At 68.7% G+C, this 54,040-nt stretch carries 60 protein-coding genes, 1 tRNA gene and 1 pseudogene (1 of these 62 running past the window's edge); 27 read left to right on the forward strand and 35 right to left on the reverse strand.

Going from position 1 to position 54,040, the window contains the following annotated elements:
* Positions 1-705 carry the 3' portion of an isocitrate lyase/phosphoenolpyruvate mutase family protein gene (locus tag ACIBG5_RS16785; RefSeq protein ID WP_396392404.1) on the forward strand. 69 nt of this gene lie to the left of the window's left edge, so 705 of the gene's 774 nt are visible here — the last part of the coding sequence; its start codon lies beyond the left edge, outside the window; the stop codon is at positions 703-705.
* On the opposite strand, the gene ACIBG5_RS16790 is transcribed toward ACIBG5_RS16785, so the two are convergent.
* Positions 686-1,846 carry a helix-turn-helix domain-containing protein gene (locus tag ACIBG5_RS16790; protein WP_396392405.1) on the reverse strand — a complete coding sequence of 387 codons (1,161 nt, stop codon included), beginning with the start codon at positions 1,844-1,846 and terminating at the stop codon, positions 686-688. The genes ACIBG5_RS16785 and ACIBG5_RS16790 overlap by 20 nt on opposite strands.
* A gap of 137 nt (positions 1,847-1,983) precedes the next feature.
* Here ACIBG5_RS16790 and ACIBG5_RS16795 point away from each other — a divergent pair, with 137 nt between their 5' ends.
* The 3 genes from ACIBG5_RS16795 to ACIBG5_RS16805 all read left to right on the forward strand — a co-directional run bounded on the left by ACIBG5_RS16795 (position 1,984) and on the right by ACIBG5_RS16805 (position 4,211).
* Entirely contained in the window at positions 1,984-2,529 is a 546-nt protein-coding gene (locus ACIBG5_RS16795; protein ID WP_396392406.1) for an AAA family ATPase, read from the forward strand.
* A gap of 120 nt (positions 2,530-2,649) precedes the next feature.
* The gene (locus ACIBG5_RS16800; RefSeq protein ID WP_396392407.1) at positions 2,650-3,327 is read left to right on the forward strand and encodes an RraA family protein; all 678 of its coding nucleotides are present in this window, start codon (positions 2,650-2,652) and stop codon (positions 3,325-3,327) included.
* The gene (locus tag ACIBG5_RS16805; protein WP_396392408.1) at positions 3,324-4,211 is read left to right on the forward strand and encodes an aldo/keto reductase; all 888 of its coding nucleotides are present in this window, start codon (positions 3,324-3,326) and stop codon (positions 4,209-4,211) included. Before ACIBG5_RS16800 ends, ACIBG5_RS16805 begins: the two co-directional genes overlap by 4 nt.
* On the opposite strand, the gene ACIBG5_RS16810 is transcribed toward ACIBG5_RS16805, so the two are convergent.
* The gene (locus tag ACIBG5_RS16810) at positions 4,212-5,096 is read right to left on the reverse strand and encodes an LLM class flavin-dependent oxidoreductase (protein ID WP_396392409.1); all 885 of its coding nucleotides are present in this window, start codon (positions 5,094-5,096) and stop codon (positions 4,212-4,214) included.
* Positions 5,097-5,188: 92 nt separating this feature from the next.
* On the opposite strand from ACIBG5_RS16810, the gene ACIBG5_RS16815 reads away from it, so the two are divergent.
* Positions 5,189-5,614, forward strand: a complete 426-nt coding sequence (locus ACIBG5_RS16815) for a MarR family winged helix-turn-helix transcriptional regulator (protein ID WP_396392410.1) — start codon at positions 5,189-5,191, stop codon at positions 5,612-5,614.
* A complete protein-coding gene (locus ACIBG5_RS16820; protein WP_396392411.1) occupies positions 5,615-6,289 on the forward strand; it encodes an alpha/beta fold hydrolase in 675 nt (224 codons plus the stop codon). It begins immediately after the preceding gene.
* 2 nt (positions 6,290-6,291) lie between these two features.
* On the opposite strand, the gene ACIBG5_RS16825 is transcribed toward ACIBG5_RS16820, so the two are convergent.
* From ACIBG5_RS16825 to ACIBG5_RS16850, 6 genes are all read right to left on the reverse strand, one after another.
* Entirely contained in the window at positions 6,292-6,813 is a 522-nt protein-coding gene (locus ACIBG5_RS16825; RefSeq protein ID WP_396392412.1) for a YciI family protein, read from the reverse strand.
* 19 nt (positions 6,814-6,832) lie between these two features.
* Entirely contained in the window at positions 6,833-7,936 is a 1,104-nt protein-coding gene (locus ACIBG5_RS16830; protein ID WP_396392413.1) for a hypothetical protein, read from the reverse strand.
* A 72-nt stretch (positions 7,937-8,008) separates the two neighbouring features.
* Positions 8,009-8,710, reverse strand: coding sequence for a type II secretion system protein GspK (locus ACIBG5_RS16835; RefSeq protein WP_396392414.1), 702 nt, complete (start codon positions 8,708-8,710; stop codon positions 8,009-8,011).
* A gap of 189 nt (positions 8,711-8,899) precedes the next feature.
* Entirely contained in the window at positions 8,900-9,157 is a 258-nt protein-coding gene (locus ACIBG5_RS16840) for a hypothetical protein (RefSeq protein WP_396392415.1), read from the reverse strand.
* A gap of 408 nt (positions 9,158-9,565) precedes the next feature.
* A complete protein-coding gene (locus ACIBG5_RS16845) occupies positions 9,566-10,357 on the reverse strand; it encodes a class I SAM-dependent methyltransferase (protein WP_396392416.1) in 792 nt (263 codons plus the stop codon).
* 988 nt (positions 10,358-11,345) lie between these two features.
* Positions 11,346-12,260, reverse strand: coding sequence for a tachylectin-related carbohydrate-binding protein (locus ACIBG5_RS16850; RefSeq protein WP_396392417.1), 915 nt, complete (start codon positions 12,258-12,260; stop codon positions 11,346-11,348).
* 693 nt (positions 12,261-12,953) lie between these two features.
* Here ACIBG5_RS16850 and ACIBG5_RS16855 point away from each other — a divergent pair.
* Entirely contained in the window at positions 12,954-13,343 is a 390-nt protein-coding gene (locus ACIBG5_RS16855; protein ID WP_396392418.1) for a hypothetical protein, read from the forward strand.
* Between the two features lie 468 nt (positions 13,344-13,811).
* Here the strand turns inward: ACIBG5_RS16855 and ACIBG5_RS16860 are convergent.
* Positions 13,812-13,897 (reverse strand) — tRNA-Tyr (locus ACIBG5_RS16860).
* 82 nt (positions 13,898-13,979) lie between these two features.
* Between ACIBG5_RS16860 and ACIBG5_RS16865 the strand changes: the two genes are divergently transcribed.
* The 3 genes from ACIBG5_RS16865 (at position 13,980) to ACIBG5_RS16875 (ending at position 15,909) form a co-directional block, all read left to right on the forward strand.
* Positions 13,980-14,471: a YajQ family cyclic di-GMP-binding protein gene (locus ACIBG5_RS16865; RefSeq protein ID WP_131361200.1), complete on the forward strand. Its 492-nt coding sequence runs from the start codon at positions 13,980-13,982 to the stop codon at positions 14,469-14,471.
* A gap of 204 nt (positions 14,472-14,675) precedes the next feature.
* The gene (locus tag ACIBG5_RS16870; RefSeq protein WP_396392419.1) at positions 14,676-14,876 is read left to right on the forward strand and encodes a hypothetical protein; all 201 of its coding nucleotides are present in this window, start codon (positions 14,676-14,678) and stop codon (positions 14,874-14,876) included.
* A gap of 97 nt (positions 14,877-14,973) precedes the next feature.
* Positions 14,974-15,909 (forward strand): phosphotransferase enzyme family protein, encoded by a 936-nt coding sequence (locus ACIBG5_RS16875; RefSeq protein ID WP_396392420.1) that lies wholly within the window; start codon positions 14,974-14,976, stop codon positions 15,907-15,909.
* Here the strand turns inward: ACIBG5_RS16875 and ACIBG5_RS16880 are convergent.
* Positions 15,906-16,640: a hypothetical protein gene (locus tag ACIBG5_RS16880; protein WP_396392421.1), complete on the reverse strand. Its 735-nt coding sequence runs from the start codon at positions 16,638-16,640 to the stop codon at positions 15,906-15,908. The two genes, ACIBG5_RS16875 and ACIBG5_RS16880, sit on opposite strands and share 4 nt — an antisense overlap.
* A gap of 69 nt (positions 16,641-16,709) precedes the next feature.
* Positions 16,710-17,036, reverse strand: coding sequence for a hypothetical protein (locus ACIBG5_RS16885; protein ID WP_396393016.1), 327 nt, complete (start codon positions 17,034-17,036; stop codon positions 16,710-16,712).
* Between ACIBG5_RS16885 and ACIBG5_RS16890 the strand changes: the two genes are divergently transcribed.
* Positions 16,992-17,120 carry a LuxR C-terminal-related transcriptional regulator gene (locus tag ACIBG5_RS16890; RefSeq protein WP_396392997.1) on the forward strand — a complete coding sequence of 43 codons (129 nt, stop codon included), beginning with the start codon at positions 16,992-16,994 and terminating at the stop codon, positions 17,118-17,120. The two genes, ACIBG5_RS16885 and ACIBG5_RS16890, sit on opposite strands and share 45 nt — an antisense overlap.
* Here the strand turns inward: ACIBG5_RS16890 and ACIBG5_RS16895 are convergent.
* Positions 17,117-17,890 carry a helix-turn-helix domain-containing protein gene (locus ACIBG5_RS16895; protein ID WP_396392422.1) on the reverse strand — a complete coding sequence of 258 codons (774 nt, stop codon included), beginning with the start codon at positions 17,888-17,890 and terminating at the stop codon, positions 17,117-17,119. The two genes, ACIBG5_RS16890 and ACIBG5_RS16895, sit on opposite strands and share 4 nt — an antisense overlap.
* 101 nt (positions 17,891-17,991) lie before the next feature.
* Here ACIBG5_RS16895 and ACIBG5_RS16900 point away from each other — a divergent pair, with 101 nt between their 5' ends.
* Together ACIBG5_RS16900 and ACIBG5_RS16905 are read left to right on the forward strand one after the other, a co-directional pair.
* The gene (locus tag ACIBG5_RS16900) at positions 17,992-18,855 is read left to right on the forward strand and encodes a phytanoyl-CoA dioxygenase family protein (RefSeq protein ID WP_396392423.1); all 864 of its coding nucleotides are present in this window, start codon (positions 17,992-17,994) and stop codon (positions 18,853-18,855) included.
* The gene (locus tag ACIBG5_RS16905; protein WP_396392424.1) at positions 18,852-19,166 is read left to right on the forward strand and encodes a hypothetical protein; all 315 of its coding nucleotides are present in this window, start codon (positions 18,852-18,854) and stop codon (positions 19,164-19,166) included. Before ACIBG5_RS16900 ends, ACIBG5_RS16905 begins: the two co-directional genes overlap by 4 nt.
* Here ACIBG5_RS16905 and ACIBG5_RS16910 read toward each other — a convergent pair.
* Positions 19,156-20,670 carry an HD domain-containing phosphohydrolase gene (locus ACIBG5_RS16910; RefSeq protein ID WP_396392425.1) on the reverse strand — a complete coding sequence of 505 codons (1,515 nt, stop codon included), beginning with the start codon at positions 20,668-20,670 and terminating at the stop codon, positions 19,156-19,158. The genes ACIBG5_RS16905 and ACIBG5_RS16910 overlap by 11 nt on opposite strands.
* A 118-nt stretch (positions 20,671-20,788) precedes the next feature.
* Here ACIBG5_RS16910 and ACIBG5_RS16915 point away from each other — a divergent pair, with 118 nt between their 5' ends.
* Positions 20,789-21,952, forward strand: coding sequence for an MFS transporter (locus ACIBG5_RS16915; RefSeq protein ID WP_396392426.1), 1,164 nt, complete (start codon positions 20,789-20,791; stop codon positions 21,950-21,952).
* A 96-nt stretch (positions 21,953-22,048) separates the two neighbouring features.
* Here ACIBG5_RS16915 and ACIBG5_RS16920 read toward each other — a convergent pair whose 3' ends face one another.
* Both ACIBG5_RS16920 and ACIBG5_RS16925 read right to left on the reverse strand, forming a co-directional pair.
* Positions 22,049-23,065, reverse strand: coding sequence for a lactonase family protein (locus ACIBG5_RS16920; protein WP_396392427.1), 1,017 nt, complete (start codon positions 23,063-23,065; stop codon positions 22,049-22,051).
* A gap of 26 nt (positions 23,066-23,091) precedes the next feature.
* Entirely contained in the window at positions 23,092-23,619 is a 528-nt protein-coding gene (locus ACIBG5_RS16925; RefSeq protein ID WP_396392428.1) for a GNAT family N-acetyltransferase, read from the reverse strand.
* A gap of 17 nt (positions 23,620-23,636) precedes the next feature.
* On the opposite strand from ACIBG5_RS16925, the gene ACIBG5_RS16930 reads away from it, so the two are divergent.
* Complete coding sequence (locus ACIBG5_RS16930; protein ID WP_396392429.1) at positions 23,637-24,494, forward strand: arylamine N-acetyltransferase; 858 nt, start codon at positions 23,637-23,639, stop codon at positions 24,492-24,494.
* Position 24,495: 1 nt separating this feature from the next.
* Here ACIBG5_RS16930 and ACIBG5_RS16935 read toward each other — a convergent pair whose 3' ends face one another.
* The 7 genes and pseudogenes from ACIBG5_RS16935 to ACIBG5_RS16965 all read right to left on the reverse strand — a co-directional run bounded on the left by ACIBG5_RS16935 (position 24,496) and on the right by ACIBG5_RS16965 (position 31,325).
* Positions 24,496-25,959 (reverse strand): NADH-quinone oxidoreductase subunit N, encoded by a 1,464-nt coding sequence (locus ACIBG5_RS16935; RefSeq protein WP_396392430.1) that lies wholly within the window; start codon positions 25,957-25,959, stop codon positions 24,496-24,498.
* Positions 25,944-27,473 carry a NuoM family protein gene (locus ACIBG5_RS16940; RefSeq protein ID WP_396392431.1) on the reverse strand — a complete coding sequence of 510 codons (1,530 nt, stop codon included), beginning with the start codon at positions 27,471-27,473 and terminating at the stop codon, positions 25,944-25,946. Before ACIBG5_RS16940 ends, ACIBG5_RS16935 begins: the two co-directional genes overlap by 16 nt.
* Positions 27,470-29,233 (reverse strand): NADH-quinone oxidoreductase subunit L, encoded by a 1,764-nt coding sequence (locus ACIBG5_RS16945; protein ID WP_396392432.1) that lies wholly within the window; start codon positions 29,231-29,233, stop codon positions 27,470-27,472. The genes ACIBG5_RS16940 and ACIBG5_RS16945 overlap by 4 nt, the downstream gene beginning before the upstream one ends.
* Complete coding sequence (nuoK, locus tag ACIBG5_RS16950) at positions 29,230-29,577, reverse strand: NADH-quinone oxidoreductase subunit NuoK (protein WP_396392433.1); 348 nt, start codon at positions 29,575-29,577, stop codon at positions 29,230-29,232. The genes ACIBG5_RS16945 and nuoK overlap by 4 nt, the downstream gene beginning before the upstream one ends.
* A 1-nt stretch (position 29,578) precedes the next feature.
* Positions 29,579-30,079: an NADH-quinone oxidoreductase subunit J gene (locus ACIBG5_RS16955; protein WP_396392434.1), complete on the reverse strand. Its 501-nt coding sequence runs from the start codon at positions 30,077-30,079 to the stop codon at positions 29,579-29,581.
* 140 nt (positions 30,080-30,219) lie between these two features.
* Positions 30,220-30,411 (reverse strand): annotated as a pseudogene (locus ACIBG5_RS16960) (4Fe-4S binding protein); the annotation flags it as partial.
* Between the two features lie 236 nt (positions 30,412-30,647).
* Complete coding sequence (locus ACIBG5_RS16965; protein ID WP_396392435.1) at positions 30,648-31,325, reverse strand: methylenetetrahydrofolate reductase; 678 nt, start codon at positions 31,323-31,325, stop codon at positions 30,648-30,650.
* A 436-nt stretch (positions 31,326-31,761) separates the two neighbouring features.
* Here ACIBG5_RS16965 and ACIBG5_RS16970 point away from each other — a divergent pair, with 436 nt between their 5' ends.
* Positions 31,762-32,022 (forward strand): hypothetical protein, encoded by a 261-nt coding sequence (locus ACIBG5_RS16970; RefSeq protein ID WP_396392436.1) that lies wholly within the window; start codon positions 31,762-31,764, stop codon positions 32,020-32,022.
* Between the two features lie 3 nt (positions 32,023-32,025).
* On the opposite strand, the gene ACIBG5_RS16975 is transcribed toward ACIBG5_RS16970, so the two are convergent.
* From ACIBG5_RS16975 to ACIBG5_RS16985, 3 genes are read right to left on the reverse strand one after another with little or no spacing between them, the layout of a single operon-like run.
* Positions 32,026-32,703, reverse strand: a complete 678-nt coding sequence (locus ACIBG5_RS16975) for an isochorismatase family protein (RefSeq protein ID WP_396392437.1) — start codon at positions 32,701-32,703, stop codon at positions 32,026-32,028.
* 29 nt (positions 32,704-32,732) lie between these two features.
* The gene (locus ACIBG5_RS16980) at positions 32,733-33,905 is read right to left on the reverse strand and encodes an RNA polymerase sigma factor (RefSeq protein ID WP_396392438.1); all 1,173 of its coding nucleotides are present in this window, start codon (positions 33,903-33,905) and stop codon (positions 32,733-32,735) included.
* 46 nt (positions 33,906-33,951) lie between these two features.
* Positions 33,952-34,296: a YciI family protein gene (locus ACIBG5_RS16985; RefSeq protein WP_396392439.1), complete on the reverse strand. Its 345-nt coding sequence runs from the start codon at positions 34,294-34,296 to the stop codon at positions 33,952-33,954.
* Between the two features lie 234 nt (positions 34,297-34,530).
* Here ACIBG5_RS16985 and sigJ point away from each other — a divergent pair, with 234 nt between their 5' ends.
* The 3 genes from sigJ to ACIBG5_RS17000 all read left to right on the forward strand — a co-directional run bounded on the left by sigJ (position 34,531) and on the right by ACIBG5_RS17000 (position 37,586).
* The gene (gene sigJ / locus ACIBG5_RS16990) at positions 34,531-35,406 is read left to right on the forward strand and encodes an RNA polymerase sigma factor SigJ (RefSeq protein WP_396392440.1); all 876 of its coding nucleotides are present in this window, start codon (positions 34,531-34,533) and stop codon (positions 35,404-35,406) included.
* Between the two features lie 66 nt (positions 35,407-35,472).
* Positions 35,473-36,615 carry an NAD(P)/FAD-dependent oxidoreductase gene (locus tag ACIBG5_RS16995; protein ID WP_396392441.1) on the forward strand — a complete coding sequence of 381 codons (1,143 nt, stop codon included), beginning with the start codon at positions 35,473-35,475 and terminating at the stop codon, positions 36,613-36,615.
* A gap of 155 nt (positions 36,616-36,770) precedes the next feature.
* Positions 36,771-37,586: an LLM class flavin-dependent oxidoreductase gene (locus tag ACIBG5_RS17000; protein ID WP_396392442.1), complete on the forward strand. Its 816-nt coding sequence runs from the start codon at positions 36,771-36,773 to the stop codon at positions 37,584-37,586.
* On the opposite strand, the gene ACIBG5_RS17005 is transcribed toward ACIBG5_RS17000, so the two are convergent.
* Positions 37,579-38,529 (reverse strand): NADH-quinone oxidoreductase subunit H, encoded by a 951-nt coding sequence (locus ACIBG5_RS17005; protein ID WP_396392443.1) that lies wholly within the window; start codon positions 38,527-38,529, stop codon positions 37,579-37,581. The genes ACIBG5_RS17000 and ACIBG5_RS17005 overlap by 8 nt on opposite strands.
* Before the next feature lie 61 nt (positions 38,530-38,590).
* Between ACIBG5_RS17005 and ACIBG5_RS17010 the strand changes: the two genes are divergently transcribed.
* Positions 38,591-39,799, forward strand: coding sequence for an NAD(P)H-binding protein (locus ACIBG5_RS17010; protein WP_396392444.1), 1,209 nt, complete (start codon positions 38,591-38,593; stop codon positions 39,797-39,799).
* Here ACIBG5_RS17010 and ACIBG5_RS17015 read toward each other — a convergent pair.
* Genes ACIBG5_RS17015 through ACIBG5_RS17030 form a run of 4 tightly spaced genes read right to left on the reverse strand, consistent with a single transcriptional unit; the run spans position 39,784 to position 42,920 of the window.
* Positions 39,784-40,707, reverse strand: a complete 924-nt coding sequence (locus ACIBG5_RS17015; RefSeq protein ID WP_396392445.1) for a GNAT family N-acetyltransferase — start codon at positions 40,705-40,707, stop codon at positions 39,784-39,786. The genes ACIBG5_RS17010 and ACIBG5_RS17015 overlap by 16 nt on opposite strands.
* Complete coding sequence (locus ACIBG5_RS17020) at positions 40,704-41,513, reverse strand: NADH-quinone oxidoreductase subunit C (protein ID WP_396392446.1); 810 nt, start codon at positions 41,511-41,513, stop codon at positions 40,704-40,706. The genes ACIBG5_RS17015 and ACIBG5_RS17020 overlap by 4 nt, the downstream gene beginning before the upstream one ends.
* Positions 41,510-42,070 (reverse strand): NADH-quinone oxidoreductase subunit B family protein, encoded by a 561-nt coding sequence (locus ACIBG5_RS17025; protein ID WP_360450461.1) that lies wholly within the window; start codon positions 42,068-42,070, stop codon positions 41,510-41,512. The genes ACIBG5_RS17020 and ACIBG5_RS17025 overlap by 4 nt, the downstream gene beginning before the upstream one ends.
* 4 nt (positions 42,071-42,074) lie before the next feature.
* Positions 42,075-42,920: an alpha/beta fold hydrolase gene (locus ACIBG5_RS17030; RefSeq protein ID WP_396392447.1), complete on the reverse strand. Its 846-nt coding sequence runs from the start codon at positions 42,918-42,920 to the stop codon at positions 42,075-42,077.
* A gap of 84 nt (positions 42,921-43,004) precedes the next feature.
* Between ACIBG5_RS17030 and ACIBG5_RS17035 the strand changes: the two genes are divergently transcribed.
* From ACIBG5_RS17035 to ACIBG5_RS17060, 6 genes are all read left to right on the forward strand, one after another.
* Positions 43,005-44,462 carry a purine-cytosine permease family protein gene (locus ACIBG5_RS17035; RefSeq protein ID WP_396392448.1) on the forward strand — a complete coding sequence of 486 codons (1,458 nt, stop codon included), beginning with the start codon at positions 43,005-43,007 and terminating at the stop codon, positions 44,460-44,462.
* Complete coding sequence (locus ACIBG5_RS17040) at positions 44,462-44,992, forward strand: cysteine hydrolase family protein (protein WP_396392449.1); 531 nt, start codon at positions 44,462-44,464, stop codon at positions 44,990-44,992. Before ACIBG5_RS17035 ends, ACIBG5_RS17040 begins: the two co-directional genes overlap by 1 nt.
* Before the next feature lie 7 nt (positions 44,993-44,999).
* The gene (locus ACIBG5_RS17045; RefSeq protein WP_396392450.1) at positions 45,000-45,707 is read left to right on the forward strand and encodes a GntR family transcriptional regulator; all 708 of its coding nucleotides are present in this window, start codon (positions 45,000-45,002) and stop codon (positions 45,705-45,707) included.
* 475 nt (positions 45,708-46,182) lie between these two features.
* Positions 46,183-46,311 (forward strand): hypothetical protein, encoded by a 129-nt coding sequence (locus ACIBG5_RS17050; protein ID WP_393380563.1) that lies wholly within the window; start codon positions 46,183-46,185, stop codon positions 46,309-46,311.
* Between the two features lie 13 nt (positions 46,312-46,324).
* On the forward strand, positions 46,325-46,486 hold the full coding sequence (locus ACIBG5_RS17055) for a hypothetical protein (protein ID WP_396392451.1): 162 nt from the start codon (positions 46,325-46,327) through the stop codon (positions 46,484-46,486).
* Between the two features lie 113 nt (positions 46,487-46,599).
* On the forward strand, positions 46,600-49,518 hold the full coding sequence (locus ACIBG5_RS17060; RefSeq protein WP_396392452.1) for an AAA family ATPase: 2,919 nt from the start codon (positions 46,600-46,602) through the stop codon (positions 49,516-49,518).
* Positions 49,519-49,635: 117 nt separating this feature from the next.
* Here ACIBG5_RS17060 and ACIBG5_RS17065 read toward each other — a convergent pair whose 3' ends face one another.
* The 3 genes from ACIBG5_RS17065 to ACIBG5_RS17075 form a co-directional block, all read right to left on the reverse strand.
* On the reverse strand, positions 49,636-49,854 hold the full coding sequence (locus tag ACIBG5_RS17065; RefSeq protein WP_396392453.1) for a hypothetical protein: 219 nt from the start codon (positions 49,852-49,854) through the stop codon (positions 49,636-49,638).
* Positions 49,855-50,146: 292 nt separating this feature from the next.
* Entirely contained in the window at positions 50,147-51,496 is a 1,350-nt protein-coding gene (locus tag ACIBG5_RS17070; protein WP_396392454.1) for a serine hydrolase domain-containing protein, read from the reverse strand.
* Between the two features lies 1 nt (position 51,497).
* The gene (locus ACIBG5_RS17075) at positions 51,498-52,517 is read right to left on the reverse strand and encodes a dipeptidase (protein ID WP_396392455.1); all 1,020 of its coding nucleotides are present in this window, start codon (positions 52,515-52,517) and stop codon (positions 51,498-51,500) included.
* 44 nt (positions 52,518-52,561) lie between these two features.
* Here ACIBG5_RS17075 and ACIBG5_RS17080 point away from each other — a divergent pair, with 44 nt between their 5' ends.
* Complete coding sequence (locus ACIBG5_RS17080; protein ID WP_396392456.1) at positions 52,562-53,461, forward strand: ornithine cyclodeaminase family protein; 900 nt, start codon at positions 52,562-52,564, stop codon at positions 53,459-53,461.
* Here the strand turns inward: ACIBG5_RS17080 and ACIBG5_RS17085 are convergent.
* Together ACIBG5_RS17085 and ACIBG5_RS17090 are read right to left on the reverse strand one after the other, a co-directional pair.
* Positions 53,458-53,814: an NADH-quinone oxidoreductase subunit A gene (locus tag ACIBG5_RS17085; protein WP_360450429.1), complete on the reverse strand. Its 357-nt coding sequence runs from the start codon at positions 53,812-53,814 to the stop codon at positions 53,458-53,460. The genes ACIBG5_RS17080 and ACIBG5_RS17085 overlap by 4 nt on opposite strands.
* Before the next feature lie 10 nt (positions 53,815-53,824).
* Positions 53,825-54,037, reverse strand: coding sequence for a hypothetical protein (locus tag ACIBG5_RS17090; RefSeq protein WP_396392457.1), 213 nt, complete (start codon positions 54,035-54,037; stop codon positions 53,825-53,827).
* Positions 54,038-54,040 lie beyond the last annotated feature (3 nt).

Below are 54,040 nucleotides of genomic sequence, written 5' to 3' on the forward strand. Positions count from 1 at the left end.
AACGCATGGGATGCCGGCTCGGCGCGGGCGATCGAGGCAGCAGGGGCTGCCGCGATCGCGACGACGAGCGCCGGCATCTCCTGGGCCGCCGGTGTCACGGATGCCGGCGGATTGGACCGCACGGCGGCGATCGCGGCACTTCGCGCGGTCGTCGGAGCGGTGTCGATCCCTGTGACCGCGGACGTCGAGTCCGGCTACGGCGATGTCGAGGCAACGGTTGCCGGCGTCATCGAGGCCGGTGCTGTCGGCATCAACCTCGAGGACAGCTCTGGCGGCTCGCTGATCGACCCGGCCTTGCATGCCGAGCGGATCGCTGCCGCGCGAGCCATTGACCGCGAGCTCGTGATCAACGCGCGGACGGACACCTATCTGTTCGGCGACGGGAGCGGCACGATCGAGCGTGCCAAGCTGTACGCCGAAGCCGGCGCGGACGTGCTGTTCGTTCCGGGCGTCGTGGACGCCGACACCATCCGTGAGCTGGTGGCCGCGTCGCCGTTGCCACTGAACGTGATGGTCGGCCCGGGCGCGCCCACGGTCGCCGAGCTCACCGCACTCGGGGTGACCCGGATCAGCGTCGGGCCGGCGATCACCGCCGGCGCGTACGGACTGGCGACGGCAGCAGCGAAGGAACTGCTGTCGACCGGAACCTACGAGGTGCTCGCCACCGCAGCCGAGTTCGGCAAGCTCAACGACCTGCTTCGCTGAACCACGACTGGTGCGCACCCAACCGCAGCACGATGTGACGGGCTGCCTGCGGACTGACGCCGGGCACTGCTTCCAAGAAACGGATCAGTGTCCCGGCGTTCGCACCACCGTCGAGCATGATGTTGCCCGCAGCAACTGCTCGCGCCAGCGGCCCGACCAGCTCGGCACCGGTCAGCGCCTCCGCACCCGGGAACGCGTGCGTGAGGCCGTGGCCGAGCCCCGCGACCGGAACGCCGTACACCTCGACGAGCTTGCGCAGTACGTCGTACGCGTCCTCGGGTGGTAGCTGATCGCGGACCACCGCCTGGACCGCGACCTCGAACGGCCCCCACGCGCCCGGCACGCGGACGTCCGGGTCGGCTTCGACGGCGACGAGTCGCGCGGCTCGTTCGACGACGTGGATGACACCTTCCCAGTACGGGAGATGTGCGTGCAGCACCAGGTGATCAGGCCCGCCGGGACCGATCTCGAGCAGACCGGGATCGCCGTCGAGAGAGATGGTCCGGCGGTAGACACCGTCCTCGACCGACTCGACGCCAGGGATCGCCTGCGACGCGAGGAACGCGCTCATCGCCTCCCAGTCGTACGGCGTGGTGAACGGCAGCCGCAGCGCCAGGCCACCATCGGCGACCAAGCGGTCGGTCCGGCGCCGCCGGTCGCGGAGCTCGCGAGGGGACGCCCGGAAGATCTCACGCATCGCCCGGTTGAACTGCCGCAGACTCCCGAAGCCGGATCCGAACGCGATATCCGCGATGGACAGATCGCTGTCGTCGAGGAGTCTGCGGGCGAAGTGGGCTCGCCTCGAGCGGGCGAACTGGTCCGGCGTGACGCCGAGGTGCTCGTGGAACAACCTGCGAAGGTGGCGCGCCGACAGCCCGAGCCGCACGCCGAGCGCCGCCTCGCCGGACTCGTCCAGCACACCGGCGATGATCAGTTGAACGGCGCGGCAGACGAGCTCCGGCGCCTCGTCCGGCACCGTCCCCGCAACTCGGTAAGGCCGGCAGCGCAGGCAGGCGCGGTAACCGGCCGCCTCGGCGGCCGCCGCCAGCTCGAAGGTCCGCACGTTCTCCGCCAGGGGCTTCGCCCCACATCCGGGCCGGCAGTAGATGCCCGTCGTACGAACCGCGGAATAGGTCGTCATCCGTCCACTGTCACCCCCTGCCCACCGACGTTCTGGCCACATCCGGACCTCACGCTAACCGCCCGCACGGACACTTTTCGGTGACGTCTCCCGGAATCCTGGTGCGGGCGGACGTCGGAGGTGGCTAGGGTGCGGCGGTGCAGTCCAAACCTCTTGTCGTAGTGGTGAGTGGCCCGCCAGGGACCGGGAAGACGACGCTGGCGCATCAGGTGGCCGGCGCGATCGGGTGCCCGGCGATCTGCCGGGACGAGATCAAGGAGGGGATGGCGCACGCGACGCCTGGCTTCGTACCCGGCCCGGGCGACCCGCTGACGATGCGGACGCTGTCCACCTTCTTCGACGTGATCGGGCTGCTGGTAGGCCGCGGTACGACGATCGTGGCCGAAGCCGCGTTCCAGGACCGGATCTGGAGTCCCGGCCTGACCCCGCTGCTGAACCGCGCCGACCTTCGGATCATCCATTGCACGGTCCCGGCCGACGTCGCGCTCGCCCGGATCACCGCGCGTACGGCGACCGACCCGAAACGGATCGCGCACGAGGACGCACAGATCAGCGCCGACGCTCGGCTGCGGACCCACAACGCCTTCCAGGCAGTCGATCTGCCGGTCCCGTCACTGACGGTCGACACCTCGAGCGAGGCTTACAGTCCGTCGCTGGCCGAGATCGTCGCGTTCCTGTCGTAGCCGTACAGATCGACAGGAGGTGTCGGCCTGTGGGCCGGACTTGCGTGGCGCGGTTGACTCGGGTGGAGTGCGGTGGGCGGAACACCTCCTGTCCATATGTACGGTGAGAAGGGATCGAGCATGCTGTTCGACGGATTGACGACAGCGCATGTGGCGGATGCCTGTCTCCGGGCCGGTGTGCCGGTGCGGACCGCGTCGCTGACGGCTGTGGTCGGAGGCCGGGTGGCCGGGCGCGTGTTGCCGGCGCAGCATGTGGGCAGTGTCGACGTCTTCTTGGAGGCGTTCGAGTCGGCCGAGGACGGCGACGTACTGGTTGTGGACAACGGCGGACGGCGGGACGAGGCGTGCGTGGGCGACCTGGTCGCGCTCGAGGCCAAGGCCGCCGGACTCGCAGGGATCGTGATCTGGGGACTGCATCGCGACACGGTCGACATCACGGCGATCGGGCTGCCGGTGTTCAGCCTCGGCGCGATGCCGACCGGGCCGTTGCGGCTCGACCCGCAACCGGACGACGCATTGTCCACGGCAACTATCGGGGACTGGTCGGTGAGCCGGGACGACGTCGTACTGGGTGACGAGGACGGTGTGGTCTTCGTGCCGGCCGATCGGGTCGACGAGGTGACCGGGCTGGCCGAGTCCATCCGCGACACCGAACATCGGCAGGCGGCCGAGATCCGGGCTGGACGGTCGTTGCGGGTGCAGGTTCGGTTCGCGGACTACCTGACAGCGCGGGCGACAGATCCCTCACTGACTTTCCGGCAACATCTACGCGCAGTTCGAGGAGCGATCGAGGAATGAGCACCGCGGATGCCGCAGGCACCTGGAAGCTGGGCGACGTCACCGTCAACCGGATGGGTTTCGGAGCCATGCGGATCACCCCGAACCCGGATCGTCAGGTGGCGATCCGGGTACTGCGACGAGCGGTCGAGCTCGGCGTCAACCACATCGACACGGCCGCGTTCTACTGTTCACCGGGCGGGACGCTCAGGGTCGGCGACGGCGAAGCGCGCTATGCCAACGAGCTGATCCGCGAAGCCTTGGCGCCGTACCCCGATGAGCTCGTCATCACCACGAAGGTCGGGCCGGGCGAGGCCCCGGAGCGCGGTTTCTACCATGCGACAACCGCGGCCGAGTTGCGGACGCAGGTCGAGACGAACCTGCGCCAGCTCGGCCTCGACCGCCTCGACGTGGTGAACCTGCGCATCATGAAGAAGGAGGCGGGCGCCGACTCGATCGCCGACCGGTTCGGGGCGCTCGCTGACCTGCGGGACGCCGGACTGATCCGGCAGCTCGGGGTGTCGAACGTGCGCGCCGACCACCTGGACGAGGCGCTGGCGATCGCGCCGGTGGTGTGCGTGCAGAACAGCTACGCCATCGACCTGCGCCGCGAAGAGGACGCGCTGATCCGGCTGTGCGCCGAGCGGGACATCGCCTACGTACCGTTCTTCGCGATCGCCGGCGCGGAGCGTGAGAGCGGCGCGACACCGGAGGACTCGTCCGCTGTCGAGGCGATCGCCAGCCAGCACGGCGTCTCGCCTCAACAGATCCGCCTTGCGTGGACTCTGCATCAAGGCGCGAACGTCCTGGCGATCCCGGGCACCGGGAATCCCGCCCACCTCGAGGAGAACATCGCCGCCGGCGCCATCCGGTTGTCGCCTGCGGAGCTAGCGGCGCTGGGCTGACTAGCTGACCGCGGCCCGCACTGCGGGGACGACCTCCTGCGCCCACCTCGCGACCTGGACGTCGTACGCGTCGGCGCCTCGCGGGAACAGGGTGAACCCGGCAGCGCCGTGCTCGAGGATCGCGCCGGTGAGTTCCTCGATCCACTGCGCGGGGGAACCGCCGATCCAGCGGCCTTCGTCATCGCGGGTACGGCGAGCCGGGGAGGCGGTGAGTGCGCCGGGGAAGTTGTAGATCGTGGCGACGTCGGACGGCTTGCGGCCGACCGACAGCGCAGCGTCGTCGATGATCGGGCGGGACCAGCGGTAGCGGTCGCTCAGCCAGTCCGCTGCGCGGCCCGGGATCCAGCCGTCCGCCTGCCGGCCGGTCGCGGCGAGCGACTTCGGGCCGTTCGAGCCGGTCCAGATGAGCGGCGCGGGAACGTTCGCGGGCTTGAGCTGCGCGATCGGGTAGTGCTTGGTCGGTTCGGGGCGACCGCCGTCGGACATCGTGTGGAGGAGTTGCATCGCCTCCTCGAAGGCCTCGACCGCTTCGGCGGGCCGCAGTTCCGGTACGCCCATCGTGGTGATCCGGTCCCAAGCGCCGCCCGCGCCGAGGCCGAGGATGAACCGCCCGTCGGACAGTGCCGCGAGGGACGTCGCCGTACGTGCAAGCACCGGGGCCGGGCGCAGCGGGAGGTTGGTGACGTTGACGAACGCGGACAGGTGCTGGGTGCGGCCGAGGAGTACGCCGATCGTCGCGTAGCCGTCGAGGAGGTCGGCGACGTACGGGTGGTCCGAGACCGAGACATGATCCAGCCCATCCCGGTCGGCCTGCGCGGCCAGGCGCAGCAGGGCGGTCGCGTCGTGGACGTCGGCCGGGGAGCCGTAGCCGAACTTGGGGGTCATGATGAGGTCTCCTTTTAGTTCGTAGACCTAAATAGTAGCGCTACGAACTATGAGATCTGCAAACTGTTTGTTGACCGGACTACCATGAGGGCATGGCCACGACGACAGCGCGGGACACGGACCTGGCCGGTGCCCTGGTCCAGACGATGCACGTGCTGCAGGACCTGTACGCCGAGACCAGCCGGCCGCTCGGCCTCACCCCGCAGCAGGCCCACCTGCTCTGCGTGCTGCTGGGCGGCCCGCTCGGGATGACCGAGCTCAGCCGCATCCTCAGCATCGAACGCTCCAGCCTGACGAGCATGGTCGACCGCCTCGAACGCCGCGACCTGGTCAGCCGGATCCCCAACCCCACCGACCGCCGGGCCTGCCAGATCGAACTGACGGCCCCCGGTCTCGCTCTTGCGCACGACGCCCACAACGGCTTCACCGAGCGCATCGGCGCGATGACCACGGGTCTGGCCGCGGCCGACCGTCGTACCCTCGCGGCGACCCTGCAGAAGATCGTCGCCGAGGCCTGAGTGCCCGGGGTCATCCGCGCTGGGGCCCGGATCGCCTACGAGGTGAGCGGTGACGGGCCGGCCGTCGTACTGGTCCGGAACAACCGGCGACCGCGGGACTTTCGGCCGGCCGACTGGCTTGCCGACCGATTCCGGGTCGTGCAGGTGCATCCGATCGGGTTCGGCGCGAGTGAGCGGCCGGCGGAGTACGACTTCGGGAGCATCGGCGAGCAGGTGCTGGCAGTGCTCGACCACGAGGGCATCGACCGGTTCGTGGTATGGGGGTTCTCCCAGCCGGCCTGCATGGCGGCGATCGTCGCGCGCTCGACGAGCCGCGCGGCGGGACTCATCATGGGCGGAGTCGCGCCGATCGGATTCCCGACCGACGGCGACATGCGCCGGATGGAACGGGAGCCTCGGCTACCCCGCCCGCCGTTGGAGTTCTGGCGCGCCTACCGATCCCATGACTGGCACCACGAGCTCAGGTGCTTCACCGGCACCAAGATCGTGTACGTCGGGACTGCGGACCAGGCGATCAAGCGGGTCCGGCGCCTGAAGCCGGTCCTCCGAGGCATCGGCTGCGTGTGTCTGGAGTTCGAGCGACTCGACCACGCAGCGTCTTCTCTGGGCGTGGACACACCGGATGGCCGGCTGATCGTCGAGGCCGTGGTGGATCACCTGCCCGACGAGTGGTGAGGTCAGCGGCGGCCGCCGAACTCCCACGGGAGGACTTCGGCGTCGGGTGCCTCGACCAGAACCGCGGCTGCTTCAGGCTGGGGAGCTTCGACGAGCGCGGCGCGGCCCAGGTGTTTGCCGGCGTCCAGGCTGAGGAGGTCGCCGTACATGATGAGGTGCGGTGAGGTGAGAGGCCGGGGCTCGTCGTCGGTGATCACGAGGTAGCGGTTGTACCCCTCGACCGCGTTCGCGAAGTCCCACATGGTGCTGCCGACGTGCTTGCGGAATCGGTGGATCAAGACCGAGTCGAAGGCACCGGCGCGGTAGTACGGCTCGTCGTACGCGAAGGTGTGGACAGCCTCGTCGTCCGGCAGATCGACGATGTGCAGGCTGCCGGTGGTTTCCTCGCCGTCCGCAGTCAGCGTGGGACCACGGGCGACGAGTTCCTCCGCGTACCGATCCATGAACGCCCAGTGCTCCTCGTTGAGGTTCACCTTGACGTCGTACCCACCGACCCGGTCCCGTCCGTACACGAAGTACTCCACGGGACCGGACCTTAGCCGGTCAGGAGTTCGCCGCCAGATGAAGTCGGAGGATCGAGTCGTAGTCGACGATCTCGATGGCGGCGTCCGTCACGTCGGCGGGGTTGACCGTGTCCTGGGTGCCGATCACCAGCAGCTTGCGCGGGTCGCTGACGTCGACGCCGTACTTCGTCTGGGCGAAGGCACGGTGCTCGGGGGACGTGAAGTAGTCCGCGTAGCGAGCGAGGGCGGCCGCGCCGTCGTGCACCGGGGTCGTGCGGTGGTGCTTCTTGCCCTCCAGCAGCGGGAGACCGAGGTCGCCGACGATGTGATTGCCGTCCGCGGTCTCGAGGATGAAGTCCGGCTGCAGCGCGTCGCCGTCCTCCTGCCGCTCGAGGAACGGCCGGCGGATCAGCCGGGTCGCGTCGAACGCCGACAACAGGATGCTCTCGTTGTCCTCGAGGAACTGGTCGACGGTCGAGTCCGGCAGGCCGTGTCCGAGGTACGTGCTGGCGAACGGGGAACCCTTCAGATCCAGATCGCCCACCGGCACGCTCAGGGTGCCGATCGGGTCGAGGTGGTCCGCGGCCTGGGCGTAGTTCCGCAGGAAGGAGAGGTACTTGTCGGCCGGCTCGGAGCGGTGGATCGCCAGCGCGAAGAACGTCCAGTGGACCCGGATCGATGCGCCGACGGTGTGCACCAGCAGGACCCGGTCGAACGTCGAGTAGTTGCCCGGCGCGAACTGCAGGATCTGCTCGCCCGGCCCGGTGAACTCGTTGCCGAGCATCTTGTCCGCACCCGGGAACCGATCCACCAGCTCCCGCCGGCCGACCTCGGTCGCGACGGTGGCGTCCTTGAACAGGTTCTCCCCCGGCAGCGTGACGACCGCCGCACCATCACCGAGCCCGAAGTACTCCTCGACGCTCGCCGCCTTCCGTCGCCGTACCTCGAGCGACCGGTACTCCCGGCTCACCCCGACCAACTCCACGATGTTCCAGTCCGGGGTCTCCGTCAGCACCATCATCCGCGGAAACAGCAACGGCCCCGGCAGCTCGTTCCGGTGACTCCCGGCCAGGTGCTCCCCCACCCCCTTGAGGTGCTCCCCCCAGAACTGACCATTCACCTTCACGAACTCAGTGGGCTTCATCGCCTGCTCTCTCCTCGGGTCATGCGCCGTCTCAACAACCAACTCCCGGCCGCTCCACCCATATTCCCTCGGTCAGCGTGGCAGCAGCACACCGCGGTCCCGGAGCACGTGAGTGACCGGCCCGGACAGTTCGGCGTACACCAGCGCCTCGTCGACGCTGGAGAACCCGGCGGTGAACAGCTCACGCGCGGACACGAGGCGCTCAGCCTCTTGCGTCGTGAGCCCGCAGGCGGCGACGAGGAGTCCGGCGGGTGCGGTGTTGAGATCGATGAGCCCCCCGTCGTCGTAGCTGCGCGGCCGATCCGGGCGGCCGATGTTGAGGTCCCGCGCAAGCATCGGGTCTCTCTCGAGAAGTGCACGCGCAGTGTTCCGGCGCTCCCGGGCGGCCAAGGCCTGGGCTACAGCCGGGTCCGTGCCGGGCGGAATGACGAACCGTGAGGGCTCCGCGAGTCCGTACACAGCTCGCCGCACCGGGCGTAGTTGTACGCACGCGACAACGACCATCGCGATCGCAAGTAGCGCGAAGACGGTCGACAGCGCATTGCCGACTGCCCCCCGAGGATCGCCGTTCGCGTCGGTCGGTGTAGCGCTCGATAAGGCTACGAGGACCACGGCGGCCACGCCGTAGAGGGCCGCGCGCCGACGCAAACGGCGGTCGCTCAGCCTGGTCGCGGCGTGCAGGAACGGCGCCCAGGCGAACAGCCCGGCGGTCACGATGGTCACCCAGTAGTACCAGGCGCCCCTGCCGCCCATCCGATGCAGGATCTGCCTCATCGGACACCTCGCGCAGACCGACCGGCGCGACACAACTCAAACCACTTCATGATTCCCCCCACGTTGTTCTTCCCCTCCAGCCCCGACCTACTAATCGCGCCCCGCCGCGTTCTGTTACGCAGCGGGTGGCATCCCGCCTCCGAGAGGGGATGCCACCCGCCATGTCACCGCACCGGCCTAGCGGTCAGTTCATTCCTCCCACTGGAACTGCCAGCCCAGAGCGCAGGGCCACTCGGGGGCGCAAGTCGTGTTCGGATCCTGGTACCAGACGTCGGACACCGCGTACCCGTAGTGCCGGTACACGTTCTGCTTCTGAATGCACTCGTCCTGGCTCGCACAGGTGAGGGTGTGGATGGTCTGCGTCTGCGCCTGGGCCACCGTCGCGCCGCCCGCAACCACAGCCACCGCGGCCGCGCCCATCGCAACCATTCGCCCGATCGATCTCACGCAGTATCTGCCTTTCCTGTCAAATATATAGTTGCCCAATGCAACTCTCGCTCACGCTAGTACCAGCCGCGACGACCAGGCAAACGATTCGATCCAGCAGAAATAGCGTTTAGCGAGTGAGTGCCGTGGGCAACGACCAGACGTGGACTATCCGCGACTGGCTGACAGCTAGCATGAGTACGACGTACAGGCGTGCGCCTTCGGCTGAGCGTTCGATGCCAGGCCATGCTGACGAGCCCTCCGAGCGCGCACCTGGGCTCCGGCTGGCCGTCAGCGCTGTTGCGGCGCTGGTCCAATCGCCATGGATACAAGGTCGAATGGTCCGTGCCGGGCCTGACGACCTAGGTTTCAGAGCCTCCGGTCACAGATCTGGTCACACCAATCGACGGCCTCACAACTGGACAGAGCCTAGGACCCCTTGACCGCCTTGGTGGCGAAGTAGCCAGGCAGCCAGCCGGCCGTCACCTCCGAGTGGTGTGGCGCCTCGGCGAAGCTGGTGATGGCGAACCCCGCGGCGGTCTGCCCGCCGATCTGCTCGGTGAGCGTGTGGCTGTACTCCAGCGGCGAGTCGGCGCCCCACAGCCGCTCCCGCTCGCCTGGCTCCAGATGGGTGACGTCGCTGTACGGCAGGCGGTGCCGCACGACCAGCTCGCCGCGCGTGTCCATCGCGTCCGCGTCGAACAGGTAGACGTCCGGGTTGACGAAGCCGGACAGCAGCGTGCCGCCCGGCCGCAGCACGCGGTGGCACTCCCGCCAGACCGGGGCCAGTTCGGGGATGAAGAGGTTGGAGACCGGGTGCACGACCAGGTCGAACGAGGCGTCCGGGAACCCGCTCAGGTCGCGCGCGTCGCCGAGCACGGTACGCACGTCGAGCCCTTCCCGCGCGGCGACCATCTCGTCCTGCGCGAGCTGGCCGGGCGAGTTGTCGAAGACGGTCACCCGCGCGCCGGCCGCGGCGAGCACCGGACCCTGCTGCCCGCCACCGGAGGCGAGGCAGAGCACGTCGCAGGCGGCGATGTCCGGAGGAAACCAGGTCGGGTCGACTGGCTCGTACCCCATGAGGACGATGGACCACTCACCGGCCCGCGCCTTCGCGACCACCTCGGGTGTCACCGGCCGCGACCACTCGTTGCCCTTCTCCACCTCACGGTCCCAGGCGCGACGGTTGTGGGCGACAGGATCTGTGTGCGGCTCGCTCATGCGCCGAATGCTAGCCTCGCCGACCTCCCGCCTCCGCAAGAGGCCCTCTGAGCTGCGTTTTCGCAGGTCAGAGGCTCTTTTGGTGCTGGTGGCGGGTGCAGGGTTCGAACCTGCGTAGGCATACTCCGGCAGATTTACAGAGTCCGCGTTGGTCGTCTCTCACCTGGGAACAGCCAACCTGACGGCATCGCAGACATGACCTCGACGAGCGGCACCACGGCAGCTCCCAACAGCACGGGCCGATTCTTCGCAGCCGCGATGCTTGGCGACTAGACCTCCGCGCCAGAAGATCTGTCCGAGCGAGCTGGATTCGCCTTGCGATGGTCGTCAGGCAGCCTCACTGGCGTCAGGCCCATTTGTCGTGCTCGTACTCGCATCCCACAGTCGTCCGTCAGGACACGAACTCCGGTCTGCGGACAGAGGCCGCCCAGATCTCCCTTGACTCGAAACGCTCGAGGCCGCGGGATCGACGTCGTGGCTCCACGCGACTTCCTCGCTCAGTGGGGCTTCGTCGACGGCACTGCGTGAACATCGTCAACAGGAATTAGTGCGGAGCAGACCGAGGGCACCTGACACGAGACGAGGTCGTGCGATCGCTGGGTTATGAGCCCGGGCGGTGTCTCAGCGGCAACGGCAGGTACCGAGAACTGCATGTACTCGGCCTGATCGCCGTCCAGTTGGTCTCATGCGTCTCATCCGATCGACCAACTCCCGGAACGCCTTGGGTACGGATCTGGGTACGTGAACTGGCAGTGTCCAGCCGGGTGCGACCGCTTCCATGCCATGGATTTCACGTGCGTTGCGGGCAGTTTGGCTGCCGCCTTTCATTCGAGTCCACTAACGTCCAGTGCTGTCCTGACCGGCGTGGGGTCGTTGCCTCCCAGTTTGCCTCCCGAAAGGCTCTGCCCGACCTGCACTCTCTGGGTTATGAGTCGCCCTGATGGAAGGGGCTCGGGCCCGCCGACGAACGTCTGCGCTTGACTGCAGGCTAGAAACCGTTGCCGATCTGAGTTCCTTGGAAGCCTGTTTCAAAGCCCAGTGTCCCCGTCGGATCCTGTTCGCCGTTACCCTCGTACCGCCAAAACAGGAGGTCGCCGTTTTCCTTGACTCCATAGAAAATCCGAGCGCGTCCGCCCTGGTCGGTCGATCCGCCGAAGAGGTGCCGGAAGTCCGTGAAGCCACGACCGATGTGGTTTCCCGAATTGTTCCCAGGTTCCGTAAAGCCGTTGGCCCCTGTTGGGTCCTGCTCGCCCTGGCCGGTGTACTGGAACCAGAGCAAGTCGCCGTTCTCCGGGACGGCGAGAAACGCACCGCCGCCAACGCCCACGATGTGGCGGAAGTTCCGAAAGCCTCGGCCAATCTGATTTCCCTGGTTAGGTCCCTCGAAGCCTAGTGTCCCGGTCGGGTCAGGTTCCCCGTTGCCGCTGTACCGGAAGAAAAGCAAGTCGCCGGCTTCGTTTACCAGGAAAATTGTCATCCCCGTGGCGTGGCCCTCACGAGGCGAAACGAAAACGTGAGGGAAGCTGTGAAAGCCGTTGCCGATCACGGTGCCCTGGTTAGGTCCTTCGAAGCCAAGCGTGCCTGTCTCGTCTTGCTCACCGTTACCGGTGTACTGAAAAAAGGTCAGGTCGCCGTTGGGCTGGATCGCAAGAATGATCCCATCGCCGCCTCCGAGCATGCGCAGCATGCTTCCAAAACCACGGCCGATCTGGTTCCCCGAGTTGTTTCCGGGCCCCGTGAAGCCCTTCGCCCCCGTTGGGTCCGGCTCGCCTCTGCCGGTGTAGTGCCAAAAGAGCAATGCGCCTGTGTCCTCATTAACGCTGAAGGACCTACCGATGAGGGGAAGCCCGCTGTCGACGGGCGTGGTGCCGTTTCCCCCATAGAAGATGTGTTTCATGCTCATTTCCCGCCCCCTCCTGATGGACACACGTCCATGCCGCCCCTACTTGTCGACCGTACTCTTACCCCGGATCTTTCGCGAGCGGTCGCTGTCGGCTGGAGGCCGGCGTTCGGGCTGATTCTGACAGGCTGGTACGACGGTGACCCGAGTTGTCATTTCGGGTGGACGCCCCGCGCGGCCAACGGTCGACGCTCAGGCCAGTCGGTGAGCGTCACACCCATACCGATAGGGCTAGCGTTCGACTTGGTGTGACCTCGAGTGGTCGGCAGTTCTGCTGCCGGCGGCGGGGGGCAGAACGGGAACCTGCGACCAGTGGGGTTATGAGTAGACCTGACGGTGTCTCAGGGCGCATCCGCGTCCTTTGACACCACCCGCGCCAGTCGCAGCGAGGGTCGAGAGTTGTGAACCGCGAGGTTGGGTGGCGAGATTGCTGACAGAATTTCAGGAACATGCACCAACACTGAAGTTCTGGAGGAACGGAACTTTTCCCCAGTACCCGCACAAGCAGACTTCTCTGGGTTCTGGTACTACAGCCGTAGATCGTTACGTCCGCGGTTCGCGGGCCGCTTGCGACAGATGATTGCAGCGTGGTCATTCGCTGGAACTGAGCTTGCCGTCGCCGACACCAGGCGGCTGGAACCGGACCGACCTCGACGCCTCACGGGTTCGTGTCCGACGACGGTACGCTCTGCGGCTATGGCGATCGAGACGGACGCAGACGCGATCATGTTGCGGTGGACGCCGGAGAAGGAGGACCTGCGGGAGCTGGCGCGCCGGCCGGCCTATCGGCGGCAGATGGTCAAGCCGATGGCTGTTGCCACGATCCTGCTCGCCGTGGGCCTGATTCTGAAGCTGACCGTCCTCGCCGTCGTGGGCGGCGTACTGCTCCTGTTGCTTGGCCTGCTGTCAGGGCGAGCCCGGCAACTGCGGTGGAACAACGACCCGCTCGTGCAGGATCCAGTCGAGTATGTGGCCGACAAGCGGGTCTGTCCCGCCGGCAGCAGGACCTCGAGTGCTGGTGGGGATGGTCCCGGATCCGCGACGTCGAGGAGAGCAGCCGTGCATTCATCCTCAGGCTGGGGATAGGGCGTCCATCCGACGGGCCCTTCCTGATCCTGCCGAAGCGTGGACTGGCCAGCGCGGCTGACGAGACCCGTCTGCGCGAGCTACTGGACGCCCAGGTACGGCGCCGCCAGACCTCCTAGCGGCACGTGTCGATCCATAACGATCTAAGGCTGTAGTACTAGCCGCGCGGATCAACGTCCCTGCGGACTCATGACCTAGGGTGCAGCGGCACTGCAGCCGCGCCGTTCAGGTCATCGGCGCAAGCGGCGGGCGGTGACCTGACCCTCCGAGGCTGCGGTGCAGCGCGGGCGTCGTCTGACCGCCGTCCACCTCGGCGCGTGGGAGGACCGGGCCCAGGCAGCCCGCCCGGTGAGCGCGGCGGACTTCGACACGTATTCGACAGGGACACCCGTAGATCGCCGTAGCTAGCCGGACACAGCAAGAGAGCCCCTGAGCTGCGTTTTCGCAGGTCAGAGGCTCTTTTGGTGCTGGTGGCGGGTGCAGGGTTCGAACCTGCGTAGGCATACGCCGACAGATTTACAGTCTGCTCCCTTTGGCCGCTCGGGCAACCCGCCAGGGTGCTGCCGGTTCGTGAACCGGCGTGGGAGACGATACAACAGACAGTGCCCCTGACAGCAAATCGGAAAGGATGTGCCCATGGCTTCGGAGTCCTCCTTCGACATCGTGAACAAGGTCGACCGTCAGGAGGTGGACAACGCCGTGAACCAGGCGGCGAAGGAGATCAGCCAGCGGTTCGACTTCAAGAACGTGGACGCCGGGATCAAGTTGTCCGGTGAGGCGATCGACATGCAGGCGAACACCGAGGAGCGGGTGAACGCCGTACTGGACGTGTTCAAGGACAAGCTGGTCAAGCGGCAGATCTCGCTCAAGGGTCTGGAGACGGACGAGCCGAAGCTGTCGGGGAAGATCTACAAGATCAACGCCTCGATCAGCGCCGGCATCACCCAGGAGAACGCGAAGAAGCTGTCCAAGCTGATCCGCGACGAGGGCCCGAAGGGCGTCAAGGCGCAGATCCAGGGCGAGGAACTACGGGTCTCCAGCAAGAGCCGCGACGACCTGCAGTCGGTCCAGGCGCTGATCAAGGGCCAGGACCTCGACTTCGCCGTCCAGTTCGTCAACTACCGCTGAGCCTCCGTACGCCGCCTCGTCCGCAAGACGCCGCGGTACGGCGCCCCGCGCGACGTCGTACCGGCGAGCAGGCGGGATCTACCATTGCCCCTGGTGAGATCCGAGCGGCCCCGGGCCGCCGCGTCTGCCTTGACGGAAGGTCCTCCGGCGGACGTGCGCTCCGCCCGCCCGCGTCGCCCTGAGTGGTGGAGGGGGGTGAGCCGCATGACCGGAACCCTCCCGAGGCCTGGTGCCGAGATCGACGTCGTCGTCACGTCGTCGAAGCCGTTCGGCCTGTTTGTCGAGACGGAGCCGGGCGTGCCTGGTCTCGTCCGCGGAGCCGGTGCCGAGGTCGGCACCGTCGTACGCGTGCGTGTGACCGAGTACGACGCCGTCGAGTCCCGCTTCAGCGCGACACCAGCCTGACCGTCGCGACGCCGGCCCGGCAGTCGTGATACCGGCCTGACAGTCAGCCCGGTAATCGGGTCGCTTCGGCGGGCGGTGGCCGGGCATGCTGGCGGGCGTGGGAGACACGTTGATGCGGCGGTGGCTGGCCGAGGACTTCGGGCTGGATGTGGTGGAACTCTCACCCGTGGCCCACGGGGCGGACATCGCCGCGCAGGTGTGGAAGGCGAGTACGGCGACCAACACGTACGCCGTGAAGTGGAGCGGCGCCGGCACGAACACCGGCCACCAGGTGGCTGCGTTCCTGGCGGACAGCGGGCTTCCGGGCGTCCCGGAGATGATCCGTACGACGGACAGCGGCCTGTGGAGCGTCCACGCGAAGAAGCGGCTCACGATCACGCCGTGGATCAACGGCGTACGCGCGGCCGAGACCGGGCTGACGAACGAGCAGTGGACGCAGTACGGCGTACTCCTCCGGCGGGTCCATGACGCGGAGCCGCCGCCCAGGCTGCGGGATGCGCTGCCCAAGCACAGTCACATCGACGCGCGGGTCCCGGCGATCGCCGAGAAGCTGCAAACAAGGCTCGCCACGCAGGCGCCGGAGGACGAGATCGAGGAGGAGTTGGGGGCGGTCTGGAAGGAGCACGAGGACACGATCACGCACCTGCTGACCGCGCGGCCGCCGGAGCCGGCCGGTCCCCGGGTGATCTGCCACGGCGACCCGCATCTCGGCAACGTTCTCGTCGACGACGACCTGCATCTGATCGACTGGGACGATGTGATCCTCGCCCCGCGCGAGCAGGACCTGATGTTCATGCTCGGCGGCATGGGCGACGTCGGCCCCACCCGCCCCGAGCACCTCGACGCCTTCCTCACCGGCTACGGCCCGCACACCATCGACGACGAGGGCGTCCGCTACTACCGCCACGTCCGAGCCTTCGAGGACGTCTTCAGCTGGGCCGACCAAGCCATCACCGGCCCCGACAAGTCCTACGCCCTCCAAGTAGCCAAAGGCATCCTCACCAAAGGCCTGGCCGCTCTCGCGATGAGCTAGGCGTGGCGCAGCCAGACGTTGGGTTCTGTGTAGAGGCCCTGGTTGGTGGTGTGGTTGATGTCGAGGGTTGTCAGGCCGGCGGGGATTACGTACGTGCCGGAGGAGGGGAAGGGCATGCTGGTCCACTTCTCCCACTCCGCGACGGTGCCGGTCATGGTTTGGGAGGCGGTCGCCGGCGCGAGCAACTCCGCGCCCAGGCGGACGTGGGTGCGGAGCCACGGGTCGAGTGGGAGACCGTCTTTGCGGGTCCAGGTCATGAAGGTTTCGATCGGGGTCAGTGGATAGCTTGACTTCAACGTCGGGCGGACCGGGGCGATCACCTGACGCAGGCCGCCGGCGACCGCGCGGTCGCGGACGGAGGTGATGACCCGGCCGGCGTGGCCGCGCCCCTGTTCGTCGGAGCGTACGGCGGCCGCCATCAGTACAAAGGTGTTCGGTACGACGCCCTCCTCATACCCGAGAACCGAACGCACCAGGGAATCCGTGAACCCGCCGGGAAGATCCTCGACGGTCCCGTCCCACGCGAGCGGCACACCCCAGCACCCCGCGATGAGCCGCTCGTCGTCGGACACGAGATAGAACTCCCACTCCGGGAAGTACTCCTGCCGCCGATCGATGTACTTCCGCACCTCGACGTCATGGAAGATGAACTCCGGCCACTCCTCCGCGAAGCGCTCAGCGGCCTCCTCGTCGTACTGCGGTGCCTGCGCGACCGGGATCAGCTCATACATGTTCGGCACGCTAGCCCGCCAGCAGGGCACTGGCCACCGCATTGGCGCCGAGCAACGACGCCAACCGCGTTAATGCCGGGCAGCGATCCACCTGGCGACCTGGGTGCCCAAGGTGTCGCCGTCGTTCATGGAGTGGCGGAAATGCAGGCCGGAGAGGATGCGCGCCTCGCGGACGTCGCTGCGTACGGCGGACAGGTCCGGGTACACGCGACCGGCGTACGCGGGTTGCTCCGGCCGCACATCGTCGAGATCGGCCGCGCCCACGAACGCCGCCGGGCCGGGGTACCGGACCTGACCTGCCGTCAGCTGCAGCTGCTCCGCCTGGTCGCCGACGGACACAGCAACACCCAGATCGCGCACCGGCTGTTTGTTGCCGAGGGCACCGTTCGCAAGCATCTGGAGAACATCTACGAACGGCTCGGAGTGACCAGCCGAACGGCAGCGGTCGCGACCGCCTTTGCGGTCACCCACTCTGCCTAGCCGGTCGGGCCTGCCGTCCGCACGGCGCGCGGGGAGCCGCCGAGTTCGCGGCGGCAGGTCTTGTTGAAGGCCTGCAGGTCGGGGATGCCGACCGAGGCGGCGACGGCCGGGATCGACAGGGTCGAGGAGACCAGGAGATGACGGGCGCGGCCCATGCGACGACCGCGGATGTAGGCGATGACGGTCTGCCCGGTCTCGGTCTGGAACAGGCGGGTCAGGTGGTTGTGCGAGACGCCGGCGAGGCGGGCCAGGGTGGGGACGGTGAGCGGCTGGGCGAGGTTGGCCTCGATGTAGGCGATGGCGGTGGCGACCGCCGGGTGGCGAGCGTCGCCCTCGGTGGTCGCGGCGGTCAGGTCGACGATGCGCCACAGTGCGGTCCACACCTCGGCCGTCGTACGCGACGATCCTGAGGGCGACGCCTCGACGGCCCAGCGCAGCAGGTCCGACAGCATCGGCGCGGCCGCGCCCGCGTCCTGTACGACGGGCAGGTACGACGGCTCGCCCGCCACGACCGGCCGAAAGTGGGCGTACAAGTGCTCGGACCGTCCCCGGTAATCGAACTGCACCTGCGACCCGGCCGGTGTCAGCGACACGTATCCGGGCGCCACGGAGTACGTCGTACCCGCGAGGGTGAGATCGGCGGAGTACGAGTACAGATGCAGTTGCCACAGGTCCGGCAGCCGGAACACATCCCGCAGGCTGCGCACCCCGTGGATGCCCACCCCGACGTTCACCACCTCCGGCGGCTCTGCCAGGTGCAGCTGGATCATGGTGAGAAATTACCACCAGTGGTGAACACAGCCAACGCGTTGCAACGTAGAAGGAATCTAGCCTGGTGGAGTAGTTACCACTACCCCCGAGAGGGAGTCTCATGCCCCACCCGCATCAGAAGAACCTGCTCACCTCGGTTCAGATGGCGCATTTCGTGGCCACCGGGTCGTTCCGGATGGACGCCGTGGTCCCCGACGAGATGAACCAGCAGGCGCTCGAGGTCCTGAAGGCCGGCATCCCCGGCGTCCCGTACGGCACCCCGCTGTCGGAGGCGTTCGCGGACAGCGAGTTCGTCCAGCGGCTGGTGCAGCTGCCGGAGGTCGCCGGTGCGATCCACAGCCTGGTCGGGCCGGAGCCGACCGTCGACCACCACGCCGTGCACATCCGCAAGGCGAACGAGGGCGAGGCGCAGAACCTGCACGGTGACGCGATCATCGACGTCCGCCCGGACGCGTTCGACGTACAGCTGATGTACTACCCGCAGGACGTGACGCTCGAGATGGGCGGCACGCTCAGCGTGCCCGGCAGCCACCTGCGCCGGACCAACGAGTCCGACACCGGCCGCTACCAGAACCTGCTCGGCCAGACCCGGCTGGTGTGCCCGGCCGGCACCGTGCAGTTCCTGCACCACGGCATCTGGCACGGCGGCCGCAAGAACGACAGCGCCATCGACCGCTACATGTTCAAGATCCGGTTCAACCCGACCGTCCGCCAGGTCCGGCTCTGGAACGTCGAGGACCTGTACGACCCGGAGGTCGCGCGCGAGCTGGACCAGTCGTTCCCCTGGTACGAGAACGCCACCGGCCGGCTGGAGAAGTACAACCGGATCAAGCTGTGGCAGGCGCTCACCGGCGACGACACCTTCGACCCGGAGTTCTGGGTCACCCGAGTGTCGAACCGCCCGCAACGGGTGGTCGCCCAGCGCAGCATGAACCCGCACGCCACGAAGAAGGAGATGGCATGACCGCCCCCGCCACCAGCGCCGCCCCCGCCGAGACCGGCCAGGCGGTCCGCCAGCAGGTCCTGGTCCTTTACCTGGCGTCCTCCGCGCTGGACGCCCGCGTGGTCGGCTGGTCGACGTACGACGGAACCGGAGCGACCCACCCGACCACGGGTGACAGCGACGTCCCGCCGTACGCGAGTGGTCTGGACGCCCTGAAGGACGGCTGGCGCCTCTTCCAGGCCGCCCAGCTCCTGCCGCCGTTCCCAGGACACGAGTACGACGTCTCGTTCCTCAAGCACGAGTTCTTCTTCGAGAAGCTCGTCACGGTGTGAACAGGCCGTGCTGCATCGCGAACAGCGCGGCACCGGCTCGGGTGGACACGCCGAGCTTGCCGTAGATGTGCTGGACGTGATGCTCAGCGGTACGGCGTGACACCACCAGCTCGCGCGCGATCTCCGCATTGGACGAGCCACGTGAGAGCAGACGCAGTACGTCGACCTCCCGCTCGGTGAGGCCGGCCGGACGGCTCATGCGGCCGGGCACCTGGTGCCCGGCCGCTCCGAGCACAGCCTTCACGCAGTCGGCGTCCAGCCTGCCGGCCGCTGCCTCAGCCAGGACGATCTCCGCAGCCCTGTCCGGCGAGTGCGCGGCCCGGTGTGGCCGGTCCTGAGTCAATGCCTGATAGCAGTCGGCCGCAGCGAGGATCCGCGCCGCTGTCGACAACTCGCCGCCCTTGACCTGGCGCGGATAGCCGGTGCCGTCGATCCGCTCGTGGTGGAGAGCGGCCAGTGCGGCGACAGGCTCGAGTACCGCGGACCGCGCGAGGATCCGCTCGGACCGGTACGGGTGCAGGCGCACCTGCTCCCAGTCGGCGCGGCGCAACTCACCAGGCCGCTCCCAGACACTCGTCGGTACGGCGACCCGCCCGAGGTCGTGCAGGAGCGCGGCCCGTCGCAGGGTTGCCCGGTCGGCGTCGTCCAGATGCAGCAGCCGCGCAGCCTCGTCGGCCAACGTCGCCACTCCGGTCGAGTGACCGAACAGGTACGGCGACTTGAGGTCGACGAAGTAGGCGAAGGTCCGGGCCACGTCGTCAAGCTGGTCCGGCCGGATGAGTGACCAGGGGCGCGGCTCGTTGTCCAGAGTCGCTTGCCACACGTCGATCTCGGCGAGGTCGGCCAGCAGGGAGTCGTCGTACGCGGCAACCACCACCGGGTCGAGCCAGGTACCTTGGCGCCGCGTGAGCGTTGCCTGCACCGGCTCACCCAGACTGTGGAAGATGACGGCCTGGGTCGCCACCTCCGCGATCCGGGTGGCGATGTGGATCTCGGTAGCGGCCAGTCCCTTCGGCGTACCGGTGCCGTCCCAGCGCTCCAGGTTCTGGTAGAGCGCCTCGGCCACGGACGGGCCGAGGCCCAAGCGGTCGGCGAGCATGCTGCCGACCTCGCAGATCGCCCGGAGGATGTCGTCCTCCCCGGCGGCGAGGGTGCGGGCCAGGTACTGGAGGCGGCGGATGCCCGTGCCTTGGCCGATCTTCCGAAGGACTGTGAGCGACTCGCGGCGGTTGGCGACGTCGGTGCGCTCGGCGAGCGGACGGAGTTCGCCGGCCCGCGGGCCCATCCGGTGCGCCTCCTCGTGCGTCGTGGCAGTGCAACCGAGGTGGCGCAGCAGTGTCGCGTAGTAGACCGTGCGCTGGTCGGCGACGCCGAGCCTGCCCGCCAGCCTGGCAGCGACCAGGCAGCTACGGATGGACTTCTCCGGGACCTCGGCCATCGCGAGATCGAGGGTGACCGACAGCGCGCAGAGGAGCTCGGCGAGTCGCAGGTCGTCCTCCGCCATCGCGCACCTCCCCGGTCCCCTCGGAGCACACCTGCCTGTTCCGCCCGGAGATGGGCAGAACTACCGATGCTCCACTGGAGCCCGCATGGCCATTGTGGGCCTGACCGGAGGAGATGCCATGAGTACAGCGACTTCCGCCGTCCCTCGACTCGTCACCCCGCAGTTCGTCGTGCTCGGTGCGGCCGGGCTGGCCTACTTTCTCGCCGACGGGATCCTCGTGCCGGCCGTGCCCCGATACGTGGCCGGCCAACTTACCGGCGGTAACATCGCGGTCGGCCTGGTCGTCGCGGCATTCAGCCTGTCCGCCCTGGTCCTGCGTCCGTGGGCCGGACGACTGGTCGATCGCCGCGGCCGGTCGATCGCGATGGTCGGCGGCGGCATCATCTTCGCCGGCTCGGTCGCGGCGTACGGCGTGACCGACTCCATCGGCGCACTCGCGGCGCTCCGGCTGCTCACCGGCGTCGGCGACGCGTTCTTCTTCGTCGGCGCCGTCACCGCGATGAGTGACCTGGCCCCACCCGAACGCCGCGGCGAGGCGATCAGCCTGTTCTCCCTGTCCCTGTACGCCGGTCTCGCGGTCGGGCCGCCGATCGGTGAAGTGCTCATCAGTACGGCGGGCTTCACCACGGTCTGGGTGGTCGCGGCAGCCTCGGCCGGCGTCGGCGTACTGCTCGCCCTGCGTGTCGGCGAAACTCGCGCGCCGACGTCCGATGAAGCAAGCGCCGAGGCTGTCCGGCTCATCCCGCGGGCAGCCGTCGTGCCTGCGCTCCTGCTGCTCGCGTTGGTGTGGGGCATGGCGGGTTTCCTCGCCTTCGTGCCGCTGTACGCGCTCGACCTCGGTCTGCCGAATGCCGGCTTCCTGCTCGGAGGGTTCGCCGGGATCGTCGTGCTGATCCGGAGCGTCGGGGCCCGCATCCCCGACCGGTTGGGCGCCGGCCGGAGCGTCCGGATCTCGTTGCTCTGCGCCACGATCGCACTGCTGGTCATGGGCGGTTGGCGAACGGTGCCCGGGCTGGTCAGTGGCACGGTGCTCCTGGGCGTCGGTGTTGCGCTCGGCACGCCCGCGATCATGATGCTCGCGCTGCAGCGAGCACCGGCGGCCGAACACGGCGCGGTGATGGGAACCGTCAGCATGAGCATCGACCTGGCGGCTGGGCTTGGTCCGGCCAGCTTCGGCCTCGTCGCCGCCGCTTCCGGGCGCGGCACCGGGTTCCTCGCCGCGGCGCTTCTCGCCGGCGCGGGCCTTGCGTTGGCCACCGTGATTGCGCCCCGGAAGCCGTAGCATCGCGTGTCATGTCGCAGCAGACTCCCTACCCGGGGCCGCAGTACGGCGTACCACCGAAGCGCGAGCGGCCTGCCGGTGGCCGGTCGCGGTGCGTCAGACCGGGAGGATGCAGACCGGCTTCGGCCAGCTGATCCCTGTCCCGTCAGCGGTCAGCCTGCCGTCGCCGTCGATCGCGAACGTCGCGATCGCGTCCGAGCGCTCGTTCGCGGCGTACAACCGGCTCCCGTCGTTGCTGAAGGCAAGGTGTCGCGGCCAGTCCCCGCCGGAGCCGATCGTCTGCACCAGCTCGACCCACAGCCCGTCGCCGGCGATCGCGAACACCGCGATCGTGTTGTCACCGCGGTTCGAGCCGTACAGGAAGCGCCCGTCGGCGGAGATCAGCAGCTCGGCCGGGAAGTTCTCGCCCGGCGAGTCCGCCGGCCGCGTCGAGGCCGTCTGCACAACCTGAAGCTTGCCGTCGGCGTAGCTGCAGACAGTCAGCGTGGAGTCGAGCTCGTTGATCACGTACGCCGCTCCGGCGCGCGGGTGGAACACCAGATGCCGCGGACCGGCGCCCGGGTGGATGCGCAGCCTGTCGACCTCCTCCAGCTGCCCGTCCGCGGTCAGCGTGGACGTGTAGACGGTGTCCGAGCCGAGGTCGACGTCGAACGTGTACGTCCCGGACGGGTCGAACACCACCTGGTGGGCGTGCGGGCCCTCCTGGCGCTCCTGGTTCGGTCCGGTGCCCTCACGCTGGATGACCTGGGTCGCCGTACCGAGTGAGCCATCGGCACCGATCGGGTAGATCGCGACCGAGCCCGAGGTGTAGTTGGCGGTCAACAGGTAGCGACCGGACGGGTCGATCTCCAGGTGGCAGGGGTGCTTGCCCTCGGTCGGCCGGTCGTTCAGCAACTCGAGCCCGCCGTCCGACTGGATCGCGAACGCGACGACCCGGCCCTGCTCGCCTTCGCTGGTTGCGTAGAGGAACCGGCCGTCGGCGGACCTGACCAGGAAGGACGGATCCTCGGTCGTCACCGCGAGCGCGATCGCGTCCAGCGGCCCGAACCCGATGCCGTCCCCACCGCCCGGCTGATTGGTGTAGCTCCCGACATAGATCCGCTCAGAAGTCATGACCCTACCCTGCCAGGTCCCGGTGCCTACGGCATCGCCCTGTCCAATCCGTAGAGCGCCGACCCCCAGCCCAGATCGGGGACGAGGACCCGCCAGCCCATCCGCTGGTAGAGCCTCGGCGCCGGGCGATCGTCGACGTACGTCGAGAGCAGCGCCTTCCGATGCGGGAGATCGGTCATCAGCGCGTCCATCAAGGCCGTCCCGAGCCCTTGGCGTTGCGCCTCGACCGCGACGGCGAGCTCCACCACCTCGAAGTGACCGCCGACCCACTCCTCGGCAAGCTCCGCCGGCACCGCGGCCGCGACCCGGTCCGGCCACCACTGCCCGCGCTGCCCGGTGAACCCGTACGCGAATCCGACGATCCTGCCGTTCGATCGGGCGGCAACGAGTTTGAAATCGTCCCGTTCGGCGTGCACCGGAAGCTGTTCGGTGGCAAACCGCTCGGCGTCGGCCCGGTCCTCGTCGTACCCCGGGGCGCCGAAGGCGGACACGAAAACCTCGGCCAGCTCCGGGGCGGCTTGAACGGCTTCGGCCGGGGCGAGTACTTCGATCACGTGGCTAGCCTATGCGGATGGACACCCAGGCGTTCCTCCAGCGAATCGGACTCAGCGGGTACGACGGACCGCCGCGGCTGGACGGTCTGTCGCGGCTGCACGAGGCGTTCGTCGGCCAGGTGCCGTACGAGTCCGTGCAGTTCCAGCTGGCCCCGGGCGGACCGCTGGAGCCTGAGGAGTCGGCGAAGCGGATCATCGCGCGGGAGACCGGTGGGTACTGCTTCCAGCTGAACGGAACCATGGCTCTCTTGCTCACGGAGCTCGGCTACCGCGTGCAGATGCACCGAGGCGGTGCGGAGACTCCGACCCGCGCGGGCGACGTCGACGCGAGCCACATGGTGCTCACGGTGAGCGGACTGGTCGAGGATCCGGACCAGGTCTGGATGGTCGATGCCGGCCTCGGCGAGGCTCTGGTGCATCCGCTGCCACTCGAGGAGTGCAGCGTGTACCAGGAGCCGTACAAACTGCGGTTGCGTCCGTCCGAGAAGGTCGACGGCTGGCGGCTGGACCACGACCCGCGGGCCAACATGATCGGCATGGACTTCGAGTCCGCCGCGGTGGGCCTGGACGCCTTCGCCGCGCAGCACGCCAACTTGTCGACCAACCCGAGCTCCGCGTTCCGCCGGTTGGCCTCCGCGTTCCGCCGGAAGCCGTCGTCAGTCGTCGTACTGCGCTCTGTCGGCCTGTCCGAGACGTACGCCGACCGGATCGACACCACCATCATCGAGAGCCCGACCGACTACTTCGCCGTACTGGCGGACGTGTTCCTCCTCCCGCTCCCCCACTACACCCAGGCCGACCGCGACCAACTCTGGCGCCGGGTCTGGTCGCAGTACGAGGATTTCCTGGCCAAGCAGGCGAGCGCCGGATCCTAGGTCAGATGGCTAGGGAGAAGAGGGTGCTCGGGAGGATGGAGAGGACTGCGGCGGTCGCGGCGCAGAGGGAGATCATGGCGACGGCCGGGGACTCGATGTCGACCGAGAAGGGGTTGTCGGCGGGCAGGCGGAAGAGTTCGGAGACCCAGCGGAGGTAGACGGCCAGGCCGATCATCACGTTGATCGCCATCACGATCGCGAGCCAGCCGAGATGCGCGTCGATCACCGCCTGGAAGGCGGCGAACTTCGTGAACAGACCGGCGAGGCCCGGCGGCAGACCGGCCAGCACGACCAGGAAGAAGATCAACGCGCCGGCCAGTCCGGGCTCGGAGCGCACCATGCCGCGGTAGTCGGTCAGCAGCCCACCCGGCCGGTGCCGCTGGACGACCGCGACAGCTCCGAACGCCCCGACCGTGACGACCACGTACGCCGCCAGATACCCGACGACCGCCTGGGCGTCGCCGACCGCGAGCGGCGCGAGCAGGAAGCCGACCTGACCGATCGACGACCACGCGAGCAGCCGCACCGCCTCCTGCTGACGCAGCGCGGCCAGGTTGCCGACCGTCATCGTCAGCGCGGCCAGGATCGCGACCACGGTCCGCAACTCCGACCCGCTCGGCGCGACCCCGGACGTCACCAGCACGAGCAGACCGGCGACACCAGCCGACTTCGACACCACTGCGAGGAAGGCGGTCACCTCAACCGGCGCACCGACGTACGTGTCGGGCAACCAGCCGTGGAACGGCACCGCCGCGATCTTGAACCCGAACCCGACGATCACGAACAGCCCCGCCGCGAAGGCGACCCGGCGCAGCTCCGGATCGAGGCCGGACAACCGGTTGGCGATGGTGGACAGGTACAGCGACCCGGTCACGCCGTACAGATAGGAGATGCCGAACAGCATCACCGCGGTCGACAGCACCGACACCAGGAACGCCTTCAGCGCACCCTCGGATCCGCGTCTGTCCCGGCGCAGGGCGACCATCGCGAAGCTCGGCAGCGACACGACCTCGAGCCCGATCACCACCGTGGCGAGGTCGCGTGCACCGGCGAGCACAGTCGCGCCGACCAGTGCGCTCAGGAGCAGGAAGTGGTACTCACCGACCGGGATGTCCGCCGACAGCAGCCGGTACGCCGACAGTCCGACGACGCCGAGTGCGCCGATCAGCAACACCGCCCACAATCCGGCGGTCAACGGCTCGAACACCAGGCTGCACTCGGCCGGCCCTTCCACCGCAGGACGGCAGAACGCGGGCTTGAAGTCGTCCCGCTGGGCCCAGACGAACACCAGTCCGAACAGGATCACGGCCACGGTCAGCAGCGTGACCACCGTGTGCCGCAGTTGCGCCGATGCGCTGCGCCAGAAGCCGTCGATCAGCAGTACGGCGACAGCGCCGACCGCAAGCACGAGCGGTACGGCGACGGCCTGCCAATCGGTCCAGGTCAGGGTCACAAGGTCCCCCACTGGTGCAGTAGGAGCCCGGGCCAGACGCCGAGCAGCACGGTCAGCGTGATCAGCGGCGCCCAGGTGATCAGCTCGATCCGGCTCAGGTCGACCGCGAACACCGACGCCGGATTCTCGGCCGGGTCACCCTGGCACAGCTTGCGCACCAGTCGCAGGAAGTACGCCGCGGTCAGTACCGTGCCCAGGCCCGCGATCACCATGAAGACCAAGTAGGTCGTCCGAGGCAACGAATCGGCGGGGCGGTAGGCGCCGAGCAGGACCAGCATCTCGCCCCAGAATCCGGCCAGCCCGGGCAACCCCAGCGACGCCAGGCAGGCGAACGTCAGTAGCGCGCCGATCCGCGGCAGCCGCGCGTACAGCGCGCGGCCGAGCGTGCGCAGATCGCTGGTGTCGTGCCGGTCCTTGATCGCACCCGCCAGGAAGAACAGCAGACCGGTGATGATCCCGTGCGCGATGTTCGCGAACAGCGCGCCGTGCAGACCGGCCTGCGACAGCGTGGAGATGCCGAGCACGATGAACCCCATGTGCCCGACGCTCGAGTACGCGATCAGCCGCTTCACGTCGGTCTGCGCCAGGCACGCCAGCGACCCGGCGATGATCGCCACCGTCGCGAAGCCGGCCAGGTACGGCGCGATGGTCGCGGTGGCGTCCGGCAGCACCGGGACCAGAATCCGGATCAGGCCGTACGTCCCCAGCTTCAGCAGGACGCCCGCCAGCAGGACCGACCCGACCGTCGGCGCCTTCGCGTGCGCGTCCGGCAGCCAGATGTGCAGCGGCCACAGCGGCACCTTCACCGCCAGGCCGACCGCGATCAGGAGTGCCGCGGCCAACGGGACGCCGTGTCCGCCGAGCACCGGGGAGTTGGTCAACCGGACGATGTCGAACGTCCCCGCCTGCCGGTAGACCAGCAGGAACCCGAGCAGCATCAGCGCCGACCCGAGCACCGTCATCAGCACGAAGGTGTTCGCGGCCCGCTTCCGTCCGACCGGGTCGTGGTCGTCGCCCCAGATGTCGATGACCAGCCACATCGGGATCAGCACGATCTCGAAGCAGACGAAGAACAGCACCAGGTCCATCGCCGAGAAGGTGCCGATGACGCCGGCCTCGATCACCAGCAGCAGCGCGATCAGCGACCGGGTCCGGCCGATCCGCGGTGTGATCTTCAACGAGTACAGGCAGCACAGGAAGGTCAGCAGCGCGGTCAGCACGATCAGCGGCATCGAGATCGAGTCCACCGCGACGTGGAACCGCACGCCGAGCGCAGGGATCCACGGCACATCCGTCACAGCCTGCAGCGGCCGGCTGCCCTCACGCAGCAGCTGGTCCTGCGATGGTACGTAGGCGAACCAGCCTTCGCTGCGCGGCCAGAGCAGCAGGGATCCGATCAGCACGAGCCCCGAGATCACCGAGCCGTACAGCGCCGCGAGCCGGTCGCCGACCGAAGCCGGGAGCGTCCACAACGCGAGCGAGGCGAGGATGGGCAGCGCCAGAATCCCCAGCAGGATCGCGCTCATGAGCTGATCACCCCAGCGAGCACTGCCAGCGCGACCACACCGACCACAGCCGCGGTCAGATAGGTCTGCACGTTCCCGGTCTGCAACCGCCGGAACCCTTCCGACGCAAGCGTCCCGGCACGCCCGGCCGCCCGTACATAAGCCCCGATCACGTCCCGATCGCCCGCGACCGTCAGCTTCGCCAGCCACCGCACCGGCACAACGAACATCCCGTGGTACGCCGTGTCGACGCCGAACTCACGCTCGAGCACGACCGGCCGCGGATCCGCGCCGCGTGACCACAGCGAGTACGCCGGCAACGCGCCGAGCAGCACGAGGACGGTCGACACCGCACCGATGCCCCAGTTGAGGTGGACGCCGTCGACGTACCCGAGCACGATCGAGGCCACCGCGAGCAGGACCATCGGCGCGAGCATCACCCAGGGGGCGTCGCGCAGCTTCGAGGTGTCGGGCTCGTCCAGGTCGGCCGTCCCGTTCTCGTCCTCGAAGGCACCGAGCGCCCCGGCGAGGGCGGGCGTCCGGAAGAACACCCACAGCCACATCCGCATGCAGTAGAACGCGGTGAACGCAGCGGTCAGACACACTGATGCCAGCACGATCCATCCAACGACCGAACCGCCCCGCGCGTGATGCCAGGCGGCCTCGATCACCGCATCCTTGGAGAAGAACCCCGCGAACCCCGGTACGCCGGCCAACGAGGCGAGACCGATCGTCATCGTCACGAAGGTGACCCGGAGCGCCTTCCGCAGCCGGCCGCGCCTGGTGTAGCGGCGCAGCACCACGAAGGCCGCACTACCGACCTGGTGCAGCAGGACACCGGCGCAGAGGAACAGCAGCCCCTTGAACGCCGCGTGCGTGACCAGGTGGAACAACGCGGCGTGCCGGCCGTCCGCCGTACCCAGGGACAAGGCCGAGAACATGATCGCGAGCTGGCTCACGGTCGACCACGCGAGCACCCGCTTCACCTCGACCGCGGCCATCGCACACAGCGCGGCGAACAGCATGGTCACGCAGGCGACCACAGCCAGCACGGTCATGGTCGTCTCGGAGGCCGCGAACACGTCGTACAGGCGGGCGATCAGGAAGACGCCGGCGGCAACCATCGTGGCCGCGTGGATCAGCGCGCTGACGGGGCTCGGGCCGGGCATCGCGTCCGGAAGCCAGGTCTGCAACGGGACCTGGGCCGACTTGCCGACCACGCCGACCAGGAGAAGCAGGGTCCCGGTGGTCAGTACGCCGGGTGAGATGTCTGCCGGGTCGAGCTCGGAGATCCGGAACGTGCCGGCGCCGAGGCCGATAACGAAGATGCCGAACAGGAACCCGACGTCGCCGAGCCGGGTCATCAGGAACGCCTTGACCGCGCCGGAGCGGGCGTCGCGACGCTCCCAGTAGTGACCGATCAGCAGGTACGAGCAGGCGCCCATCATCTCCCACCCGATCAGCAGGAGGAACAGGCTGTCCGAGATCACGACGGTCACCATCGCGGCGGTGAACAGCGTGACGAGCGCGTGGTACGACGCGGCGCGCTGATGCAGGTCGCCGAGTGAGTACACCTGGACGCAGGTCGCGATCACGCCGACGACCGCGAGCATCAGCACCGTCAGGTCGTCGGTGCGGACGGCGAAGCCGATGGTGAGGTCGCCGACGGACGAGTTCAGGAACGCGACCTGGTCCGGCGAGACGCTGTACAGCAGGCCGGCGGCCAGGATGACGAGCAGGGAGAAGCCGACGCCGGCCACCCGCCAGGCGGTTGCGATCACGTCGCCGCACCCTTCTCCTGCAGCTCCTCCTGCGTGTCCTGCTCGGCCAGGTCGCGGGCCGCGTCGGCATCCACGTGGCCGTGGCCACGGAACAGCAGCAGGACGATCGCGAGCCCGAGGCCGATCTCGGCCGCGGCCAGCGTGATCACGAAGATCGCCAGCGTCTGGCCGGTGGCCAGGCCGTCGATGCGCCAGGCATCGAACGCGATGAGGTTCAGGTTCACCGCGTTGAGCATCAGTTCGAACGACATCAGCAGGGTGATCGCGTTGCGCCGGGCCAGGACGCCGTACACCCCGATGCAGAACAGGACGACGGCGAGCAGCAGCGGGAGGACCAGCGGCACGTCAGTCCTCCTTCGCCTTCTTGCGCTGGGACAGGGCGATGGCACCGATCAGGGCCGCCAGCAACAGAACCGACAGCACCTCGAACGGCAGCACCCAGGTCCTGAAGATCGCCGTGCCCACGTCGGTGGCGGATCCGGCCGGCACCGGGCCGATCTTCTCGTTGCCAAAGGCAATCACGACACCGGCGCCGAGCAACAGGGCCAGGACACCCGCGACCACCGCGGCGAACGGGCTGCGGCCAGTGGTCAGGCTGGGCAGCGGATTCATCGGCGCCCGGGTCAGCATCAGCGCGAACAGCACTAGTACGACGATCGCCCCGACGTACACCAGGATCTGGACCAGTGCGACGAACTCGGCGTGCAGCGCACCGAAGCAGCCGGCGATCGCACCGAGGGCGACGACCAGCCAGAGGGCGGCGTGCACGATCCGGCGCGAGGTGACGACGAAGACGGAGGCGATGAGTGCGGCTGCTCCGGCGACGCTGAAGAGGGCAGTCGTCACGCGTCGTCCTCCGGCGCGGGAGTGACAGTGGGGCCCGGGTCGATCGGCTGCGGCGCGGGGACCGTCCACATCCAGTCGCGGAGCCGCTCCTTCTCGTGGGTCAGGTTGCGGATGTCGGTCTCGGCGTACTCGAACTCCGGCGACCAGAACAGCGCGTCGAACGGGCAGGCCTCGATGCAGATCCCGCAGTACATGCACAGGCTGAAGTCGATCGCGAACCGGTCCAGCACGTTCCGGCTGCGCTCCCGGGCCTGCTCACCGACCGACGGCGCGGTCTCGGTGTGCGAGTCGATGTAGATGCACCAGCTCGGGCACTCGCGGGCGCACAGCATGCAGGAGGTGCAGTTCTCCTCCAGCAGCGCGATCACCCCGCGACTGCGCGGCGGCAGCTCCGGCTGGACATCCGGGTACTGCTCGGTGACGGACCGGCGGGCCAGCGTCTTCGCGGTGACCTTCAGCCCCTCGATCAACCCCTTGCCAGGAACACCCACGCCTCCTCCTCCGTCTGTAGCTCCGTTACTAGCAGGAGACTAGTCGGTTCCGGCCCGATCCGGCGCCGACCCGGCGGTCAGAGCTCGCGCTCGAGACGGGCCGCGACCTGGCGGTAGCGGCTGACGGGGATGAGGTGGACGCCGTCGAAAGCGCCGCTGTCGCGGATGCTCAGGATCAGCTCGCAGGCGTGGTCGACGCCCGCGTCCTGGTCCCGCTCGACAGCCTCGATCAGCGTTTCGGGGATGGTGAGTTGCGGAAGTGCGGCCAGGTTGTGGGCCATCTTCGCGCTGGCCAGCACCATGACTCCGGCGTACACGGGAATGTCGAGGCTGACGCTCTCCCGCCAGCGGAGGAGTTCGCCGAGGTCGTAGCTGACCTGGACGTACAGGAAGTCCGCCTCGGCCTTCCACCGCGGCACCGCCCGCAGCCGCGTCGCCGCCCCGACCTGGAACGGATTGCAGCCCGGGTACGACGTCTCGCGCGCCTGCTCGATCATGGTGCGCACCGTGAGCTGGCTGGTCCGCGCACCCTCGGCCGGGTCGTCCCCGTGCACGAACAGGAACTGCTCGACGCCGTACGCCGCCGCGGTCAGCAGATCCCGGCGGAAACCGAGCAGGTTCCGGTCCCGCGAGTTCAGGCAGGCGATCCCACGCGACCCCATCGCCTGCACCTCGTTCGCCACCGCCACACTCGACACGGTCGCCCGGCCGATGTGGTTGTCCGGGATCAGAAACGCATCCGCGATCGGACTCATCACCCCGATCTGATGCCGAACCCGCTTCAAATCCGGCCGCGTAGGCGGCTCCACCTCACACACCACGTCAAATCCACGCACCCCCCGGACCCTACTAACTCCCCACCCCACCCAACGCCCCAGTACGCGTCCTGCCTGGAACACGAACTGGTGGGTCCCGACAGATCATGACCTGTCTCAAGCCCCTGGTGGGTGTTCCGCCTCCCGGGATCCTGGGCTCAGGCACCGGCTCCAGCCCCCGGTCAGCGGCGAACTGCGGCCGGCTGCGGTGGTCGGGTCGGTGGTCTCGCTTTGCGGAACATTTGGGTCGTCTGGCGGCCATTTGTTTCCGAAGATCCACCTCGCGGAGCCAACCGGCGTTCCAGCTTGACCTCTTGTCTGTCGCGGCGCGCCAGTTGCGGTTTGCGGAAAGCGGTGGCGCACCTACGCTCAGGAAATGGGGCGCTCTCAGGTACTGGCCGGCGCGGTGATCGGCGCCCTGGCCATGGTCTTCGCCAATGTCGCGTTCTCATGGTTTGCGACTGGGCCTGATCATTACGAGTGGACCGACTCTGCGATCTTCATGAGTCCTGTTGCGGCCGTCTTCGGCGCGATCGTCGGAGCCCTCGGCGCCCTCGCGATCCGCATCACCCGCCCAGCCAGCCGCCGCCGCGACGACCACAACCAGCGTGAGAAGCGTAAGTACCGCCCCCACTAGAGGTCACCGCAGCTCAGGGTCGAGTAGTGCGAGGAGTTCTGAGGTCGGGCGGACGTCGCCGAAGGTTCGGTAGACGGTGTAGAGGGTGGCGTTGAGGTCTTGGTCGCGGCGGGCGGCGTTGGCGTCGGCGACCATGACGACGCGGTAGTCGAGGGTGCTCGCGTCCCGGGCGGAGGACTCGCAGCAGACGTTGGCCACGGTGCCGGTGATCAGGACCGTGTCGATGCCTCGCTCGGAGAGCAGCCCATGCAGGTCGCACCGTCCAAGGAAGAACGCACTCGTCGCGGTCTTCTCCACCAGCAGGTCCGCCTCATGGATCTCGAACTCGTGCCAGACCCGCTCGCGCACCGGACCACTCCCACCGGACTCACTGAACAGCTTGGCGACCTCAGCTCCAAGGAACTCGACCGTCACCGCGGTCGGCTCGCTGAACCCGGGCACCACCCATGCGACGCTCCCACCGGCAGACCGCAGTACGTCGGCGAGCCGAGCGATGTTCGGCACGATGCCCTGCTGATAGCCGCCAAGGCCGACGAAGAACGGCACCATGTCGACGACGACCAGCGCAGTCCGCGCTGGATCCAAGCTCTCGTACGCATGCCGCCGGCCGCGACGACTCTCCTGTCGCGCGTACTCGCGGGGCTCGATGTGCCAGTCGTGCAGTGCAGGCGGCTCAGTCATGCACGGAACCCTGCCAGGCCCCACCGACATCACAGGCGGGAACGAAGAAACGCCTGCTCAGCTTCGTTGGACGTGATGGCGAGGGCGGCCTCGTACGCCATACGAGCTTCGTCGGAGCGGGCGAGGCGGGTGAGGACGTCGGCGCGGATCGCGTGGAAGAGGTAGTAGGAGCTCAGGTCGAGGTCGTCGATGAGGGCAAGGGCTGCCGCCGGGCCTTCGACCTCGGCGACTGCGACGGCGCGGTTGAGCGCGACGACGGGAGTCGGTGTGAGCGTGAGCAGGTGGTTGTAGAGCTGCAGGATCTGCGGCCAGTCAGTGTCGTCCGCGGTCGGCGCATCGGCGTGGACGGCGTTGATGGCGGCTTGCAGTTGATAAGGACCAGGCCGGTTCCGGCGCAGGCAGCGGCGTACGAGGTCCTGGCCTTCGGCGATCAGCTCGCGGTCCCAGCGGTCGCGATCCTGGTCGGCCAGCAGAACCATGGAACCGTCCGGCCCCACCCGCGCCGAACGGCGGGATTGCTGGAGGAGCATCAGTGCGAGCAGGCCGACGGCCTCGGGTTCGTCGGGCATCAGGTCGACCAGTACGCGGCCGAGCCGGATCGCCTCCGCGGACAGTTCGTCGCGGACGAGAGTCTCGCCGGACGAGGCGGCGTACCCCTCGTTGAAGATCAGGTAGACGACGGCGAGCACGCCGCGAACGCGCTCGGGCAGGTCGGCCTCGTACGGGACGCGGTACGGGATGCCGGCCGCGCGGATCTTCGCCTTGGCACGGACCAGGCGCTGCGCCATCGTCGACTCCGGTACCAGGAACGCACGGGCGATCTCGGCTGTGGTGAGCCCGCCGAGCATGCGCAGTGTCAGCGCGACCCGCACGTTCAGCGCGAGCGCCGGGTGGCAGCAGGTGAAGATCAGCCGGAGGCGGTCGTCGTGCACAACACCCTCCTCCACCGGTTCGTCCTGCGCATGCAGCAACGCCGCCTGCGCATGCTTGTCCTCGCGCACCGACTCCCGCCGCAGCCGGTCGATCGCCCGGTTCCGCGCCGTCGTGATGATCCACCCGGCCGGGCTTGGCGGTACGCCGCTGTCCGCCCACTTCTCCACGGCCGCCGCAAACGCATCCTGTACGGCGTCCTCCGCGATCCCCAGATCCCCGAACACCCGGGCCAGTACCGCAACCGCCCGCCCATGCTCAGCCCTGAACACACCCGCAATCCGCTCAGGCGTGGCGTCGGGTCGTCGGGATCCGGTGTCAGCCGGCAAAGGGCCGCACCTCGATCGACAACGGACTCAGTACCCGAGCCAACCGCCGCGCCCATCCCAACGCCGCATCCAGATCCTCGACCTGAATCACGGTGAACCCACCCAAGTGCTCTTTCCCCTCGGTGAACGGCCCATCCGTCACGAGTACGTCGTCACCGGACACCTTCAGCACAGTCGCAGTGTCCGGCGGATGCAGCCCAGCCGCAAACACCCACACCCCCGCCGCCTGCATCTCCTCGTTCAAAGCCCCCAACTCCCGCATGATCGGCTCCAGAACCTCCGGCGCCGGCGGCGGCCCATCAGGCTGATAGATGCTGAGCAGGTACTGGTTCATCTCGGCCTCCTCGTAAGTTCCCGTCACCTCTACACGAACAGCCTCAGCCCGGATCGACAGGCAGCGACACGACAAGTTCTGTGCTGATGGCACCCTGGTCATCGGGGCCCTGGCCGGCCTCTACCCCGCGATCCGCGCCTCCCGTCTCTCCCCCACGGAGGCACTGGCAACGCCGTAGGCGCGCGGAGGTCTGCCTAGAGTGATCATTGATCACACAGTGGCGGCGAGAGGGTGATGGTGGATCAGACCAGGGCGTTGTCGGAGGCCGATTGGGAAGCGCATCGTCCCGCGGTCTTCGGCGCGGCGTACCGGATCCTCGGCACCGTGACGGAGGCCGAGGACGTGACGCAGGACGTCTGGTTGCGTGCGGCTGCCGCGGATCTGTCGGAGGTCCGGGATCTGCGCGCATGGCTGGTGACCTTGGCCGCGCGTACGTCGTACAACGTGCTGAAGTCGGCGCGCGTCCGGCGCGAGTCCTACGTCGGGCCCTGGCTGCCCGAACCGCTGCTGACCGGTCCGGACGCCGCCGCCAAGGTGCTGATGGACGAGTCGGTGAGCACCGCGATGCTGGTGGTCATGGAGACGCTCACCCCCGCCGAACGCGTCGCCCTGGTACTGCATGACGTCTTCGACTTCCCGTTCGCCCGGATCGCCGAGGTGCTCGGTACAACGCCTGCCGCCAGCCGTAAGCTCGCCTCCCGCGCGCGGGCGCGGGTCGCCACGGTCGAGGAGACACCACGGGCCTCCAAGACCGAGACCGAACGCGTGCTCAAGGCGTTCAAGGCGGCCGCCGACGCAGGAGACCTGGCCGGACTCGTCGCACTGCTGGATCCCCAGGCCGTGTACGTCGCCGACGGCGGCGGCAAGGTCACCGCCGCCCGGAAGCCGGTCACGGGTCCCGAGCGGATCGCCAAGCTGACGGCCAGGCAGATCGAGCTCAGGCGTCCCGACGCGGTCCGGATCATCGAGGTGAACGGGCAGCCGGCGCTGGCGACGTACCGCGGCGGCACGCTCGTCTGGCTCGACACCGTGGAGGTCGCCGACGGCCGGATCACGGCGTTCCGGCGACAGGTCAATCCCGAGAAGCTGGCGCACCTCGGTCACATCTGAGTCCGCCGTGTTGTCTCCCTGCCGCACGCCCCGATCCGCGGGGTGCGGCTGAGAGAGGACGAGACAGTGGCACACGTTGTGATCATCGGGGGCGGCTTCGCCGGTGTCTGGAGCGCGGCAGGAGCGGCGCTCGCACGCGGCGACGCCGATCTGCGCATCACACTCATCGCACCGAACGAGCACCTGGTACTGCGGCCACGCCTGTACGAGCCGGAGCCGGATCTGGCCAAGGTGGAGCTCAGCCGGGTCCTCGGTCCGATCGGCGTCGAGCACGTGCGAGCCTCGGTGAGCACGATCGACACCGACCGCCGCGTGGTGGTGGCCGACGGCAACGAGATCGGCTACGACCGGTTGGTGCTGGCGGCGGGCAGCAAGCTGGTTCAGCCCGACGGGCTGCCAGGCGCTGAACGGCTCTTCGACATCGACACGCTGGACGGAGCCCAGCGGCTGACCGACCATCTGCGCGATCGGCGCGACTACGCCGTCGTAGTCGTCGGCGCCGGGTTCGTCGGCCTGGAGGCTGCGACCGAACTGGCCTCGCGGGGCCGGGTGCTGCTGGTCGATCGGTCAGATGTGGTCGGGGCACAGCTCGGGCCGGGGCCGCGCAGGGAGATCGAGGCTGCGCTGGAGGAGTTGGGTATCGAGCGCCGCCTCAGTACGACGGTGACGGAGGTCGGCGACGGGTACGCCGTACTGTCCGACGGCAGCAAGGTCGACGCGGACGCCGTCGTCTGGTCCGTCGGGATGCGGGCCAGCGAGCTCACCCGTCAGATCTCCGACGAGCTCGACCACCTCGGCCGGGTGCCGGTGGACGATCGGCTGCGTGCGCTTCCGGAGGTGTTCGTCGCGGGGGACACGGCTGCGGCGGCGTTCGACGCTGAGCACACGGTCATGCAGGCCTGCCAGCACGCGACACCGCTCGGCAAGGTCGCCGGGTACAACGCAGCGGCCGACCTGCTAGGCGTACCCCTCCGCGATTTCACCCCCGGCCCTTACGTCACCTGCCTGGATCTCGGCGCCGCCGGCGGAGTCTTCACCCGGGGCTGGGACCGCCGAGTGATGGCGTCGGGCGCCGAGGGCGCAGCCGTCAAGAAGGGCATCAACCAAGCCATCCACCCACCGGTGGACGACCGCGCGAAGATCCTCGCCGCCGCCGATCGCGTCAGCGTCGAACTCCCGTTCTTCCCCCGCGAAGAATCCGCCGCCTGACCGGGGCGTTGTGCAGCCCGACAGGTAGTGTCCGGCGGTTCGTAGTGCACCTGAGCGCACCCGCGCGCCGGTGTACGGTGTCTCGCCGGTGCACTACCTGTCGGCGTGCACGCGGTCCAGGAATACCAGTGCGAACGGAGTTGGTTGGAGAGACCATGCGCTACGCAGCCTATGTGAAGTCGTTCGGCGAGTACGGCAGCCCGAAGGTCCTCCGCGATCTCGCGCGAGCGACCGAGGACCACGGCTGGGACGGGTTCTTCGTGTGGGACCTGCTCAGCTCCCCCACCTACGACCCGCCGGTTGCCGATCCCTGGGTCACTCTCGCCGCGATCGCCCAAGCCACCAGCAGGATCCTGATCGGCCCGATGGTCGTCCCCCTGCCCCGGCGCCGCCCGGCCAAGCTCGCCCTCGAGGCCGGCACGCTGCAGGACCTCTCGAACGGCCGCCTCATCCTCGGCCTCGGAACCGGTGCGGGCTGGGACTACACCCGGTTCGGCGAGTCCGCCAAGCGCAGAGAGCTCGCCGAGCGGCTCGACGAGGGCGCCGACCTGCTGCACCAGTTCCTCGCCGGCGACCCCGTCGAGCACGAGGGCAGGTACTACCGGGCCACCGACGTCCGCTTCCCTGCCAGCGCCATCCCCATCTGGACCAGCGGCTTCTGGCCACGGACCGGTCCCGTCCGCGGCGCCCGCAACGCGGACGGCCTGTTCCCGCAGATCAGGGACGAGGCCGACGACTTCCGGCTCCCCACCATCGACGAACTCGCCACGATCCGCGCCGACTTCGAGAAGTCCGGTGGCCGCCAGAACGCCGACATCGCCATCTGGTCCCCAAGCCAGGCCGGCGCCCCGGACGCCGCTCTGGCCGCGCAGTACGAAGAGGCTGGCGTCACCTGGTGGTTCCAAGACGGCTCCGAGATCTCCCCCGAAGAACTCCACACCCGCCTGGCCGCCGGCCCACCCCTCACTTGAAGAGGGTGACGCCGATGCCCGTGATCGCGAGTTGGAGCAGGGCGATGGGGACCAAGGCTTGCCAGGCGAGTTTCTGGAGTTGGTCGGCTCGCATGCGGGGGAACGACACCCGCACCCAGATGACGACGACCGAGACCAGAGCGACCTTCAGGATGGTCCAGATCCAGCCGATCGAGTCCGGCCCGGGACCGCTCCAGCCGCCCAGGAACAGCACCGTCGTCAGCCCGGCCAGTATGACGATTCCGGCGTACTCGGCGAGCAGGAACATCGCGAAGCGCAGACCGGTGTACTCCGTGTAGGGCCCGAAGATCACCTCGGAGTCCGCGACCGGCATGTCGAACGGCGGCCGCTGCAACTCGGCCAACCCGGCGATGAAGAACACGACCAGGCCGGGCAGCTGCCACAGCAACCACCACGGGTTCCACGCGGTCGCGATCCCCGACAGGCTCAGTGAACCGGCGGCGACCGCGACGCTCGCCGCGGACAGCACGAACGGCAGCTCGTAGCTCATCAGCTGCGCCGCGACCCGGAGTCCGCCGAGCAGGCTGTACTTGTTGCCGCTCCCCCATCCCGCCATCAGCGACCCGAGTACGCCGATGCTCATCACCGCGAGCACGAAGAACAGCCCGGAGTCGAGGTCCGCACCGACGATGCCCGGCGCCAGCGGGATCGCGGCCAGCGCGGCCAGGTACGGCAGGATCGCGACGATCGGGGCCCATTCGAACACCCGCCGGTCCGCGGCCGCCGGGACCACGCTCTCCTTCTGCACGAACTTCACGCCGTCGGCGACCAGCTGCGCCCAACCGTGGAACGCACCGGCGTACATCGGACCGAGCCGTGACTGCATGTGCGCCATCACCTTGTGCTCGGCCTGGCCGACCAGCAGGGGCGCCACCAGGAAGGCGACGAGTACGCCGACCACCCGCACCACGAACTCCAGCATGACCGCACCCTATCGAGTCCGACTTGACCTCAACCACCGTTGAGGTCAAAGGGTGGGTCGTATGACCGATGAGAAACAGACTCAGCTGAGCACCGCTCTGGTGACCGGAGCGACCGGGCGCGTCGGCCGGCATGTGGTGGATGGACTGCGCGCGGCGGGTGTGACCGTTCGCGCCCTGGTCCGGAAACCTGACCGCGCCGCCTTGCCGCCGGGCGTCGAGCTGATCCAGGGCGATATCTATGATCCGGCAGCGGTACGACGGGCTGCGGCCGGCGTGGATGCGGCGTTCCTGCTGTGGCCGGCGTACAGCGCGGATGGCGCGGAGGCCATCGTTGCGGAACTGCCGCGGCGAGTCGTGTACCTGTCCTCGCTGAACGCACCGTCCGGCGGCGTCTGGGGCGACGTCGAGGAGTTGCTCCGGCAGTCGGGTAAGGACTGGACCGCGGTACGGCCCGGAGGATTCGCCGTCAACGCACAGGGCTGGGCCGCGGACTTCCGGGGCGGTGACGTCGTACGACTGCCGTATCCGAAGGCCGGCCGGTCACTGATCCACGAGCGGGACATCGCGGCGGTCGCCGTACTGACGCTGTTGGACGATCGGCATAGCGGGCAGGCGTACGACCTGACCGGACCTGAGGTGCTGACCCAGGCCGAGCAGGTGGAGACGATCGCGCGGGCCGTGGGCAAAGAGATGCGGATCGAGGAACTGTCCGCTGAGCGGGCCCGGCAGGCGATGCTCGACCAAGGCGCTGACCCTGCGCTCGCGGAGAGCGCGGTCACCTACTGGGCGAAGCTCGTCGACGATCCCGAGCCTGTGACGACCACGGTCGCGGAGTTCACCGGCCGCCCGGCGCTGACGTTCGCGGACTGGGCCCGGGAACACGCGGATGAGTTCCGTGTCCTGTCCACAGCCGAGGTCGCGAACCGCTACGTGAGCCTCCTGAGCACCGGCCGCGTCCACGAGGCCATGGCGTTGGCCGCGCCGGACGTCGTCCGCATCGCGCCACTGGAAACCGGCGGCGAGGAGATCGAACTCAAGGGAGCCGACGCCATCCTCGAGAACGCACAACGGCTCAGCGCCGGCATCGAGTACGTCGGCGTCCAGGTCCTCGGCCCCCTCCTGCTCGACGACCGCTTCGCCATCCGCTTCACCTTCGACCAGCGCGACCCCACCACCGGCCAACTCTCCCAAACCACCAAACTCTCCCTCTGCACCGTAATCTCCGGCCAAATAACCCGCGAAGAAGTCTTCTACTACAAGGGCAACTGAAGCCAGCCGCCGATGTCGTGGCGGTTGGCGGATAGGGCGGCGGTGCGGGCACCGCGGTTGGCGGAGTGGATGGTGCCGATGAGGATGCGGGTCGGGTCCGGCAGGGCTTGGGCCAGGAGGGCGCTCAGGTGGCGGCCGTAGCCTCGGCCTCGGTACTTCGGGGCGAGGATCATCTCCCGTACGACGTACGCGGGGAGGCCCAGCGAGTCCTCGGGATTGTCGACTCCGGCCGCGTATCCGGCCCACTCGCCGTCGACGGTGATGTCGAAGAGGAGGCCCTCCTCGGCTGACTCAGCCAGATCCTCACGGTCCTGAAGCGATGCCTCTTCGGTGTGATGTGGGTGGGCGGCGTCCACGGCGTCGTACGCATGCTGGGCCTCGTCGTAGTGGTCGACGCCGCGCGCCGGGACGAGTGCGAGCTCGGGCGGTACGTCGTGAGGTTGTAGCTGACTGATCGGGGCGGCGAAGAAGCGGCGGTCGGGTTGGGTGCCAGGGATCCCAGCCTCGGCACTCCACAGGCGGACGTAGCGCGGGTTGTGGATGCCGTAGATCTCGCGTGCGACTGCGGCCAGGGCGGGGAGGTCCGAAGTGCGCGGTGCGCGGGTCATCGGGGTCGCGTCGACGAAGGGCTTCGTCGGGTCGAGGCCCTCGAAGCGCATGCTGATCATGGCGTGCAGGTCGTCGCCGGCCGGCAGCCAGTAGTTGAGCATCGACTCGGCGGCATGTCCCGGAGCGAACCGCTCGACACGCAGCGCGGCGATCTCCAGATCTGTTGCCAAGAGCAAGTCCGGATCCGCGTGCACCTCTGCTAACGCCTTCAGCCGCGTCGCGTCGTCCACCCAGGTGCGTGTGAGAGGGTGCTGGCGGTCGAGCGTGTAGCGCGCCAACTCGTCCGCAGTCGGAATCACGCCTCAGGCTCCGCCGAGGGAACGTCCGGCAAGGGCGCGTCCGCCGAGGGAGCGTCCGGCGAATGCGCTTCCGACGAGGGTGCATCCGCGGAGGGCGCTTCCGCAGGGGGAGATTCCGGTGGCGGGGCCTCGGCCTGTTTGCGGGGGCGGCGTTCGGCGCCGGCGCGGCGGGGGCGGGCCGGGGTGGCGGCCGCCTGGGCGGGGGCAAGTGGATCTGGGTCAGGAGATCCGGCGGGGCGCGGGCCCCAGGTCTCCGGGTCGGGGACGCCAGGGGGAAGGGTGCGCCGGCGGCTGGGGGCGCCGTGTGCCGGAGCGTGGTCGGACTCGCCTGGCTCCTTGGCGCCCGGCCACGGCTTCGCGACCCGGGACGCGAGGATGAACTCCTTGCGCAACGGGTTGCCCTCGAAGCCGTCCGGTAGCAGCAACGGGATCAGGTTCGGATGACCCTCGAAGCTGATCCCGAACATCTCGAACGTTTCCCGCTCATGCCAGTTCGCCCCGGCGTACAACTCGGACAGCGTCGGCAGCACCGGCTTGTCCCGCGGGATCAGCGTGCGCACCAGCAGATGCTCGACGTGCGCACCACCCCAGAAGTCCGCGAGATGCGACACCACCCGGAACCCATCCGTCAGCTCGTCCGCAGCGGACAGGAAGTCGAAGAACGTGTACCCAACGGCATCCCGCAACACCTCGTGCGCCGCCACCCACGACTCCGCGGGTACGTCGATCGCCGTCGGCGAGAAGCTGTCGGACTGGGTCGCGGCGATGCCGGCCGCGGTCAGCGCCTCGAGCGCGTCGCTGCTCACTGAGGCGTCACCAGGCCGCGGGTCAGTGCCGCGGCGGAGGGCTCGTCGTACCGGCTCGGCATGTTCTCGCCGGCGATCTTCTCCTGCAGCTTGAGGATGCCCTGCAGCAGCGCCTCCGGCCGCGGCGGGCAGCCGGGCACGTACACGTCGACCGGGATGATCTGGTCGACGCCCTTGGTCACGCAGTACGAGTCCCAGTACGGGCCACCGGAGTTCGAGCAGGAGCCGAACGAGATCACGTACTTCGGCTCCGGCATCTGGTCGTAGAGCCGTTTGATCGCCGGCGCCATCTTGTCCGTCACGGTGCCGGAGACCACCATCAGGTCGGCCTGCCGCGGACCGGGCGCGAACGGGATCACGCCGAGCCGGATGAAGTCGTGCCGGCCCATCGACGCGGCGATGAACTCGATCGCGCAGCAGGCCAGGCCGAAGTTGAACACCCAGAGGGAGTACTTGCGGCCCCAGTTCAGCAGGTACCGGACCGGCTCGGGCGCGAGCTTCGCCAGCGCACCCACAGCCGGCCGCACGGTCGGCATCGGCAGCTCGGTCTGGGACATGTGGTCAGCCTAGTCCGACAATCTCTTCGGCGAGGATTTCCGGGTACTCCAGCGGCGCGTAGTGTCCGACACCGTCCACGGGCCGAAGCCGTACGTCGGCGAAGAAGTCGTCGAGCCGATCGGACCAGGCGCGCGGGAACAGCGGATCGAACTCCGGCCACAGCACCACCGTCGGTACGCCGATCCGGTCGTACGACGGCGGCGACGACTCGGCCGCGGAGGTGGCGACCGAGCCCGCACCCGCCCGGTACCAGTTGAGCGAGGCGGTGAACGCACCCGGCACGGAGTAGGTCTCGACGAGATGATCGAGGTCCGGCTCGAAGCCCGGGCCGGACCAGTGCGTCCAGAAGTGCCGCAGATAGGACCGGACCGCGTCGGGCTTCCCGTCGATCAGCTCCTCGATCACCGGCAGCCGATGGAAGGCCTGGTACCAGAACTCCGCCTGCGCGCGCTCGGAGAACACCCGCTTCCCGATCCCCGGCAGCGGTGGCGCGACCACCATGCCCTCGATCAGGTCGGCCCGGTTCCGCGCGATCCCCTGCGCGACCCGGCTGCCGACGTCGTACCCGGCGAGCACCGGACGCTCCAGCCCGAGCTCCTCCACCAGTGCGATCACACTCCGCCCCTGCGCCTGGACGCCGTACTGCGCGGGATCCGTCGACTGCCGGTCCGATTCCCCGAAACCGCGCAGGTCGGGCACCACCACCTCGCAACCACGCTCGACCAGCATCGGTGCGAGCAGCCGGTAGTCGGTCCGGTCACCCGGCCATCCGTGCAGCAGCACCACTGCTGGTCCCTCGCCGGCCCGGTCGTACGCCAGCCTGAATCCGTCCACCGCGTCGCTCAGCATGGCATTCATTGTTGACCACTCCGACCCTCCGTCCTACCGTGATTGAACAGGACTGAACAGGTCCATTCAGTGTGGGGAGTCACCATGGCCGACCAGCTCGAGGTGCAGCAGACCCGGGCGCTCGCGGTGGAGAGCAACGGACTGAACGTGATCGCGGACGCCGACCGGAAGGGCCGGCCGAGCCAGCTGTTCTGGCCGTGGTTCGGGGCGAACGTCTCCGTACTCGGCCTGAGCTACGGCGCGTTCGCGCTGGGCTTCGGGATCTCGTTCTGGCAGGCGGTCATCGCCGGGGTGATCGGGGTGGTGTTCTCGTTCCTGCTCTGCGGGCTGATCGCGCTGGCCGGCAAGCGCGGCTCGGCGCCGACGATGGTGCTCGGCCGCGCGGCGTTCGGTGTCCGCGGCAACAAACTGCCGTCGGTGGTGTCGTGGCTGCTGACGGTCGGCTGGGAGACCGTGCTGACGATCCTCGCGACGCTGGCGACCGCGACCGTCTTCGAACGCCTCGGCTGGGGCGGCGGCACCCTGACGAAGGTGATCGCGCTGGTCGTGGTCGGCGTACTGATCGTTGCCTGCGGCGTGCTCGGGTTCGACCTGATCATGCGGGCGCAGACGATCATCACCGTGGTCACCGGCGTACTCACCGTCGTCTACATGATCCTGGTCGCCGACCAGATCCACTGGAGCACGGTGTCCGCGCTGCCGAGCGGCTCGAGCCAGCAGGTGATCGGGGCGTTGGTGTTCCTGATGACCGGCTTCGGGCTCGGCTGGGTCAACGCGGCGGCCGACTACTCCCGCTATCTGCCCCGTGAGTCGTCGAGCCGCGGCGTGGTCGGCTGGACGACGTTCGGCGGCTCGGTGGCACCCGTCGTACTGCTGGTGTTCGGACTCCTGCTGGCCGGATCGTCGCAGGATCTGAGCGCCGCGATCGCAGCGGACCCGATCGGGGCGCTCGCGGAGGCGTTGCCGACCTGGTTCCTGGTGCCGTTCGTGATCGTGGCCGTGCTCGGCCTGGTGGGTGGCGCGGTGCTGGACATCTACTCGTCCGGCTTGTCCCTGCTGGCGATCGGACTGCCCGCACCGCGGTACGTCGCCGCGTTGATCGACGGCGTCGTGATGATCGCCGGCACGATCTACGTGGTGTTCTACGGCGGCGAGTTCCTGGCCCAGTTCCAGGGCTTCCTGATCACGCTCGGCGTCCCGATCGCGGCCTGGTGCGGCATCATGCTCGCCGACCTCGCGACCCGCCGGCGCGACTACGCCGAGGCCGACCTGTACGACGCCCGCGGCCGTTACGGCGACGTGCGGTGGCTGCCGGTGATCACGATGATCGTTGCCACCGGCATCGGGTGGGGACTGGTCACGAACACGCTGGCGTCGTGGCTGACCTGGCAGGGCTACCTGCTCGGGCCGCTCGGCCTCGGCGGCAAGGAAGGCGACTGGGCGTTCGCGAACCTAGGCATCCTGGTCGCGCTGGTGCTCGGCTTCGTCGTCCAGCGGTTCGCCGGTGCGGCCGCCGTACGCACCCAGGAGGCGGTCGCCTGATGGTCCTCGCGCTGATCGACCTGCAGCGGATCTTCGCCGATCCCGGCTCCGGCTGGGCCGCGCCGGACTTCCGGCGGGTGGTCGAACCCACCAAACAACTGGTCGAACTGTTCGCGCCGGACGTCGTCTTCACGCGGTTCGTGGCACCGGAGAAACCAACCGGTTCCTGGGTCGCGTACTACCAGGAGTTCCCGTTCGCGCTGCAGCCGCCGGAGTCGGCCGACTACCAGCTCGTCGACGAGTTCAAGGGCGCTGCAACTCTGGACAAGACCACCCTCGGCAAGTGGGGTCCGGAGCTGGCGGAGGCGGCCGCGCCGGACGGACGGCTGGTCCTCGGCGGCGTCACCACCGACTGTTGCGTGATCAGCACCGCGCTGGCCGCTGTGGACGCCGGGATCCAGGTCCAGGTGGTCGAGGAGGCGTGTGCCGGCTCGACCGCGGACAACCACCGCAAGGCGCTCGACATCATGCGGCTGTACGCACCGATGCTCGAGGTCGTCACGATCGACCAGCTCCGTAGTACCCAGTGAGCCGCCGATGCCCGAGATCGAACTGAAGCACGAACGCGTCGCGGCGGTCCTGACCCGGGAGATCCGTTCCGGCCTGGTACGCCGTGGTGCGCGACTGCCCGGTGAGGTCGAACTGGCCCGGCGGTTCTCGGTCAGCCGGAACACGGTCCGCGCCGCGCTCGCCGTACTGACCGACCACGGGCTGATCGCCACCCGGACCGGCAAGGGGTCGTTCGTGCTGTTCGACGGGCGGCCGCTGGACGGCCGGCTCGGCTGGACGCACGCGCTGTCCGAGCAGGGCGTCGAGACCCGGATGCGGACGGTGAAGATCGCCCTCGAGCAGGATCCCGCCCTGGCCGGGCGGCTCGGGCTGGACGACCCCGGCGTGATCGTGATCGAGCGGGTGAGGCAACTGTCGGACGGTGTCCCGATCTCCTTGGAGCGCAGCCGGATCCCGGCACTGGAGTCGTTGCGCGACCTGCCGGGCCGCGGCCTGGACAACGGCTCGATCAGTACGACGCTGAGCCGGGCGGGCCTGCATCTCGACCACTGTGAGCAACGGCTTCGCGGCCGCCCGTTGAACCATGCCGAGGCCGAACTGCTGGGCCGGCCCGAGGGGACCTGGTTCCTGCACACCGAGCGGACCAGCTGGACCGCGGCGGACACCTTCGCCGAGCAGGCCGACTGCCTGCTGGACCCCGAACACTTCGAACTAAGCCTCAGTTACGGCTTCTAAGGGCGCCGGGCCGGAGGGCATAGGGAGTTGTGCCGATGTGGCACTCCCCCTCAGGCGAGCACTGTCTCCTCATCGACAAGCTCCCGGAGGAGATCAATGTTCTTCTACTCACCAGACTCGCTCCAGGCAGAGGTCCGTTACCGACAGAACCGCCTGCGGCGTGACTTCCAGCGCCCCGGCTGGTTCCAGCGCAAGCCCAAGGTGCAGTCTCCCGAGCCCTGCGCGCCCGAGCTGCGGGCCCGTCCGGCGATGTGAACGCGAGAGACCCGCCGTCCCCCGTCCGTCCAGCGGCCGGCTCCCCCCGGGGAGCCGGCCGCACCGTCGTTCAGGGCACTAGGTACCTCCTACGCCGTACCCGGAGCGTCTAAGGGCGCCTGAGGCGCAGGGATAGGGAGGAACTCCGATGTGCGGGGTCACCTCAGACGAGCAGATTGAGGGTGTCGGCAGGAAGCCGGCACCAGACCAGGAGGAATCCATGTACTTCAACGACTCCGTCAAGGCAGAGGTCGCCTACCGCAGGGAGCGCCTCAGCCGCGACTTCCGGCAGCACCGGAACCCCCGGACCCGCCGGAACCTCGTCCACCTGTTCGGCCGGAAAGCCTGAAGGGAGGCAGACCATGTTCATCACACCCCAGCTGATCCAGGCGGAGACCGCCTACAAGCAGGAGCGGACCAAGCGTGAGTTCCGGACGGCGACGCGCCGGGAGCACACGGAGCGGGCCCACCAGCCCGAGCCGCGGCACGCGCGCCGGACCCTCCGACCCACAACGGCGGCATGACCGCCGGGACCGCCGTCCCTGACCCGACAAGAACGGTCAGGGACGGCGTTTTCGTTGCCCGGGAGGGTCAGCGGACGGGATGCCGTCGATTTGTGTCGGCTCCAGGGGCGAAGATGGACGATGTGCCCTGGACCTCGACACCTCTCGTCGGCCGCTCGACCGAGATGGCCGCCCTCCTCAGTGCCGTCGACGACGCGAGAACGCGCCGCGCCGGCGCGGTTCTGCTGTCTGGTGATGCGGGCGTAGGGAAGACCCGCTTGCTGGACGAAGTGGCCACCGGGGCCCACGAGCGCGGTTTCGGCGTCCTGGTCGGGCACTGCACCGACTTCGGCGATGCCGGCCTGCCGTACCTGCCGTTCACCGAGATCTTCGGCCGGCTGGCCGGCGAGCGGCCCGATCTGGTCGAGAGCGTCCTGACGAACTTCCCGGCGATCGGCCGGCTCCTGCCCACCCACCGCCTGATCGGCGCCCAGCCCGTGCCCCAGGAGGGCCAGCTCGACCGGGCCGCCCTGTTCGACGCGGTCCTGGGCGCGTTCACCGCGCTGTCCACCAGCGAGCCACTGCTGGTGATCATCGAGGACGCGCACTGGGCCGACGACTCCACCCGGGACCTGATCGGCTTCCTCATCACCCGGCTGACCTCACAGCGCCTGGCCCTGGTCGTGTCCTACCGCAGCGACGACCTGCACCGCCGCCACCCGCTGCGCCGCCCGATCGCCGAGTGGTCCCGCAACCCGCGCGTACGCCGGGTCAACGTGGCGCCCCTGGACGCCGACGAGTCCCGCACTCTGCTGGACTCGCTGGTCTCCAAGCCGCTCTCGGAGACCGAGGTACGACGGATCCTCGAGCGAGCCGGCGGGAATGCGTTCTTCACCGAGGAACTGGTGGCCGCGGCTTCGATGGGCGACGGCGATGCCGTACCGCCCGATCTGGCCGACCTGCTGCTGGTCCGGCTCGATCCGCTGTCCGACGACGCCCGGCAGGTCGCCCGCGTGATCGCCGTCGCCGGCCGCCGGGTGCCGCACACGCTGCTCACCACCGTCGCCGGACTGCCCGACCGCGAGCTCGACCAGGCCCTGCGCGAGCTCATCGACGCCCACATCATCGACGTACCGGGCAACGCGAGCTACTACTTCCGGCACGCCCTGCTGGCCGAGGCTGTGTACGACGACCTCCTGCCCGGCGAGCGGGTCCGCCAGCACGCGGCGTACGTGCAGGCGCTCAAGGACCAGACCGTCGCGGGTACGGCGGCCGAGCTCGCCGGGCACGCCACCCGGTCGCACGACCTGGCCACCGCGTTCGAGGCGCGGGTCCGGGCCGGGCAGGAGGCCATCACGGTCGCCGCGCCGCAGGAGGCGCTCAAGCACTACGAGATGGCGCTCGAGCTGTTCCCGAACGCATCGCCCGACAACACGATCGACAAGACCTGGCTGATCGTCGACACCGCGCTGGCGGCCACGTTGTCCTCGCAGCATTTGCGCGCGCTCAAGCTGCTGCGCAAGGCGCTCGTGGATCTGCCGGCGGACGCGCCGAAGCTGCAGCGGGCTCAGTTGCTGCTGCCGCTCGCGGACATCGCGCTGATCGTCGACCATGACCAGGAGGCCAACGAAGCCGTCACGCAGGCGCTCAAGCTGGTGTCCGACGAGCCGTCGACCGTCTTCAAGGCCCAGGTCGCCTCGCTGTACGCACGGGTGTCCGACGCGCTCGGCCGCCCGATGGAGGCGGAGCGCTGGGCGCACAAGGCGCTCGAGATCGCTCGCGAGGCCGGCCAGGAGTCGGCCGCCGGTGACGCCGGGATCACCCTGGCCCAGCTCCGGCGCCGGGCCGGTGACCCGGTCGCGGCCGCCAGGCAGTTGGAGGAGGCCGCCGTACGGGCGCAGCTGACCGGTGACGCGGCGGCCGAGGTACGGAGCCGGTTCCTGCTCGGTTCGACGTACTACGAGGAGGGCGACCTGCAGGGCGCGAAGACTGCGCTCGTCCATGCCTCGCAGCGCGCCGGTGAGCTCGGCCGGCAGTGGGCGGCGTACGGGTTCGACGCGCGGCGGATGCTCGCGCTGACGCAGTTCGTCCTGGGCGACTGGGACGACGCGACGGCCACCGCCCGGACGGACTCCAAGACTCCGGCCGCGTCGGCGGCGGCGCTCCGCGCGGTGGACTTCGCGGTCCGGAGCGGACGCGGGGACACCTCCGTCGCGGAAGAGCTGGAGCGGATGCGGAAGTGGTGGGACCTGGACGTCATGCTGCCGATCATCGGTCTGCAGCCGGCCGTGGACGCCTACCGCCAACTCGACCAGGTCGCTGACGCGGAGAAGCTGATCGCGGATGTGTCCGCGCTGTTGGCGGACGTGTTCCAGACCGAGTGGTTCATGGCCCAGATCCGCTTCACGACGCTCGGAATGCAACTGCTGTGCCACCGGGCGGTGAGCGAGCCGTCGGCGGCCGAGGAGTTGGTTGCCCGAGGCTCCGAGCTGCTCGCGACCGGACAGGCGACGGTGGAGAAGGGGCTACCGCCCGGCCGGGTGATCGGTGTCGAAGGGCTGGCCTGGCTGTCGCGGCTGGAGGCGGAATGGGAGCGGCTCCGGTGGCTGACCGGGATCGATCCGCCGTCACCGGAGGAGCATGTGGCCGCGTGGCAACGGACCATGGACGCCTTCGGGTACGGGTACGTCTTCGAGCAGGCCTGGTCGCGCGTGCGGTTGTCGGCCGCGCTGCGTGCCGCGGGCCGGGTGGCCGAGGCGAACGAGCAGGCGGCGCTGGCGGCCGAGGTCGGCCGGGAGTTGGGGTCGAAGCCGCTGCTGGACGAGCTCGGCGGAGTCGAGGGACCCGGCTTGGGCTCAGGTGCGCTGACCGCGCGAGAGACCGAGGTATTGAAGCTGGTCGCCGACGGCCGGACGAACCGGCAGTTGGCCCGGGAGCTGTACATCAGCGAGAAGACCGTGAGCGTGCACGTGTCGAACATCCTCGGCAAGCTCGGCGTCCGGTCGCGGACCGAGGCGGCCGCGGTGGCCAGGCGGGACGGACTGCTGGACTGAGATCCCACAGTCTCCGACGCAGTCCCGCAGCCGCTCACGTTCGGCGCTGTGCGGGCCACCGAACGTGAGCGGCTTGGGCGGAACCCGGGTGGGGACCGGGCGTCTTCTCGGGTCGCGTTATCCGTGCTTGCGGCGCGGCGGCGACTGCGGTGGGATCCGGCGGGCCCTCGCCTGGGCGAGCTCGTCACCGGATGGATCGGACTGGCTACTCTCGGCGGAACGGTCGATGCGGATGATGTCGTCGAAGACGTGCTGGGCGTGCCGCATTCGCCACGCGACCAGGATCACGACCCCGGTCGCTGCGAGTGCGATCGCCACCCACAGTTGCCACGCCATAGCCTCACCACCCCGTACTCACCCCATTCCCCCGAGTAATCACCATAACTCCAGGTTGACCACTTGGCGACAGGCTGTACGCAATCCGTTATCCAGGGTACGGCGGACCCTCACAATAGTTGCCGTCCGCAATCACAAAGGGTGACCCGGCAACGATCCGGTGAAGGCGAGGCAGGTGACTCTCGATGACAGCGCGACGTGCCACGGCCCCAGCCACGCCGCACGTCACTGACACTCCTTCCCAGTGCGGCGGGACTTCATGCACCGGTCGGTCCGCTTTAAACGAGTGTTCTCACCTGCTGCGCGGTGTGAGCCGTCCGCCCTGGAACAGGTACGACGCCCGGCCGTCGACCGGATCCCGGAACGCCAGCACCGTGTGATCACCGTGCTCGGGCTCGGCGCCGATCAACCGGGAGTCGTCGAGCGGGACCAGCCGGGTCCGCCGCGGCTCGGGCAGGATCACCTTCGCCTCCTCGCCGACTGCCTCCTCCAGCACCCAGAACTCGCCGTCCTCGACGCTGACGGTCGAGGTGGTCAGCACACCTTCGTACCGGCCGGTGACCAGGTCGGCCGAGATCTCGACCGGCTCGGCCGGCGGCACCGGCCGGGCCGGCAGCTCGATCCCCGCACTCTCCCGCAGGACGTGGCCGACCAGCTCGTCGTACAGCGACGAGGTGTTGCCGCCGTTGGTCAGGAGGGCGACCGCGACGCCCTTGCCCGGGACCAGCCGGAAGAACGCGGACTGTCCGACGGTCCCGCCGTCATGACCGTAGACCGTCCCGCCATCGAGCGTGAAGATCATCCAGCCGAGGCCCCAGTGAGCCGGGAAGCCACCGGTCGGCGGTACGTCGACCTGCGGTTCCCACAGGCGGTCGATCGTGGCCCGGTCCAGCAGCGACGCGTCCAGGTACGCCCGGCCGAAGGTGATCAGGTCGCTCGCACTCATCGCCAGCAACGAGCCTGCCGGTGCCATCGCGTGCACGAGACTCCACACCGGGGCGGCCTGCAAAGGCTGATCCGGCTTCGGCGAGATGTGCCCGACCGCGGCCCGGTACAGCAACGCCTCGTCCGGGATCGTGGCGAGATGCTTCAACTCCAGCGGTACGCCGATGTGTTCGCGGATCAGCTCGTGATACGGCTTGCCCCGCAGGACCTCGGCGATCCGGCCGAGGACGACGAAGCCCGAGTTGTTGTAGGAGAACCCCGCGCCGGGCGGAACCTCCTGGGCCAGGCCGGGCAGCACATCGCGGATGAACAGCTCGACGCCGTCGTCGCCACGCGACGTCGGGGTGAAGGCGTCCCCCGAGAAGCCGGCGGTGTGCGTGAGCAGGTGCCGCGGCGTGATCGACGCGGCCGCGGCCTCGTCGCCGAGCTTGAACTCGGGCAGATAGTCGCGGACCGGCCGGTCGAGGTCGACCTTGTCTTCGGCGACCAGCTGGGCGATCAGCGTGGTGGTCCACAGCTTGGTGATCGAGCCGACCTGGAAGACGGAGTCGGTGGTGGCCTCGACGCCGGTGTTCAGGCTGAGGATGCCGGCCGCCGCCGTACTCAGCTCGCCGTCGGCCCAGACCGCGACGGACGCGGCCGGCACCTCGTGCTTCTCGATCAGCCGACCGAGGTTGTTGTCCAACCAGCTTTGCATCTCACGCCTCCGATGAGAGAACACGAACCAGGTTCTGGCCGAGTACCTTGCGAATAGTTGCCTCTGACAACCCACGGCGCTGGAGCGCGTCGGTGACCAGCGGCATCCCGGCCGGGCCTTCGAGACCGGGCACGAAGACCTCGACATCGAGGCCCTGGATGACCAGCGGACGGTCGCAGGCCGGGACCTTCTCCCCGAACACCTCGGCCACGAAATCGCTGCCCAGCCCGACATGGTCGGCGCCGGCGACGTTCACGACGTACTCGAGGTGGTCGGCCAGGTGCTCGACGGTCGGCTTCTCCGCGGTGGTGAGGAATCCGGCGAAGAAGTTCACGCAGATGACGCCGCCGGTGGCCGCGATTCCCCGCAACTGCTCGTCGGTCAGGTTGCGGTGGTGGTCGCGCAGGGCGAACGTGCTGGAGTGCGACGCGACCAGCGGCTTGGTCGCCAGCTCGAGGATGTGCTCGACGCCGCCGCGACCGACGTGCGAGACGTCGATCAGTACGCCGAGCTCCTCGAGCAGACCGACCGCCTCGACGCCGGCGTGGGTGAGCCGGCTGCCGGTCGCGTCCTCGCCCGATCCGTCGCCGAGCGCGCTGCGGCCGAAGTGGGTGAACGACACCATCCGGACGCCGAGCCGCTGCAGCGTCTGCAGGAGTTCGAGGTCGTTGTCGATCTGCGGGCAGCCTTCGAGCGCCAGCACCAGCGCGATCTTGCCGGCGCCGGTCGCGGCCGCGATGTCGCCGGGCGCCGTACAGAGCGCGACCTCATCGGCATTGCCTTCGGCGATCCGATGCGCGGCCTCGATCATCCGCAGCGTCTCGCGCAACGCACCTTCGGGCCGGAACTCGTCGTCGATGAACACCGGCAGCACCTGGACGTCGATCCCACCCTCGCGCAACTGCGGGATCCACCGCTCCCGGAAGTACTGCGCCCACGTCGCCTTCGGCCTTCGCGCCACCAGCATCAACAGGTCGTTGTGCGCATCCGCCACCAGCGCGTTCCGATGCAGGTCGTTCACTCGATCCCCTCACAGTCGGTGGGGATCAGAATATGCTCGGGCCGGTGAAGGTGCTTTCGGCTCAGGATGTCCGGCGTGCGGTTCCGATGAGTACGGCGATCGACGCGGTGCGGGACGCGTTCCGGGAACTGGCGGCGGGGAACTTCGTCCTGCCGCCGCGGCAGATCTTCGGCAACGGGTCGGTGCTGGTGATGTCGGCGTACCACACGCCGACCGGGAGCGCGGTGGTGAAGAAGATCGGTATCGCGCTCGATCAGGTGCCGGCCATCCGCGCGACGGTGATCTGGACCGGCGCCGGCGATCAACTCGTCGCGGACGGCAGCTCGATCACCACACTACGGACCGGTGCGGTCGTCGGGGTCGCCACCGATCTGCTCGCTCCGGCCGGCGCGACCCGGCTCACGCTGATCGGGACCGGCGCTCAGGCACCCGACCAGGTGCGCGGAGTTCTCGCCGTACGACCGATCGCCGACGTCATGGTCACCGGTCGCTCAGCTGACCGGGCAACGGGGCTGAGCAAGGCGTTGGCCGACGAGTTTCCCGAGGTGAAGTTCACTCCAGGCACGGATATCGACGACGCGATCGCCGACGCGGACATCGTCTGTTGCGCCACGTCGTCCACCACGCCGCTCTTCACCGCTGACGCGCTCCCCGACCGCGTCCACGTCAACGCCATCGGCGCCTTCCGTCCGACGATGCGCGAGCTACCGCGCGACCTCTTCGCCACTGCGTCGACGGTCCTGGTCGATCAGCAGGAAGCGGCGCTGGAAGAGTCCGGCGAGATCATCGACGCCATCACCTCCGGTGTACTGCGGCGAGATGACCTGATCGAGCTCGGGACCGCCCTCTCAGCTCCCCCGGCGTCGACCGGCCGCACCGTCTTCAAGTCGGTCGGCATCGGCCCCCAGGACTGGGCGATCGCGGCGGCGCTGGCCCGCGCCTAGGTCCAGCGGAGGACGCCCTTGCGGTAGGCGTAGAGCAGGCCGACCGCGACGAAGGCGAGGAAGACGAACATCTCGATCAAGGTGGAGAAGCCGAGGGTGGCGAAGATCGTCGCCCACGGGAAGAGGTAGATCGCGTCGACGGCGAAGATCACGTACAGATAGGCGAACAGGTAGTACCGGATGTGCACCTGCGCCCAGCCCTCGCCGACCGGGTCGACGCCGGACTCGTACGTCTTGAGCTTGTTCTCGGTCGGATAGGTGACGGTGAGCGCCTTGTTCAGCGCGAAGGCGCCGATCAGCCCGACCAGGCCGAGCGCGACCACCGCGAGGACAACCCCATAGCTCTCCGACACGGGCAGCAGCTTAGTTGGTGCAGAGCATGATCGAGTCGACTGAGACGTAGGGGCCGTAGCCGGATGTGAGGTCGGCGACTTGCAGGCGGAGGCGGGTGACGCCGAGGATCTTGGCGTTGAGCCAGGTCTCGGTCTCCTGCGCCCGCCGGTTGTGACTGCGGATCGCAAGCGAACGACTGCACAGGGTGACATTGGCGAATTCGTCCCTAGCGGATGAATCCACCCA

This window comes from Kribbella sp. NPDC050241 (assembly GCF_044459685.1).
Classification (GTDB): Bacteria; Actinomycetota; Actinomycetes; order Propionibacteriales; family Kribbellaceae; genus Kribbella.

What these genes read in the sequence shown, in the direction of transcription:
- ACIBG5_RS16790 (WP_396392405.1), bottom strand. Translation starts at nt 1,846, where the DNA reads ATGACGACCTATTCCGCGGTTCGTACGACGGGCATCTACTGCCGGCCC.
- ACIBG5_RS16800 (WP_396392407.1), top strand. Translation starts at nt 2,650, where the DNA reads ATGCTGTTCGACGGATTGACGACAGCGCATGTGGCGGATGCCTGTCTC.
- ACIBG5_RS16805 (WP_396392408.1), top strand. Translation starts at nt 3,324, where the DNA reads ATGAGCACCGCGGATGCCGCAGGCACCTGGAAGCTGGGCGACGTCACC.
- ACIBG5_RS16810 (WP_396392409.1), bottom strand. Translation starts at nt 5,096, where the DNA reads ATGACCCCCAAGTTCGGCTACGGCTCCCCGGCCGACGTCCACGACGCG.
- ACIBG5_RS16815 (WP_396392410.1), top strand. Translation starts at nt 5,189, where the DNA reads ATGGCCACGACGACAGCGCGGGACACGGACCTGGCCGGTGCCCTGGTC.
- ACIBG5_RS16830 (WP_396392413.1), bottom strand. Translation starts at nt 7,936, where the DNA reads ATGAAGCCCACTGAGTTCGTGAAGGTGAATGGTCAGTTCTGGGGGGAG.
- ACIBG5_RS16835 (WP_396392414.1), bottom strand. Translation starts at nt 8,710, where the DNA reads ATGAGGCAGATCCTGCATCGGATGGGCGGCAGGGGCGCCTGGTACTAC.
- ACIBG5_RS16845 (WP_396392416.1), bottom strand. Translation starts at nt 10,357, where the DNA reads ATGAGCGAGCCGCACACAGATCCTGTCGCCCACAACCGTCGCGCCTGG.
- ACIBG5_RS16850 (WP_396392417.1), bottom strand. Translation starts at nt 12,260, where the DNA reads ATGAGCATGAAACACATCTTCTATGGGGGAAACGGCACCACGCCCGTC.
- ACIBG5_RS16855 (WP_396392418.1), top strand. Translation starts at nt 12,954, where the DNA reads ATGGCGATCGAGACGGACGCAGACGCGATCATGTTGCGGTGGACGCCG.
- ACIBG5_RS16865 (WP_131361200.1), top strand. Translation starts at nt 13,980, where the DNA reads ATGGCTTCGGAGTCCTCCTTCGACATCGTGAACAAGGTCGACCGTCAG.
- ACIBG5_RS16870 (WP_396392419.1), top strand. Translation starts at nt 14,676, where the DNA reads ATGACCGGAACCCTCCCGAGGCCTGGTGCCGAGATCGACGTCGTCGTC.
- ACIBG5_RS16880 (WP_396392421.1), bottom strand. Translation starts at nt 16,640, where the DNA reads ATGTATGAGCTGATCCCGGTCGCGCAGGCACCGCAGTACGACGAGGAG.
- ACIBG5_RS16885 (WP_396393016.1), bottom strand. Translation starts at nt 17,036, where the DNA reads ATGCTTGCGAACGGTGCCCTCGGCAACAAACAGCCGGTGCGCGATCTG.
- ACIBG5_RS16895 (WP_396392422.1), bottom strand. Translation starts at nt 17,890, where the DNA reads ATGATCCAGCTGCACCTGGCAGAGCCGCCGGAGGTGGTGAACGTCGGG.
- ACIBG5_RS16900 (WP_396392423.1), top strand. Translation starts at nt 17,992, where the DNA reads ATGCCCCACCCGCATCAGAAGAACCTGCTCACCTCGGTTCAGATGGCG.
- ACIBG5_RS16905 (WP_396392424.1), top strand. Translation starts at nt 18,852, where the DNA reads ATGACCGCCCCCGCCACCAGCGCCGCCCCCGCCGAGACCGGCCAGGCG.
- ACIBG5_RS16910 (WP_396392425.1), bottom strand. Translation starts at nt 20,670, where the DNA reads ATGGCGGAGGACGACCTGCGACTCGCCGAGCTCCTCTGCGCGCTGTCG.
- ACIBG5_RS16915 (WP_396392426.1), top strand. Translation starts at nt 20,789, where the DNA reads ATGAGTACAGCGACTTCCGCCGTCCCTCGACTCGTCACCCCGCAGTTC.
- ACIBG5_RS16920 (WP_396392427.1), bottom strand. Translation starts at nt 23,065, where the DNA reads ATGACTTCTGAGCGGATCTATGTCGGGAGCTACACCAATCAGCCGGGC.
- ACIBG5_RS16930 (WP_396392429.1), top strand. Translation starts at nt 23,637, where the DNA reads ATGGACACCCAGGCGTTCCTCCAGCGAATCGGACTCAGCGGGTACGAC.
- ACIBG5_RS16940 (WP_396392431.1), bottom strand. Translation starts at nt 27,473, where the DNA reads ATGAGCGCGATCCTGCTGGGGATTCTGGCGCTGCCCATCCTCGCCTCG.
- ACIBG5_RS16965 (WP_396392435.1), bottom strand. Translation starts at nt 31,325, where the DNA reads ATGAGTCCGATCGCGGATGCGTTTCTGATCCCGGACAACCACATCGGC.
- ACIBG5_RS16970 (WP_396392436.1), top strand. Translation starts at nt 31,762, where the DNA reads ATGGGGCGCTCTCAGGTACTGGCCGGCGCGGTGATCGGCGCCCTGGCC.
- ACIBG5_RS16975 (WP_396392437.1), bottom strand. Translation starts at nt 32,703, where the DNA reads ATGACTGAGCCGCCTGCACTGCACGACTGGCACATCGAGCCCCGCGAG.
- ACIBG5_RS16985 (WP_396392439.1), bottom strand. Translation starts at nt 34,296, where the DNA reads ATGAACCAGTACCTGCTCAGCATCTATCAGCCTGATGGGCCGCCGCCG.
- sigJ (WP_396392440.1), top strand. Translation starts at nt 34,531, where the DNA reads ATGGTGGATCAGACCAGGGCGTTGTCGGAGGCCGATTGGGAAGCGCAT.
- ACIBG5_RS17000 (WP_396392442.1), top strand. Translation starts at nt 36,771, where the DNA reads ATGCGCTACGCAGCCTATGTGAAGTCGTTCGGCGAGTACGGCAGCCCG.
- ACIBG5_RS17005 (WP_396392443.1), bottom strand. Translation starts at nt 38,529, where the DNA reads ATGCTGGAGTTCGTGGTGCGGGTGGTCGGCGTACTCGTCGCCTTCCTG.
- ACIBG5_RS17010 (WP_396392444.1), top strand. Translation starts at nt 38,591, where the DNA reads ATGACCGATGAGAAACAGACTCAGCTGAGCACCGCTCTGGTGACCGGA.
- ACIBG5_RS17025 (WP_360450461.1), bottom strand. Translation starts at nt 42,070, where the DNA reads ATGTCCCAGACCGAGCTGCCGATGCCGACCGTGCGGCCGGCTGTGGGT.
- ACIBG5_RS17030 (WP_396392447.1), bottom strand. Translation starts at nt 42,920, where the DNA reads ATGCTGAGCGACGCGGTGGACGGATTCAGGCTGGCGTACGACCGGGCC.
- ACIBG5_RS17035 (WP_396392448.1), top strand. Translation starts at nt 43,005, where the DNA reads ATGGCCGACCAGCTCGAGGTGCAGCAGACCCGGGCGCTCGCGGTGGAG.
- ACIBG5_RS17040 (WP_396392449.1), top strand. Translation starts at nt 44,462, where the DNA reads ATGGTCCTCGCGCTGATCGACCTGCAGCGGATCTTCGCCGATCCCGGC.
- ACIBG5_RS17045 (WP_396392450.1), top strand. Translation starts at nt 45,000, where the DNA reads ATGCCCGAGATCGAACTGAAGCACGAACGCGTCGCGGCGGTCCTGACC.
- ACIBG5_RS17050 (WP_393380563.1), top strand. Translation starts at nt 46,183, where the DNA reads ATGTACTTCAACGACTCCGTCAAGGCAGAGGTCGCCTACCGCAGGGAG.
- ACIBG5_RS17055 (WP_396392451.1), top strand. Translation starts at nt 46,325, where the DNA reads ATGTTCATCACACCCCAGCTGATCCAGGCGGAGACCGCCTACAAGCAG.
- ACIBG5_RS17060 (WP_396392452.1), top strand. Translation starts at nt 46,600, where the DNA reads ATGGACGATGTGCCCTGGACCTCGACACCTCTCGTCGGCCGCTCGACC.
- ACIBG5_RS17065 (WP_396392453.1), bottom strand. Translation starts at nt 49,854, where the DNA reads ATGGCGTGGCAACTGTGGGTGGCGATCGCACTCGCAGCGACCGGGGTC.
- ACIBG5_RS17070 (WP_396392454.1), bottom strand. Translation starts at nt 51,496, where the DNA reads ATGCAAAGCTGGTTGGACAACAACCTCGGTCGGCTGATCGAGAAGCAC.